This window comes from Achromobacter sp. GW823-FHT04E03, assembly GCF_058796095.1.
This window is the reverse complement of record NZ_JBXAIJ010000004.1, coordinates 110,179-167,849: the sequence shown is the minus strand read 5'-3', so window position 1 is coordinate 167,849 and position 57,671 is coordinate 110,179. Positions and strand designations below refer to the sequence as shown.

The 57,671-nt window shown below is 65.6% G+C and carries 46 protein-coding genes, 1 tRNA gene and 1 pseudogene (2 of these 48 only partly in view); 23 read left to right on the top strand and 25 right to left on the bottom strand.

Annotated elements, in window-relative coordinates:
• Positions 1-234, bottom strand: the 5' end (the start) of a protein-coding gene (locus AC1RHV_RS25895) for a hypothetical protein (protein ID WP_054457676.1). It extends 249 nt beyond the left edge of the window; the window shows 234 of its 483 coding nt (coding positions 1-234); its start codon is at positions 232-234; its stop codon lies beyond the left edge, outside the window.
• A gap of 195 nt (positions 235-429) precedes the next feature.
• Here AC1RHV_RS25895 and AC1RHV_RS25890 point away from each other — a divergent pair, with 195 nt between their 5' ends.
• Positions 430-819, top strand: a complete 390-nt coding sequence (locus tag AC1RHV_RS25890) for a SecDF P1 head subdomain-containing protein (RefSeq protein ID WP_054457677.1) — start codon at positions 430-432, stop codon at positions 817-819.
• A 7-nt stretch (positions 820-826) separates the two neighbouring features.
• Here AC1RHV_RS25890 and AC1RHV_RS25885 read toward each other — a convergent pair whose 3' ends face one another.
• The 7 genes from AC1RHV_RS25885 to AC1RHV_RS25855 form a co-directional block, all read right to left on the bottom strand.
• On the bottom strand, positions 827-2,689 hold the full coding sequence (locus AC1RHV_RS25885) for a sensor histidine kinase (RefSeq protein WP_492302242.1): 1,863 nt from the start codon (positions 2,687-2,689) through the stop codon (positions 827-829).
• Positions 2,686-3,378 carry a LuxR C-terminal-related transcriptional regulator gene (locus tag AC1RHV_RS25880; protein ID WP_054457679.1) on the bottom strand — a complete coding sequence of 231 codons (693 nt, stop codon included), beginning with the start codon at positions 3,376-3,378 and terminating at the stop codon, positions 2,686-2,688. Before AC1RHV_RS25880 ends, AC1RHV_RS25885 begins: the two co-directional genes overlap by 4 nt.
• Before the next feature lie 106 nt (positions 3,379-3,484).
• A complete protein-coding gene (locus tag AC1RHV_RS25875) occupies positions 3,485-4,270 on the bottom strand; it encodes an EAL domain-containing protein (protein WP_054457680.1) in 786 nt (261 codons plus the stop codon).
• Positions 4,271-4,351: 81 nt separating this feature from the next.
• On the bottom strand, positions 4,352-4,726 hold the full coding sequence (locus tag AC1RHV_RS25870) for an Hpt domain-containing protein (protein ID WP_054457681.1): 375 nt from the start codon (positions 4,724-4,726) through the stop codon (positions 4,352-4,354).
• A gap of 48 nt (positions 4,727-4,774) precedes the next feature.
• Positions 4,775-5,404, bottom strand: a complete 630-nt coding sequence (locus AC1RHV_RS25865) for a response regulator transcription factor (RefSeq protein WP_054457682.1) — start codon at positions 5,402-5,404, stop codon at positions 4,775-4,777.
• An 11-nt stretch (positions 5,405-5,415) separates the two neighbouring features.
• Positions 5,416-6,915, bottom strand: a complete 1,500-nt coding sequence (locus AC1RHV_RS25860) for an ATP-binding response regulator (RefSeq protein ID WP_492302241.1) — start codon at positions 6,913-6,915, stop codon at positions 5,416-5,418.
• Between the two features lie 203 nt (positions 6,916-7,118).
• Positions 7,119-9,200: a hybrid sensor histidine kinase/response regulator gene (locus AC1RHV_RS25855; RefSeq protein WP_492302240.1), complete on the bottom strand. Its 2,082-nt coding sequence runs from the start codon at positions 9,198-9,200 to the stop codon at positions 7,119-7,121.
• A 305-nt stretch (positions 9,201-9,505) separates the two neighbouring features.
• Between AC1RHV_RS25855 and AC1RHV_RS25850 the strand changes: the two genes are divergently transcribed.
• From AC1RHV_RS25850 to AC1RHV_RS25805, 10 genes are all read left to right on the top strand, one after another.
• The gene (locus tag AC1RHV_RS25850; protein ID WP_054457685.1) at positions 9,506-10,036 is read left to right on the top strand and encodes a fimbrial protein; all 531 of its coding nucleotides are present in this window, start codon (positions 9,506-9,508) and stop codon (positions 10,034-10,036) included.
• An 82-nt stretch (positions 10,037-10,118) separates the two neighbouring features.
• Positions 10,119-10,931, top strand: a complete 813-nt coding sequence (locus AC1RHV_RS25845) for a fimbrial biogenesis chaperone (protein WP_119450220.1) — start codon at positions 10,119-10,121, stop codon at positions 10,929-10,931.
• 17 nt (positions 10,932-10,948) lie between these two features.
• Entirely contained in the window at positions 10,949-13,453 is a 2,505-nt protein-coding gene (locus AC1RHV_RS25840; protein ID WP_175213056.1) for a fimbria/pilus outer membrane usher protein, read from the top strand.
• 41 nt (positions 13,454-13,494) lie between these two features.
• Positions 13,495-14,508, top strand: a complete 1,014-nt coding sequence (locus AC1RHV_RS25835; protein ID WP_181953350.1) for a fimbrial protein — start codon at positions 13,495-13,497, stop codon at positions 14,506-14,508.
• A 35-nt stretch (positions 14,509-14,543) separates the two neighbouring features.
• On the top strand, positions 14,544-15,344 hold the full coding sequence (locus tag AC1RHV_RS25830) for a winged helix-turn-helix domain-containing protein (protein WP_119450217.1): 801 nt from the start codon (positions 14,544-14,546) through the stop codon (positions 15,342-15,344).
• Between the two features lie 338 nt (positions 15,345-15,682).
• The gene (locus AC1RHV_RS25825; RefSeq protein WP_054457690.1) at positions 15,683-16,243 is read left to right on the top strand and encodes a fimbrial protein; all 561 of its coding nucleotides are present in this window, start codon (positions 15,683-15,685) and stop codon (positions 16,241-16,243) included.
• A gap of 13 nt (positions 16,244-16,256) precedes the next feature.
• Positions 16,257-16,988: a fimbrial biogenesis chaperone gene (locus AC1RHV_RS25820; RefSeq protein ID WP_313387544.1), complete on the top strand. Its 732-nt coding sequence runs from the start codon at positions 16,257-16,259 to the stop codon at positions 16,986-16,988.
• Between the two features lie 81 nt (positions 16,989-17,069).
• Positions 17,070-19,691 (top strand): fimbria/pilus outer membrane usher protein, encoded by a 2,622-nt coding sequence (locus AC1RHV_RS25815; protein WP_492302239.1) that lies wholly within the window; start codon positions 17,070-17,072, stop codon positions 19,689-19,691.
• A complete protein-coding gene (locus AC1RHV_RS25810) occupies positions 19,688-20,449 on the top strand; it encodes a fimbrial biogenesis chaperone (RefSeq protein ID WP_225589052.1) in 762 nt (253 codons plus the stop codon). Before AC1RHV_RS25815 ends, AC1RHV_RS25810 begins: the two co-directional genes overlap by 4 nt.
• A gap of 36 nt (positions 20,450-20,485) precedes the next feature.
• The gene (locus AC1RHV_RS25805) at positions 20,486-21,676 is read left to right on the top strand and encodes a fimbrial protein (RefSeq protein ID WP_054457693.1); all 1,191 of its coding nucleotides are present in this window, start codon (positions 20,486-20,488) and stop codon (positions 21,674-21,676) included.
• 908 nt (positions 21,677-22,584) lie between these two features.
• Here the strand turns inward: AC1RHV_RS25805 and AC1RHV_RS25800 are convergent.
• Positions 22,585-24,771, bottom strand: a pseudogene (locus AC1RHV_RS25800) (two-partner secretion domain-containing protein); the annotation flags it as partial.
• 80 nt (positions 24,772-24,851) lie between these two features.
• Positions 24,852-26,540 carry a ShlB/FhaC/HecB family hemolysin secretion/activation protein gene (locus tag AC1RHV_RS25795; RefSeq protein ID WP_492302238.1) on the bottom strand — a complete coding sequence of 563 codons (1,689 nt, stop codon included), beginning with the start codon at positions 26,538-26,540 and terminating at the stop codon, positions 24,852-24,854.
• A gap of 344 nt (positions 26,541-26,884) precedes the next feature.
• Between AC1RHV_RS25795 and AC1RHV_RS25790 the strand changes: the two genes are divergently transcribed.
• Both AC1RHV_RS25790 and AC1RHV_RS25785 read left to right on the top strand, forming a co-directional pair.
• A complete protein-coding gene (locus tag AC1RHV_RS25790) occupies positions 26,885-27,616 on the top strand; it encodes a response regulator (protein WP_306650739.1) in 732 nt (243 codons plus the stop codon).
• Between the two features lie 222 nt (positions 27,617-27,838).
• On the top strand, positions 27,839-31,222 hold the full coding sequence (locus AC1RHV_RS25785; protein WP_492302237.1) for an ATP-binding protein: 3,384 nt from the start codon (positions 27,839-27,841) through the stop codon (positions 31,220-31,222).
• 22 nt (positions 31,223-31,244) lie between these two features.
• On the opposite strand, the gene AC1RHV_RS25780 is transcribed toward AC1RHV_RS25785, so the two are convergent.
• On the bottom strand, positions 31,245-32,771 hold the full coding sequence (locus tag AC1RHV_RS25780; RefSeq protein ID WP_492302236.1) for a sulfatase-like hydrolase/transferase: 1,527 nt from the start codon (positions 32,769-32,771) through the stop codon (positions 31,245-31,247).
• Positions 32,768-33,748, bottom strand: a complete 981-nt coding sequence (locus AC1RHV_RS25775; protein WP_492302235.1) for a Bug family tripartite tricarboxylate transporter substrate binding protein — start codon at positions 33,746-33,748, stop codon at positions 32,768-32,770. The genes AC1RHV_RS25780 and AC1RHV_RS25775 overlap by 4 nt, the downstream gene beginning before the upstream one ends.
• 124 nt (positions 33,749-33,872) lie before the next feature.
• Here AC1RHV_RS25775 and AC1RHV_RS25770 point away from each other — a divergent pair, with 124 nt between their 5' ends.
• Positions 33,873-34,838 (top strand): LysR family transcriptional regulator, encoded by a 966-nt coding sequence (locus tag AC1RHV_RS25770; protein WP_175213049.1) that lies wholly within the window; start codon positions 33,873-33,875, stop codon positions 34,836-34,838.
• Between the two features lie 39 nt (positions 34,839-34,877).
• On the opposite strand, the gene AC1RHV_RS25765 is transcribed toward AC1RHV_RS25770, so the two are convergent.
• From AC1RHV_RS25765 to AC1RHV_RS25750, 4 genes are all read right to left on the bottom strand, one after another.
• Complete coding sequence (locus AC1RHV_RS25765) at positions 34,878-37,010, bottom strand: laminin G domain-containing metallophosphoesterase family protein (protein WP_492302234.1); 2,133 nt, start codon at positions 37,008-37,010, stop codon at positions 34,878-34,880.
• Between the two features lie 160 nt (positions 37,011-37,170).
• Positions 37,171-37,247 (bottom strand) — tRNA-Pro (locus AC1RHV_RS25760).
• A 155-nt stretch (positions 37,248-37,402) separates the two neighbouring features.
• Entirely contained in the window at positions 37,403-38,368 is a 966-nt protein-coding gene (gene ispB, locus AC1RHV_RS25755; protein WP_054457702.1) for an octaprenyl diphosphate synthase, read from the bottom strand.
• A gap of 195 nt (positions 38,369-38,563) precedes the next feature.
• Positions 38,564-39,727, bottom strand: coding sequence for a fumarylacetoacetate hydrolase family protein (locus tag AC1RHV_RS25750; protein WP_492302233.1), 1,164 nt, complete (start codon positions 39,725-39,727; stop codon positions 38,564-38,566).
• 104 nt (positions 39,728-39,831) lie between these two features.
• Between AC1RHV_RS25750 and AC1RHV_RS25745 the strand changes: the two genes are divergently transcribed.
• The 5 genes from AC1RHV_RS25745 (at position 39,832) to proB (ending at position 44,002) form a co-directional block, all read left to right on the top strand.
• Complete coding sequence (locus AC1RHV_RS25745) at positions 39,832-40,590, top strand: IclR family transcriptional regulator (protein ID WP_492302232.1); 759 nt, start codon at positions 39,832-39,834, stop codon at positions 40,588-40,590.
• Between the two features lie 284 nt (positions 40,591-40,874).
• Complete coding sequence (gene rplU, locus AC1RHV_RS25740; RefSeq protein ID WP_006216228.1) at positions 40,875-41,186, top strand: 50S ribosomal protein L21; 312 nt, start codon at positions 40,875-40,877, stop codon at positions 41,184-41,186.
• 34 nt (positions 41,187-41,220) lie between these two features.
• Positions 41,221-41,481, top strand: a complete 261-nt coding sequence (gene rpmA, locus AC1RHV_RS25735) for a 50S ribosomal protein L27 (protein WP_006216229.1) — start codon at positions 41,221-41,223, stop codon at positions 41,479-41,481.
• A 191-nt stretch (positions 41,482-41,672) separates the two neighbouring features.
• Positions 41,673-42,809 (top strand): GTPase ObgE, encoded by a 1,137-nt coding sequence (obgE, locus tag AC1RHV_RS25730; protein ID WP_054457705.1) that lies wholly within the window; start codon positions 41,673-41,675, stop codon positions 42,807-42,809.
• Between the two features lie 56 nt (positions 42,810-42,865).
• On the top strand, positions 42,866-44,002 hold the full coding sequence (gene proB, locus AC1RHV_RS25725) for a glutamate 5-kinase (protein WP_054457706.1): 1,137 nt from the start codon (positions 42,866-42,868) through the stop codon (positions 44,000-44,002).
• Here proB and AC1RHV_RS25720 read toward each other — a convergent pair.
• On the bottom strand, positions 43,971-44,681 hold the full coding sequence (locus AC1RHV_RS25720; protein ID WP_175160797.1) for a response regulator transcription factor: 711 nt from the start codon (positions 44,679-44,681) through the stop codon (positions 43,971-43,973). The genes proB and AC1RHV_RS25720 overlap by 32 nt on opposite strands.
• 79 nt (positions 44,682-44,760) lie before the next feature.
• Between AC1RHV_RS25720 and AC1RHV_RS25715 the strand changes: the two genes are divergently transcribed.
• From AC1RHV_RS25715 to nadS, 3 genes are all read left to right on the top strand, one after another.
• A complete protein-coding gene (locus AC1RHV_RS25715; protein WP_054457708.1) occupies positions 44,761-45,213 on the top strand; it encodes a helix-turn-helix domain-containing protein in 453 nt (150 codons plus the stop codon).
• 183 nt (positions 45,214-45,396) lie between these two features.
• Entirely contained in the window at positions 45,397-45,708 is a 312-nt protein-coding gene (locus tag AC1RHV_RS25710) for a type II toxin-antitoxin system RelE/ParE family toxin (protein WP_175182050.1), read from the top strand.
• Between the two features lies 1 nt (position 45,709).
• Positions 45,710-46,000 (top strand): NadS family protein, encoded by a 291-nt coding sequence (nadS, locus tag AC1RHV_RS25705; protein WP_119450206.1) that lies wholly within the window; start codon positions 45,710-45,712, stop codon positions 45,998-46,000.
• 112 nt (positions 46,001-46,112) lie between these two features.
• Here nadS and AC1RHV_RS25700 read toward each other — a convergent pair whose 3' ends face one another.
• Entirely contained in the window at positions 46,113-46,673 is a 561-nt protein-coding gene (locus tag AC1RHV_RS25700) for a SecDF P1 head subdomain-containing protein (protein ID WP_054457711.1), read from the bottom strand.
• A gap of 371 nt (positions 46,674-47,044) precedes the next feature.
• Between AC1RHV_RS25700 and thiC the strand changes: the two genes are divergently transcribed.
• Positions 47,045-48,958: a phosphomethylpyrimidine synthase ThiC gene (gene thiC / locus AC1RHV_RS25695; protein ID WP_175160793.1), complete on the top strand. Its 1,914-nt coding sequence runs from the start codon at positions 47,045-47,047 to the stop codon at positions 48,956-48,958.
• A gap of 989 nt (positions 48,959-49,947) precedes the next feature.
• Here thiC and AC1RHV_RS25690 read toward each other — a convergent pair.
• The 7 genes from AC1RHV_RS25690 to gpmA all read right to left on the bottom strand — a co-directional run.
• Entirely contained in the window at positions 49,948-51,360 is a 1,413-nt protein-coding gene (locus tag AC1RHV_RS25690; protein ID WP_175160791.1) for an FAD-binding oxidoreductase, read from the bottom strand.
• Entirely contained in the window at positions 51,357-52,076 is a 720-nt protein-coding gene (locus AC1RHV_RS25685; RefSeq protein ID WP_175182281.1) for a FadR/GntR family transcriptional regulator, read from the bottom strand. Before AC1RHV_RS25685 ends, AC1RHV_RS25690 begins: the two co-directional genes overlap by 4 nt.
• Before the next feature lie 102 nt (positions 52,077-52,178).
• A complete protein-coding gene (locus AC1RHV_RS25680) occupies positions 52,179-53,366 on the bottom strand; it encodes a GGDEF domain-containing protein (protein WP_175182282.1) in 1,188 nt (395 codons plus the stop codon).
• Between the two features lie 107 nt (positions 53,367-53,473).
• Positions 53,474-54,229, bottom strand: a complete 756-nt coding sequence (locus AC1RHV_RS25675) for a HesA/MoeB/ThiF family protein (RefSeq protein ID WP_054457716.1) — start codon at positions 54,227-54,229, stop codon at positions 53,474-53,476.
• Positions 54,226-55,671 (bottom strand): S41 family peptidase, encoded by a 1,446-nt coding sequence (locus AC1RHV_RS25670; RefSeq protein WP_175160786.1) that lies wholly within the window; start codon positions 55,669-55,671, stop codon positions 54,226-54,228. Before AC1RHV_RS25670 ends, AC1RHV_RS25675 begins: the two co-directional genes overlap by 4 nt.
• 59 nt (positions 55,672-55,730) lie before the next feature.
• On the bottom strand, positions 55,731-57,350 hold the full coding sequence (locus tag AC1RHV_RS25665; protein ID WP_119450203.1) for a murein hydrolase activator EnvC family protein: 1,620 nt from the start codon (positions 57,348-57,350) through the stop codon (positions 55,731-55,733).
• 7 nt (positions 57,351-57,357) lie between these two features.
• On the bottom strand, positions 57,358-57,671 hold the 3' portion of the coding sequence (gpmA, locus tag AC1RHV_RS25660) for a 2,3-diphosphoglycerate-dependent phosphoglycerate mutase (RefSeq protein ID WP_492302231.1). The gene runs 439 nt beyond the window's last position; 314 of the gene's 753 nt are visible here — the last part of the coding sequence; the start codon falls outside the window, past its right edge; it ends in the stop codon at positions 57,358-57,360.

Sequence of the window (57,671 nt, the reverse complement as noted above, 5' to 3'; positions counted from 1 at the left end):
CAGCAGCTCGGCGCGCCCCATGCCCAGATCGGTCGCATCGGCGAAGGACGGATAGACCAGGCGCAGGAATTCGGGATCGTCGGCGCTCAGGCTGAAATACAGGGTGCCCAGTTCGGGATGGCGGAACAGGACATCGCCCTCTTCGTCGATCCGGGCGACCAGACCCAGCTCTTCCTGGATCACATGTTGGTAGAGCTCGGCAAGCGGCGTGGCGCCGGCGGTAACGTTGGACATGTTTCGACTCTCTTCGTATGGATCGCACGGCGGTTGCCGCGCTGAACTTCGCGCCGCGAAGCATAGCGCCCATTGCGCGCTCGTGCTTGTCCGATTTGCGCAGACGATCGCCAGCGAGACATGCGCTAGGATGTAGGAACCCGCCCGGGCCCTGCGAAGGGACCAGGCCAGGATGTCCATCAGAAGGAGCTTGCCATGCCATCAATGAGACAACTCGCCCGCGCGGCCGCGCTTGCGCTGTTGCTGCCCGGCGCGGCCTACGCAGAAACCGTCGTGCTGCAGGTGGCGCGCGCCACCGCCGGCGCCGACCCGCAAACCTCCGCCAGGACGGTAGACGTCGAACTCAAGCCCGAAAGCCGCCAGGCCCTTGCCGACTTCACCCGCGACCGCGTGGGCAAACGCATCCAGCTGCGGTCGGGCGGCGTGCTGTTGTCTTCCGCCACGCTACAAAGCCCGCTGGAAGGCGACAGCTTCCGCATTACCGCGGGGGAACACGGTTTTGCCGGAAAGTCCGCCGAGGAGATCGCCCAGAGCATCATGAAAAGCGGCGGACTGACGGTGGACGACGAGAACACCGCCAAATAGCAGGCCTTCAAGCCTGAGGCGTGCGCAGCCCCAGCGTGGCGGTCAGCGCAGTGCGCCCCGGCTGCGACGCAACGTCCAGCTCGCCCCCTACCCGGGCGATGCGGGCGTGCATGCTGCGCATGCCCACGCTGATGCCCGCGCGCAGCACCGCGGCCACGTCGAAACCGACGCCGTCATCCTCGATGCGCAGCTCCAGACGGTCGGATTCGGACTGCCGCAGTTCCAGTTCCACGCGCCGGGCGCGGCTGTGCTTGAGCACGTTCACCAGCGATTCCTCAACCAGCCGCGTCAGCGCCATGCACTGCAGGGCGCTGGGCGGCGTGCGCCATAGCTCGGGCACCCGCCAGGTGGCGCTGATGTCCAGCTCGTCGAACAGCTGCATGAAACGGTGGCGCAACGGCGCTATCCATTCCCGCGGCGTGGCCGGCACCGTAACGCCCGCGCTGGAACCGCTGTCTATGGTCTGCCGCAGATCATCGCGCAACAGCTTGAGCATGGAAAGAAACTGCTGGCTGTGCAGCGGCGCGCTGGCCTGCTCCACCACGGCCATCATGCGGACCAGGGAGCCTCCCAGCCCGTCGTGCAGATCGTGCGCGATCTGCAACCGGTCCTGCAGCCGGGCATTCGTCAGCGCCAGCGCATGCTCGCGCTCCAGCGTGGTGGCGAGTTCGGTGCGCGCCTGCGCGATGCCGCTGGCCAGCTCCTGGTTGAAGCGCTCGATGCGGCGCACGCTGCGTGCATGGCGCAGCCCCAGCACTGCGGACATGCATAGCGTGACCACCACGCTGGTGAAAGGCGTGTAGGTGGCCTCGCCGTCGATAAGCCTCAGCATCAGCAGCAGATCGTGCGCGCAGGCAGCGAAGAAGGCCAGCAGGCATGCCGCCAGCATGGCGTGCTCTGGCCGGCGGGTGCGCAGCGCGTGAAACGGAAATTGCAGGCAATTGGCGAAGAAGATCGCCGACACGATCAGCACCACGCTCAGCTGCACTTGCGGTAGATACCCCTGCGGCACGAAGGCCATCGCCGCCAGCAGCACGGCCGCCAGCAGCCATAGCGCCTTCTCGATGCGCGGCAAGGACTGGTCGCCAAAGCGCCATGTAAAGACGCAGAAGCAGGCCACGTACAGCACCAGCACCATGATGTTGGCCCGAGCCGCCGTCAGGCTGTCGGGGAACGGCCAGGGACTGGTCACCAGCACGTTGGCAATGAACAGCACCCAGAACAGGGCCATCAGCGCGTACCAGCCAAAGGCGCGCTGTTCGCGCCGCATGAGCCAGATGAAGAAGCACAGGCCGCCCAGGACGCCCGAGACGATCAGGTTGAGCGTGAACAACGTGCGGTTGCGCCACCACAGGTCTTCGTACTGCTGCAACACCGTCCACTGTCCGCCCAGACGCACCGGCCCCAGGCCGGGCGTCTGCCCCGCCACGCCGACCACGCGGATCCACAAGGTGTTCTCGCCCGGATGCAGCAGGGCGTCGGGAATCACCCAGTAACGCGGCACATTCCAGCTGCGCGACAGCGGCTCTGTCAGGTGCGGATCGCTCCAGATCCGTTCGTCATTGATATAGACCTCACCCGCCATGACGATGGATTCCAGCGCCAAGGCCATCTGCCCGGACGCCGTGCCGGCGCAATTGCGCGTCCAGCCGATCCGGTACCAGGCGGTACCGCTGTAGCCCGGCCAACGCGCGCTCCAGTCGTCGGGCAGTTCGACCGCCTGCCATTGCGCCGGCTCCGGACGCCTGCCATCGTCGCCGCCCTTGGCAACCTGTACCGACAGCACCTGCGCCGTACAGGCGTCAGCGGGCTCCTGGGCCCACGCCGGCGCCAGCCATAGCGCCAACCACAGGACGGCCAGCCACTTCAATCGAGCAAGCCGCGCGTGCGCGCCGCGTGTATGGCACGCGTGCGCGAGGAGACCGCGAGCTTGCGGTAGATGTGCTTGACGTGGCATTCGACGGTGTAGCGCGACAGATGCAGTTCCTCGGCGATCTCGCGGTTGCCCAGTCCCTCGGACACCAACCGCAGGATCTGGCTTTCGCGCGGACTCAGGGTTTCGACGGAATCGCCCGCAGCCTCGTCGGCGCGTTCGGCCCGCCTGGGGCGCAGTTCTTCGATGATGCGTCGGGCCACGAAGGGATCGATAGGCGCCCCGCCCCGCAGCACGCTGCGGATGGACAGGGACACCTCCAGGTCGTCTCGTTCCTTGAGCACATAGCCCGTGGCGCCCGCGCGCAGCGCGGCAAGAATCGCGTCTTCCGTGCTCCATGCCGAAATCACGAGGATCGCCAGGCTGGAATCCTCCGCGTGCATCTCGGCGATCAAATCGGTGCCGTTGCCGTCGGGCAGGCCCAGATCGACCAGAGCCAGCGCAAACGGCTGGCTGGCGAGTTGCTCGCGCGCCTGCGCCAGCGTGGCGGCAAACACCAGCGCCTCCGGCGCATAGCCAAGCTGCAGCAGCAGGCCTTCCAGCCGGCGGCAGATCAGGGGTTCGTCCTCCACCAGCAGCACCGGGGCAGGCAGGGTCGACTCGGAAGCAAGCATGTGGGCGGTCATCGGATGAGAGCGGGCGGAATTGCCCAGCCTGAACTATGTCTCAGCCGCGCGAAACCGCATATCCCTGGAAGTTGGTATTTTCACAGGAATTTCGCGTCAGGTGAGGCTACCGCTTCCGGCTCTCGATGAACTCGGACAACACGACGGGCGGCGACAGCACATAGCCCTGCCCGTGGCTGCATCCCATGGACTGGAGCAGAGCGATGTCCGGCGCGCTTTCGATGCCTTCGGCGATCACGCGCAGGCCGAGCCGCTCCCCCAGCAACACCGACAGGCGCGTGATTTCCCGCGCTTTCCGGTCGCGGCGGATGCGGCGCACGAAGCGTCCGTCTATCTTCAGTTCGGCGATGGGCAGCGCGTTCAAGAGCTGCAGCGAGGCATAGCCCGTTCCAAAATCGTCCATGCTGACCTGGCAACCGGCCTTCGCAAATTTCTTCAAGGACTTCCGCAGCATCTCGAGGCGAGTGATGGGCTGGTCTTCTGTCAGCTCGATCCGGAAGCGCGTCAACGGAATGTTCGCCGCGGCGGCGTGACGCGCCAGGACGTCGACCGCATCATGGCTCGACAAGGTTGAGGCCGAGGCGTTGATCGCCAACGGCACGTCGATTCCCTCTTCCTGCAGCGCCTGCGCTGCGGCGACCGCCAGGCGGCAGATCTGCTCAAAAAAAAGCAGGTCCAGGCCCAGTCGATGGACGGCGGGAACGAAATCGGCGGGTCCGATATCGCCCATGGTCGGATGCTTCCAACGAGCCAGACATTCCGCGGCGACCATTTCGCCGTTCATCAGGTTGAATTGCGGCTGTAGGGCAACGCTCAAGCCATCGCCTCGCCATGCCATCGACATGACTTCGTGGTCGCCAAGTTGCTGGCATTGCGCTGCAGCGCGTTTCATACATCGTTCCTGGTGGACTGGGGAAGGAAATTCACATACAGCCACTCTACGGCGCTTCGAGAGCGAAAAATGTAGGAGGATTCAGAATGTGCGGTTCACTCGCTCCAGGACTGCACTCAAATTTTTGACGACCGGGACATAGTCGGCCAACAGTTCCTCACGCGCCTGGCCATCCTTCCTGCCGAGCATCGCCTCAACGCGCAGGCAAAGTTCAACCAAGGCGCTGCAGCCCAGCAATTGCGCGGTGTTCAGAATCCGGTGCGCATACCGCTTGACCTCCGCCCACTGCTCCTGTTCGATCGCCAGCAGCAAGGCATCAACGTCCTTCCTGTGGTTGACGTGCAGGCTATGCGCCAGTTCGGCGGCAATGTCCAGGTCGTTGCCTACCTTGGAAAGCAGTTCATCGCGCAGCACCGCCACCGCCTGGATCTGCGAGTTTTCCTGCTCGGGATGCATGGCCGAAGCCGCTGGGTTCTGCACGCGGAAATATGCCCTATGAGAAATTCACATCGATATTTTCGATTTTCTGGCGAAATCGACTAATTCAACCAGGGAACCGATCTGCAATTTGGTCATTATCCTGGTCTTGTGCGTGCTGACCGTCTTATTGCTGATGAATAGCGCGTCACCGATTTCCTTATTGCTCAATCCTTGGGCCAGCATCTGCGTGACGACCATTTCCTTGTTGGACAGCAGTTCAAGTTTCTTCTGGTAGGCGTCCGCCACATCCACCTGGCCTGCCGTCTTGGCCGAATTCGGAAACACGCGGTAGCCAGCCAGCACGGACTCGATGCAACGGATCAGTTCCTTGATCTCCAGCCGCTTGCTGGCGTAGCCGCAGGCGCCGAGTTCGGCCACGCGCGACGCGAAGACCGACGGATCATGCGCCGACACCACCAGTATCCGCAAGTCCGGATTGATGGCAAGGATTCTGGATATGGCTTCCAGGCCGCCCATTTTCGGCATGTCCAGGTCCAGCACGATGAGATCAGGGCGCTCGCTGCGGGCCAGCGCCAGCGTATCGACCCCGTTGTCCGCCTCCAGTATCCGGCTGGCGCTGGGCAAAAGCGCAATCTGCGTTCTCAGAACCAACCGAAACGCGGGATGGTCATCAACAATCAAGACAGTCGACATGCTGCCTCCCTTCAGTGGATCTTGGGCACGCTGGCCAGCGGCCGCCTGGCATGCGCGAGGATGAACGACTGCAGCGTCTGCAGGTCTACCGGCTTGATCAGCACGGCGTTCATGCTGGCTCGCGCGCCGGACGCCAGATCGAGTTCAAGTTCGCTTGCGGTATAGCCCAGCACGGGCGTGGCCGCATTCACGCCGCCGCCGGCTCTCAAGGCAGCAGTAAATGCATTGCCGTCCATGACGGGCATGACGCAATCGCAGATGATCAGATCAAACGCCATCCGTTCGGCCAAGGCCAGACCCGCCGCGCCGTTCTGCGCGAATTGCGCGGAATGCTTCAACATCCGCAACTGATGCTTGAGCAGCAGCCGGTTGGCCTCATGGTCGTCGATGACGAGTATGCGCAGGCCGCCGGCGTCGGCCACCGTTGGCGCAGGAGCCGCTGCCACGGCGGCATTTTCCGAAGGCGGCAGCGCCAAAGGCAAGCGCACCGATATTCTGGCGCCCTGCCCGGCAGTACTGAAAATTTCCATGGAGCCCCCCATCAAGCGCGTCAGTTCGTTGCATATGGACAGCCCCAGTCCGATGGTGACGCCTTGCTCCCCGACCACGTGTTCAAAGTGCGGGGCAGCCAGTCTGGCCTGGATATCCTCGGCAATCCCGGGGCCGGTGTCCGCGACGCACAGCGTGATCCACTGCACCTCTTCCGTGGCGGCCCCGGCGGTCAGCGCGACATCGATACGGCCATGGCCCGTGAAGCGGACCGCATTGGACAACAGCTTATCCAGCAGTTGCTTCAGGCGAACGGGATCCGAGAAATGACGCTCGGCAATGTCGCGGCCGATGTCCAGGGTCAACTGCAGGCCTTTTTCTTGGGCAGCGCCCCGAAATGATGCCAGCGTGTCGGCCGCCAGCGCGCGCAGATCGACGTTCTGCCGTCGCAGTTGAAAGTGACCGGTTTCCAGCTTGGATATGTCGATCAGGCCGCTGATCAGGGACAACAGCGATTGCGCCGACTGGCGCGACACGGCAAGTCTTTCATACGTCTCGCTGACGAGTCCCCCGCGCGCCAGCATCAGTTCAAGCATGCCGATAATCGCGTTCAGGGGGGTGCGGAGTTCATGGCTGATGAACGCAAGATACGTTGATTTCATCAGGTTGGCCCTTTCCATATTGAGCCGAGTTGTCGACACATCCCGCAGCATGTCGGGAAAGCCACGAAAGCGTGCGCTGCCCCCGATCAACCCGATGATGGCGCCGTCCTCTCCGCGCAACGGCGCGGCCCAAGCGGCTACCCCACACGTAGGATCATGCTCGAACGGATGTTCGCGGACCAGGGTTTCACCGCCGGCCAGCACTTGACGATAATCGTCGATTATCTCGTTCAGGTTGGGCGGCGGTTCGCTGCCCGAGTCCGGCGCGGACAGGGACTCCAGCGGAACATGCAGAGGGCGGCTCCAGCCCTCGCTGCGGCATGTAGCGGCGTACTCCCTGAGCGCGTCATTGCGCGTCACCAGATTCAAATCCAGATCGCGGATGAAAATCCCGGCGGGTAGCGTATCCGCCAGGCGCGCCAGCCGGGCCAGTTCGCCGCGCGGCGACCTGGCGCTGCGCATGCGCACCGCGAGCCAGACCAGCATCAAGACCAGCGCCGCAGCCAGCGCCAGATTCAGGAATACGGAAAGCGTGAGTATGGAGTCTGCCTCGCGATGGACCACTATGGCGCTCCATCCCGTGCACGTCCGCTCGCGACGCAGGCCGCCGGCAGGCAGGAAGCGACGGCGGCTTCCAGCGCGCGCAGATCCGCAGGCTTGACCAGCGCCGCGTTCATGCCAGCCTGCAAACCCGCCTCATGGTCTTCCCGGCGCGCGTCGGCCGTGTATCCGAGCACGGGAACGGTGGCGCACTCGCCCGCGCCGGCACGCAGCGCCCGGGTGAACTCTGCCCCGTCCATGTCCGGCATCATGCCATCGCAGACCACCAGGTCGAACCTGCCTGCTCTGGCAAGCGCCAAGCCCTGCGCGCCATCCTCCGCCGTCTGGACGGCATGGCCGAGGAATTCCAATTGGCTTTTCAACAGCAGGCGGTTGGCGGCCTGGCTTTCAACCACAAGCGTCCGCAACCCGGTGGCGGGTCGCTGAGCCATTCCGAGCACGGTCTCTTGCGACGGGTCGCGCCGCTCGCCGGATCCGAGCATCAGCGGCACGCGGACATGGACGTGCGTACCCTCGCCCACGACGCTGGAGATGCGGATGGTTCCGCCAACGCGATGCACGATCTGCCGACAGTAGTGCAAGCCCAGCCCGGCGCCATCGGGCGAGGCGCTCAGCCCGGCTTCGTAGCGGGAGGCCGACAGCTTCTGCTGTATGTGCGGATCAATGCCGCTGCCGGTATCGATGACCGACAGCGAGACCCATTGCCGGCCATCTTCCACCGGGGTGGCGTCCAGATGTATCCGGACGCCGCCTCGTTCCGTGAATCGGATGGCGTTGGACAGGAAATTGTTGAGCAACTGATTCAACCCCTGAGCGTCCGCCATGTGGCTGGCGGCGACCCCGGGAGCCACCTCCAGCGTCAGGCTTATGCCCTTTTCGTAGGCGCTGGGAGCGAACAGCGCAACCACGTCGGCTACCACCCTGCGCAGCGAATGGGATACGCGCGCGCATGCCAGATCGCCGGTCTCCATTCTGCGCGTATCGACGATGGACGGAATCAACTGGAGCAGGGACCGCGTAGACAAGCGAACGGTCGCCAACATTTCTTTCGACTGCCGCGGCATCGCCGCGTCAAGCGACGCCATTTCCAACAGGCCCGCCATGGCGTTCAAGGGATTGCGCACATCGCGGCTGACCGCCGCCAGGAACCGCGTTTTCATGTCATTGATGCGTTCTGCCCGGCCACGTGCGCTTGCCGAATCCTCCAACGACTGGCTATGGCCCAGGAAGTACATGCCCTTGGCGAAAACGCCTATGACCTGATCTTCAGCGCCAAACAGAGGAAAAATCTGGGCCTGGATTGCCGCCCGGATTCCGGCGGCTCCTGGCAGCTCCTGGCTGTAGTCATAAGAGCGCGGTTCGCCGGTAGCCACCGCAGCCTGGAACTCGCGCACGATGACGGCAACTTCGGGCGGCACCTGAATCTGATCCTTCTCTGCGCCGGAGAGGAATCCCAGATCGATGTGCTCGGGCCTGGCCCATCCGTTCCTGATGACGATGTCCGAAAAGCGCCGCATGCCATCGCTGAGCCCGACCAGACGCAGCGATTTTTCCCGAATAACCATGTCCACAGGCGCCGCGGCGATCAAGCGCGCGGCTTGCCTCAAATGCGCCAGCAGATCGTGGCTTTTATTCGCCGTGCCTTTCAGTGCCAGCAGGACCCATAGCACGGCCAGAAACAAGACGCCGTTCAAGGCCCAGGAGAGGATCGCAGCAGATGCAAGCTGTTGCTGCAGCGAGGCGGCGATGGTCGGCGCGCTCAGCGCACATAGCACGACAACAAGAATCGCGGCCGCCCCAATTGCCATCCTGATTCGAACGGCATTGCCGCGTCGCATAGCGCTAGCAAAAACTTCAGGCTTCATCTGGAGATTGTCGATGGTCGTGCCTATGGCTGAATTTGATATGCGCTGCGCAACGGCGATTTTATCGCAGAAGGCATCGCGCCACCCCTCCGCACGCGTCGCCGGCCCCATAAATTCCGCGTAACGTTGCTTCCAAATCACGGCCCAAAAAATACCAAATAGGACCAATAAAACCGCCTCATTTCGCCAAGGTTGGCAATTATTGGAAAGAATCGCCAATTGTCGTTTTCATATGAAATTTCATACAACAAGAAGGGAGAATTCCTACAAATTCAGAATTCCGATTCTATTAATTTTCAGTTGCCGACGAAATGCGGAATACGGGATTCGGAGGAGCAGGCGAATGAATTATCCGGCTGCGTCCTTTTATCAATTGTTCGAATTGAATTTTGATAACAACTGAATCGCACGGAAGTTGATTCCTGAAAACCGAAATAAAGCATTTCGCAAGTCGGTCGCCCTCTGCTTTCAGTAATCCCCAGGCGGCGCTTTTGATTATTAATCGACTCAGGATATTCACTTCCATGAACAAGAACATCATTATCAAGTTTGCCCTGCTCGCCACGGCAGCCGCAGTTTCCCAAACCGCCCTGGCTGAGGACGGCCGCATTAACTTCATTGGCGAAATCGTCGATGCCCCGTGCGATGTCTCGCCCCAGGCAACCAACCTGGTCGTCCCGCTTGGGAAAGTGTCCCGGACCACCCTGGACGGCGCCGTGGGCAAGTACTCGACGCCCGCGCAATTCGAACTCCAGCTGGCCAATTGCAGCGCCACGGCCAAGGGCGCCAGCGTGACGTTCACCGGCACCGCAGACACGATCAACACGGACACACTGGCGATCGGTATCGGCGAACTGGGCAGCGCCACCGGCGTGGCCGTCGAGCTGCGCGATTCCACCCAGAAAAAAATCAAGCTGGGAGCGGAGTCCCCCGAATACACGCTGCGCGCCGGCACCAACAATCTGAAGTTCGGCGCCGTTTATGTGTCGACCGCCAACACCGTCACCGTCGGCCCCGCCAACGCCACCGCGCAGTTCACGGTGAACTACAAGTAACGCCGCTTTGCCGGACCGCCAGCCCCTCAAAAGCGGGGCTGGCCGCAAGCCTACTCGCAGCAGGCGGTTCCACGAGAACCCGATGGCTTGCGAGCACAACATCGAGATCCCCATGCTGAAAGACATCGCGCAACGGTTCGTGCACAAGGCGCGGCCCTTCATGATTTTCGCCCTGGCGGCCACGCTGGCCCACGCCAATGCGGCAGCCGGCGTGCTGGTCGGCGGCACCCGCGTCATTTTCAACGAGAAGGACCGCGAGTCCTCCATTCCCGTCAAGAACACTGGCGTGTCCCCTTACGTCGTGCAGGCCTGGATCGATGCAGGCGAAGGCGCTGCCAAGGCGCCGTTCGTGGCAAGCCCGCCGCTGTCGCGGCTGGACCCAGGCCAGGAAAACGTGCTGCGCATACTGCGCCTGGCCGGCAATCTGCCTCTCGACCGCGAATCGGTGTTCTGGCTCAACGTCAAGGAAATCCCGGAAAAAAGCCAGGACGAAAACGTACTGCAGATCGCGGTGCGCACCCGCATCAAACTGTTCTACCGGCCGTCGGGCCTGGCGGGCAAACCCGGCGAACAGCGTCAGCAGTTGCAGTGGGCGGTCGCCGCCGGCGGCAGAGGCGCTGTGCTCAAGATCGCAAATCCGTCTGCCTATCACGTCACCTTCGCCACGCTGAACGTCAATGGCGGCCAGCAGGAGATCAACGGCGGCATGGTGTCGCCCGGCGGCACCCTGGAGTACCCCTTGTCCGGGCTGTCCGCGCCCAGGGACGTGGACGTCGTGTTCACGACCATCAACGACTACGGCGCCGAGACCCCCGAGGAAAGAGTCCGCGTACCCAGCGCCCAAGTTCCGGTCCACGTCAAGGCCGAGCCCGTCGCGCCTGCCGCAAGCCGTTAATGCCCGGAGCTCATGCAATGAATGGCGTATCGCAGGGTCGCATGCCCCCTTTCGCGGCATTGGCATCGCTGTTGCTGGGCCTGGCTTCCTTTTCCGCTCAGGCCGCCGAGCCGGCGGGCACGGTCTTCAATCAGGAGTTCCTGGGCACGGGCGGAGACCAGCCGCAGGCAGACTTGTCCATCTTCAGTTTCGGCAATAGCGTGCTGCCGGGCGAGTACCTGGCCGACGTGTTCGTCAACGATCAGTCCATGGGCGCGAGCCGAATCATCGTCGAAGTCCAGGAGGGCCTCAAGCAGCCCTCGGTCTGCCTGACCCGCGGCCAATTGGAGAACTGGGGCGTCAACATGGCCGCGCTGCCCGAATCCGCCGGCGCGGACGGCGCCTGCGTGGACCTGCCCGCGCTGGTGCAAGACGCCGCCGTGAATTTCGATGGCGGCAAGCAACGGCTGTATCTGAGCATTCCGCAGGCCGCGCTCAAGCGCGCGGCGCGAGATTCAGTCGACCCGTCGCGCTGGGACAAGGGCATCACCTCGGCCCTGCTGGACTATCAGCTCAATATGTCGCGCCAGGGCGGAGGCAACTCCTCCAACCGCGGCGCCGAATCGCCCTACGCGGCCTACGCCGGATTGCGCGGCGGCTTGAACTTCGGCGACTGGCGCCTGCGCCACGCCTCCAACTACAACCGCGGCACCAACGGTCGCGGTGAATGGCAGTCGCTGGAAACCAATCTGCAGCGCGACCTGCGCTCGATCAACGGCCAATTGCTGCTTGGCGACGGCAACACGCCGGGCAACTTTTTCGATAGCGTGCCATTCCGCGGCGTGCAGGTCTCTTCGGACGACTCCATGCTGCCGGACAGCATGCAGGGCTACGCGCCGACCATACGCGGCATCGCCCAGACCAATGCGCTCGTCACTGTCAGGCAGAACGGCTACATCGTCTACAACGCCTATGTCGCGCCCGGCGCGTTCGTGCTGGACGACCTGTACCCGTCGTCCTCCGGCGGCGACCTGGAAGTCACCATTACGGAGTCGGACGGCCGCCAGACCCGTTACGTGCAGGCCTATGCCTCCGTGCCAACGCTGTTGCGCGAAGGCACCTGGCGCTACAGCGCCACCGCCGGACGCTATCGCAGCGCCTCCGGATCCGACGAGCGTGAACCCACCTTTGTGCAAGGCACGATCGCGCGCGGCCTGGGCCAGGAATTCTCGTTGTATGGCGGCATCACCGCGGCCAGCATCTATCAATCCGCCCTCGTGGGCGTAGGCAAGAATCTGCGCAGTTTCGGCGCGATTTCGTTGGACCTGTCGCACGCGCGCACCTCCACCGAGCGATTGAAAACGCAGGGCCAGTCCGTGCGCTTCCTGTATGCCAAATCCCTCGACGAAATCGGCACCAACTTCCGCGTCGCCGGCTATCGCTATTCCACCAGCGGCTACCGGACCTTCCGGGAAGCGACCGGCGTCGACGATTTCGAGCCGGGCTACAAGATGCCCAGCCGCCGCAACGAACTGCGATTCGAGGTAAGCCAGTCGCTGGGCTCTTGGGGTTCGGTCTACGCCTCGGCGCGCCAACAGTCGTACTGGCAGACGAATCAAAAGGAGCGGCTGATCCAGGTCGGATACTCCGGTTCCTACAGACAGGTCAGTTACAACGTCTTCGTCGACATGAACACCGGCCGCAGCGGTTCGAATGACCGCCGGGTCATGCTGTCGATGTCGATTCCGCTGGGCGCTTCGGGCAGCAGCGCCCACTACTCCCTGACCACCGGCAACAATGGCGAGACCAGCCACGCGGCCACCGTTTCCGGCTCCGCGTTCGAAGACAACCGGCTCAGCTACAACCTGACTGCGGCGACCTCCAACCAGAACGGCGTCAACAGCTCCGGCAACGCCTACTACTTGTCCAGGATCGGCCGCTTCGACCTGGGCGCGTCGCAGGGACGCAACTACAACCAGATCAACGCGGGGCTGTCAGGCGGCATCGTCGTCCATGCCGGCGGCGTGACGTTCGGCCAGCCTCTGGGTGAAACCGTGGCGCTGGTGCACGCTCCGTCGGCGGAGAACGTGCGCTTTGAATCGCATCCGGGCGTCAGCACCGATGCCAGCGGCTACGCCATCGTGCCGAGTCTGAGCCCGTACCGCTCCAACCGTCTGGCCATGCTCACCGCAGACCTGGGCGACACCGTCGAAGTCAAGAACGCGGCGGTGAATCTGGTCCCCACTCGCGGCGCGGTGATACGTGCCGGATTTGAGACGGTGGTTGGCTATCGCCTGATGCTTACGCTGACCCGCAAGGACAACAGCGTGGTGCCGTTCGGCGCGCGCATCGACAACGAGGCTGGCCAGGAAATCGGCATCGTCGGGCCGGACGGCCAAGCCTTCGTGACCGGCGCGCAGCAGTCCGGAACGATGCGCATCGTCTGGGGCCGCGGCGCAGCCGACAGCTGTGGTGTGTCCTACACCCTGCCGCAAGAGGACCGCCCCGCTCCCATACGCGAAGTCGCCTACATGTGCCTGTGATGCCTGGCTTGGCGATTGCAAGCTTGAGGAATGAAAAACAAATGAAAGACTCTCGGATCAAGAAAAAAAGATGCGCTGCCGGCATGCTGGCACTGTCGTGCATGGCGTTGATGCTGGGTGCATATGCGCCGCAAAGCCTGGCAGCGTGCGCCCTGGGAGAAGGCATCGCCCGGAATGTGATCAACATCTCCTTGGGCAATATCGTCGTCCCGCCGGAAAAGGGACCGAGCAGGGTAGTGCCGATCGCGGATAGACGATTTCCCATCAGCCACAAAGGCAACGCGCTTCTCGTCTGCAAGGATGGAGGGGGAAAGGCGCTAGCGTCCCTGCACAAAGGTACGGTCGTAGACGATACCCACATCTATCGCACCAACATTCCCGGTATCGGCATACGCATCGGAATGCGACCGGGCGATCACGTCGGAACCTTCTATTTCCCGACGACCTGGTCCCTCTCCGGCACAGGCACGGAGACGACTATCGGCAACAAGGGCTGGATTCACGTCCAGCTCTTCAAGATCAGCTCCGACACCGGCAACGGAGCCCTGGAGGAAGGGACTTACGCCACGCTGTACGCGCAGGACGCGCCAGGGGACTCCCTGAAAGTGATACTCACCGGCAGGACCACGGCCATTGTCACTCCGTCGTGCACCGCCGCTCCCACTCCGCCCGTACAGCTGGGAAAGGTCTGGAAGAACCTGTTCAGCTCGGTCGGCAGCACAGCAGCCGAACAACGCTTCAACATCAAGCTGAACTGCCGCGAGGCCAAACCCGAACTGAACGCTGTCTACCTGCGCATGGACGCAAAACCCCACGCGTCAGGCGCGCCCGGCGTGATCGCCTTGAGCCCCGACGCCAATTCCGCCACCGGCGTCGGCATCCAGCTCCTGGACAAGGACCGTCAGCCGGTCAAGTACGGCGACAGCGCCTTGGTCGGCATGTCCAAGGACGGCGTCTATGACGTGCCGTTCCACGTCCGCTACTACCAGACCGCAAACCAGGTGACGGCCGGCGCGGCGAACGGCACCGCCACCTTCACGCTTGAATACAAATGATCTTCCCAGCTTCCACGAACCACAGGCCATCGATCATGAAAAAGCCCGCATTCAACCACACCGTCCATGTCTGCGTCGAAGCCGTAGAGCCAGCGGCGACGCTAGTCCAAGGGCTGGGCGACCGCGCCCAGATGGTGTGCCTGACCCAATCCGCGCTCCGCTTGCAGGAACAGCTGGCCGAACCCGGATTGCACTACGTCGTCATGCACGGCAGCGTCGAATGGCTGGCCGCCATGCTGGGCGCGCGGCGCGGCCCCTACGTCACCGGACTGGTGGTCATGATCACCGCCAACGATTCCTCCAATGCGCGGGCCGAACTGATATGCGCCGGCGCCGACGCCTGCCTGGCCTCGAACGCGGGCATCGACGAACTGCTGGCGGCGCTGAGCAGCCTGGAACGCCTGTCCTCGGCATTGCGTACTCGCCTGCAGCGCGAAGCCACCCCCGCCGCCGACGCCCTGGCGCGGCAGCGGCGCGCCTTGACCGGCACAGTCGCGACAGTCCGCGTCACGCCGGTCCGGGAATGGGCCCTGATCGAAGCGGAGAAAACGCTGCGCGCGCCTGACAGCGCCGGCAAGATCGCGTTGAGCAACAAGGAATTTGCGCTGCTGTCGTGCCTGCGCGGGCATGACTTCCAGTACTGCAGCATTGCGGATCTGCACCGCGAAGTGTGGCCGGATGCGGCAAGCCGCCCCATCCACCTGCAACGCGCCATCGTCTCCAGCGTGGTCGGGCGGCTACGCCGACGGGCGCGCATGGCGGGAATCGAGCTACCGCTGCGCACAAGCTATGGACAGGGCTACACCTTCGTCCATCCGCTGAACAACGCCAACTAGCGACGGCGCCAATCGCGACGCTGCAATGGCGGCGGTTGGCTCCCGATCAACGCGACCCTGCGCAAATTCGTATTTCTCAGATGCGGAAATCGATGTCTTCCGACTAAATTTCCCGCCCCCGCGCCATAAAGTATCCGTACTCGCCGGCCCGCGCAGATTCGAGCGCACAACCGACGGGTACGAGCCGCCTGGATATCGCCGCATTCGCGGCGTCGGGCCTTACATGAATCCCCAAAAAGATCGCTGCCTTCCGGATGCGCAAGGACCGTCCCGGTCCGACCCGCGCCCGGGACGGTCTCGATCGCCGCGGGCAAGCCTAGCTTCAAAGGAAATACAACATGAAACGCAGTCTCGTCGCCTCTCTCCTGGCCTCCGGAGCCCTGGTCTCCGTGCTCGCGCCGGTGCCCGCCCACGCGGTTGACGGCGTCATCAACTTCATGGGCGTTATCCGCGCTCCCGGTTGCGACATCAACGGCAACACCCCGGGCCTGGGCAACACGCAGACCGTGCAGCTGGGCACGCCCACGCCGGAGGAAGTCGGCCTGGGCAATGCCGTCGAAGCCGAGTTCCAGCTGAATCTCGCGGGCGGAGCAGGCTGCACCGACGGCCGGAAGGTCCGCATCATGTTCGACCCGACCAACGCCACGCCAGCGGGCAACCTGGCGCTGCTGGATGCCGACCGCGCGCCCAACGTCGAGATCCAGATCCGCAACAACGCGACCGGCAACACCGGCATCATTCCCATTGGCGGTTCGGAAACCACGCCGCAGGTCGCCACGATCACGGGCAATCCGGGGACGGCGGAACTGAAGTACGCCGCCAAGTATGTCGAGGTCGGCGGCGCGGCGGGCGCAGGCTCCGGCGCGTCGAGCATCAAGTATCTGCTGTCCTACAACTAAGCGCGGGCCGGTCATGGCGTCGATAGCGCGCATCGTTTCATCCCTGGCTGCCGTCTGCGCCATGACCCTGTGTTCCTGGGCTACACCGGTCCGGGCCGGACTGGTGCTGCAAAGCACGCGCCTGGTCATCTCGCCGGATTCCCGCGACGCGACGCTGGCCATCCGCAACGCGGGCGCCGGTCCCGTGCTGGCGCAGAGCTGGCTGGACGACGGCAATGCAGACAGGTCGCCGGCGGACATGCGCGTGCCTTTCGTCCTGGCGCCAGCGGTCGTGCGGGTGGACCCGGACAGCGGCGCGGTGCTGAGGATCTCATACACCCGCGAGCCGCTGCCCGCCGATCGCGAGAGCCTGTTCTATCTCAACGTGTTGGAAACGCCGCCGCGCGATCCGAACGAAGCCAATGTGCTGATCTTCCAGTTCCGGTCGCGCATCAAGGTTTTCTTCAGGCCAGCCGCGCTGCGTCCTCACGTTCAAGCCGCGCCGGCGCTGTTGAGCTGGAGGCTGCGCGGACGCGCGCTGGAAGTTACGAACCCGACGCCTTATTACGTCTCCTTCGCCAGCGTCGATCTGGTCGCAGGCGACAAGCGCACCGCACTCGATGGCGGCATGGTCGCGCCATTCGACAAGGCGCGCTTCGAATTGCCGTCCCGCGCGGCCAAACCCGCAGGCCGGGTCTCGGTCGAGTACGAGGTCATCACCGACTACGGCGGAACCACGAAGACAAAGCAGGCCGTTACCGAGTAAAGGCGCGGCGCAGCTTGCGCCCGCGAACCACAGAGCTGACACGTCCCGATGGAAAATCTACACGCAAGGGCTTGCCCCCGCTTGCCAGACCCCGCTCGTCCAGCGAATCGGCGCCAGGCGGCGGAAAGGCTCGCATCCGGTCTTGCCGCCGCGCTGGCGGTCTGGGTCGCTCCCGTACAAGGCAAGCAGGCGTTCTTCGACCCGCAGATGATGTTCCAAGGCGCAGGCGGCACGACCATCGACACGAGCCGCTTCGAGCGCGGCAACTTCATGGAGCCCGGCCGGCACAAGCTGGACGTCTACGTCAACGGCCAGTGGCGCGGCGTGGAGGAGGTCCCGTTCCGCCTCCTGGCCGGCAGCGCCAGCGCCACGCCGTGCTATGACAGCGCATTGCTGGCGCGCCTTGGCCTGGACGTCGACAAGGCCGCGCGCGGCGAGGGCATGCTTGCGCTATCCTCGACCGCAGCCTGCGGCGAGCTGTCGCGCTACGTGCCCGGCGCGCAGGTCAAATTGGAGGTGGCCGAGCAGAAGCTCTATCTCACCGTGCCCAAGTATTATCTGCGCCTCTCCACGCCCGGCGCCTACGTGGATCCATCGAACTGGGACTTCGGCGTGACGGCGGCGCGGCTGAACTACAACAGCAACCTCTTCACCTCTGAAAGCCGCGGCATGCGCACCACGCGTGGCTATGCGGGCCTGAATGCAGGCGTCAACGTGGGCGCGTTCCGGCTGCGCCACTACGGCAGCGCGACCTGGTCGCCGGGCCATGGCGCGAACTATCAGCGCGGCTATACCTATCTGAAGACCGACGTACCGGCGTGGAAGTCGCAGCTGTTGATGGGAGAAAGCTCCACCGACGGCGACCTGTTCGACTCCGTATCGTTCCGGGGCGTGCAGCTGGCCAGCGACGAACGCATGCTGCCCAGCGCGTTGCGTTCCTACACCCCAGTTGTCCGCGGCACGGCCAACAGCAATGCCCAGGTGTCGGTGTACCAGCGTGGCTACCTCGTCTACGAAACCACCGTGGCGCCCGGCCCCTTCGCGCTCGAAGACCTGCAGGCGGCGGGATATGGCGGCGACCTGGACGTGCGTATCGTGGAGGCGGACGGCAGCGCGCGCAGCTTCGTCGTGCCCTTCGCCACCACCGTCCAACTGCTGCGGCCCGGCACCAGCCGCTACAGCCTGACGGCGGGGCGGGCGATAGATCTGGGCATGGGCAGCAGTTCGCAGTACTTGCTGCAGGGCACGTTCAAGCGCGGGCTGGGCGACATGTACACGGGTTACGGCGGTCTCGCTTTCACCCGGCACTATGGTTCCGCGCTGGCCGGCGCCGCGGTGAACACCGCGCTGGGCGCATTCGCGGCCGACGTCACGCTATCCCGCGCCGAGCTTCCGGACGAAGGCACGCGGACGGGCGCCAGCTACCGCCTGTCGTACAGCAAGAACCTGCCCAATAGCGGCACCAACTTTTCGCTCCTGGCCTACCGCTATTCCACCAGCGGCTTCGTGGGCTTGCGCGAGAGCATCGCCCTGCAAGGCGCGCCACAGCGCTACCGCTGGTTCGGCGACGTGGGCCGCACGCGCGGACGGCTCGACGCCAACATCAGCCAGCAGCTTGGCGTCAACGGCGGAAACGTCTATCTGTCGGGGTCGGCCATCCAATACTGGCAAGGCCATGGCAACACCATCAACTTCGCGCTGGGCTACAGCAACCGTTGGCGCGACATTTCCTATTCCTTCGGCGTGCAGCGCATGCAAAACCTGGCCACCCGAAATTCGTACCGGGGCGGCGGCCGCGACAACTCCACGCTGGTCACCGTGAACCTTTCGATTCCCCTGGGCCGGGCCGAGCGCGGCGCTCCCATGCTCAACAGTTACTACAGCGCCGATTCCCGCGCCGGCGCCAACTTCACCACCTCGGTCGCGGGCTCGATGGGCGAGTCCGACCAAGGCACCTATTCGGTATCCGCCTCTCATGCCAGCCGCGAGAACGCCAACTCGGCAAGCGCAAACATCGGCTACCGCCTGCCGCAGTCCTGGGTGGGAGCGGGTATTTCGCAGGGAGCGGGCTTCCGCCAGGCATCGCTGAACGCGTCGGGCGGCGTGCTTGTCCATGCTGGCGGAGTGACCTTCTCGCAGACGCTGGGGGAAACGGTCGCGCTGGTACGCGCCGACCACGCGCAAGGCGCGCAGATCGGCTACGGCGGCGACCGCCTGGACGCCCGCGGCTATGGCGTCGTCGCCAGCCTGAGCCCCTACCAGCTCAACACCGTCGACATCGATCCGCGCGGCATCCCCGACGACGTGGAGCTGCAGGCCAGTTCGCGCAACGTGGCGCCGCGCGCCGGCGCAGTCGTGCTGCTGTCCTACCCGACCCGCGTGGCCCGGCCGGTGCTGATCGATGCCCGCCAGGCCGACGGCGCCGCGCTGCCCTTTGGCGCGGAAGTGCTGAACGCCGCCGACGGCAAGCCGGTGGGCGCGGTGGGTCAGGGCAGCCGCATCGTCATGCGGGTGGAACAGGATCAAGGCCGCGTCATCGTGCAGTGGGGACCGGGGCCGCAGCAGCGCTGCGCCATCGACTACGCCCTACCCGAGCGCGCGCGGCAGCGCGCCCGGGGCTACGATGAGATTTCGCTCACCTGCGCGCCGATGCCGGCGGACGGCGGCAGGCCCACGGCCCCCGGCCCGCTGGCGCGCCGATGATGGGCCTGCTGCGCGCATGCGCACCGCGCCTGACCGCCGGCCTGCTGATGGCCTGCATGGCAGCCTGGGCGCATGCGGACCTGACCGTGGTTGGCACACGCTTCATCTATCCAGCGCAAGCCAGGTCGCTGACGATACGCACCAGCAACTCGGGGGAGACGCCCATCCTGGTGCAGACCTGGCTGGACCAGGAGCAAGCGCAGGCGCGCACCGATCCCAGCAAGCTGCCCGTCCCTTTCGTGCTGACGCCCCCGGTCTACCGGCTGGATGCCGGGGAGCGCAAGGCGCTGGAGCTGCGCTACACGGGCGAACCCCTGCCGGGCGACCGCGAATCGGTGTTCTGGATCAATTTCCTTGAAATCCCTTCGCTGCAGCCGTCGCGCCGCAACCAGTTGCAGCTGTCGTTCCGGCTGCGGATGAAGGTCTTGTTCCGTCCGCCGGCGCTGCAAGGCGATCCTCGGGAGGCCCCGGCGCAAGTCGCGTGGAAGTACCGGCGCTCTGGAGACGCCGCTGCGCCATGGCAGCTGGAAGCGCACAACCCCACCCCTTTCCATGTGTCGCTGGCACGGCTGGAGCTTCCCGCCGCGGCGGGCGTGCAGCGCCTGGACGGTTTGACCGTGCCGCCGTACGCCACCTCCCGGTTCGCGCTACCCGCCGGCCATCAACCCCAGGCGCACGCAAGCACGCTGCGCTACGAGGCCGCCGATGACGCCGGCGACCTGATCCACGGCGCGGCAGCGCTCGCAGCCGCAAACTGAGTCCAAGCCGATCCCGGCATCCAGGAGTACACCCTGATGAGCAAGCTCCCCATCCCCGCGCGCACCCATGCGATCGACAAGCCTGCACGGGCCGCCCTCCTCCTGCTGGCCGCCGCGATGGCATTGCCGTGCGCCCCGGTTCGCGGCGAACTGGTCATGAACCGCCCTGCCATCCACTGCAGCCAGTCGAACCAGGCCGGCGGCCCCTGGCGTGAAGTCTCGCCGCTGACCAGTTCCTCGCAGATTGGCGATGTGCTGTTCGAGCGGGGCGCCGGGCTTTTCAACAATTTCCAGCTTGGCTCGGGCGTGGGCGCAGGCGTCCTCCACGAATTGGTTGCGGCGGCGCAGTGGGGTCCCAACGCAGGCGTGGCCGCCGACGGCACGGCGCAGACAAACGTACCCGGCATCGGGCTGCAGGTATCCGTCATGGGCGCGGACGGCATCGAAAGACGGATCAAACCCGGCGCGCTGCCCGTGGTCATGGACAAGCGTCCCGTGTACTACGACACCGCCGGGTCCGCGTCGCAGAAAAACTCCACCGTCACCGAGTACATCCAGCGCCTGGTACTGACCGACGCCGCGGCCAACCTGCCCAGCGGTGAACTGAAAGTGACCGGCGTGGACCCCAACATCACGCTGATGCTCTATGCCGTCAACTACCAGCAGGGCGCGGTGGGCTACGGCGAGGCCATCCAGAACTTTCCCGTCTGGACACCGGGCATTACCGGCGTCTGCGGCAGTCTGCCGTTTTCCTACCAGGGCACCGGCGTCATCGGCATTGGCGGTGGCACGGGGGTAATCGTCCCCAACAAATGCGAGGTCGGCGCCTACCGGACGATCCCAGTCTCGCTGGGAGACCTGCCCCTCTCGCTCTTCGATACACCGGGAGCCACCTCGCCAGCCAAGGAATTTTCCATCGTGCTCACCCAATGCAGCGCCTCGGCCAAGCCGACCATTACTTTTGCCGACAAGTACGGCCCCAACACCGATCCCCATGTGCTGAACCTGAAGCCCGGCTCCGAAGCCGCCGAGGGCATAGGCATTGCCATGATCAACGATACCGGCAAAGTCCCGGTCCGCTTCGGCGCCGCGTATGACATGCAGCGCGTCGGCGACCAGGCCGTGCTGATGCTGCGAGCCCACTATCTCCGCACGGCGCCGGTCGACGGAGCGGTCAAGGCCGGCATCGCCGATGGCAGCGCGGAGTTCACCTTCGAGTTTCCCTGAGGCCAGGGCGCCTCATGCCAACAGGGCCACGGACGCGCGCGTCCATGGCCCTGTTCATGCACTGTCGATCAACGCTCGACAATCCCGTAGTTCAAGCCCACCGGCGGCACCAGGGATGCCAGCCCCAACGTGCTGTTGGCGCGCAGCACGCCGTAGTTCGCGCCGGCCAGGCCGCCATAGGTATGCTGAAGGGAGTTCACGAAATTCACCTTGCCGCTCGCGCTGGAATAGGAGATTTCGCCCTGGTTCAACCCAGCAATGCCCCCCAGCAGGGCGCGGCTCGTGCCACCCACTTCGCCCGAGGAAGAGGACTGCCGGACCTCTCCCATGTCGCCGTTCTCTCCCACCACGCCACCGGCACGGCTGTTGACGCCGCCGTAGACATTGCCATTGGCCATCGCCGAAACGATCAGGCCCTGATTGGCGCCGACCAGCCCCCCGACCGCACTGCCCTGCCCCGCTGTCACGTTGCCGCTGGCGTTGACCGTGCCCAGCGTGCCGGTGTTGTAGCCGACCAGTCCCCCGCTGTACCCATAGTGTCCGCCAGCAACCTTGCCGCGGGCGACCGAGGCTTCTATCGTGCCGCTGTTATAGCCGGCCAGACCGCCCGCCCGGCCTCCATTCCGGTTGTAGCCGGCCTTGACCTCGCCACCCGCCTCCGCCGTATCGATGCGTCCATCGTTGGCGCCGACCAGGCCGCCCACATTGACGCCATAGGCGGCCGTCACATCGCCTGCGGCCTTGACGTCCAGCAGCAAGCCGCCGTCGCTGTTGCGCCCTGCGAAGCCGCCGGTGGAGCCGCCGCCCTCGGCACTGACGCCACCTTCGGCGGCCGAGCCTGAAATGGCTCCGCTATTCAACCCCACCAGGCCGCCGGTGTATGCATCGCTGCCGTTCTGCACCCGTCCGGTCGCAAGCGAGCGTTCGATGTCGCCGCCCAGATTGCTGCCCACCAGCCCGCCCACATTGTGGCCAGCTCCCGTGGCTTGCGTGCCGGCGTGGCTGGCGGCGTCCGCGATCAGGCCGCGGTTCACGCCAACCAGACCGCCCATGCCGCCCAGCTCATCGCGCTGCATCGCTCCCGATACGACATTGCGCGAGACGCTGCGCGTAATGACGCCGCGGCTCGTCGCGGAATTCAGGTTTTCACCTGCCAGCCCGCCTATGGCGATCGTGCGCGAACCTGCATATACGCTGCCGGCGACGGTGGCGCGGTCGATACTGCCGCCGGCGTTGGTGCCCACCAGGCCGCCCACCACGTTACGGTGATACGAACTGCCCTTCACGTGCATCCCGGACGTGGATACGTTGACGATCTGGCCCGAGTTGCGGCCCACCAGCGCGCCCACCGACATGGATGCCGCGCCGGTGGCAGGCGCATTGACAGCCATCGACGCCAGGTTGACATTGCTGATGCTGCCGGACGAGGCGGCGAACAAGCCCACGTTGGGACCCGCGCCGCTGACCGAATAGCCGCTGAGCGTATTGCCCAGACCGTCGAAGACGCCTGAAAAGATGCCATGCGGACCGCCTATGGCCTGGATCGAGCCGCGTCCGCTCAGCTTGTTGCCTAGCACGTACAGGCCGCTCAGGTTGCGGTCGATGTCCTGCAGCTGGGCGAGGCTCTGGATCACCGCGTAACGCTGGCCATGGGCGCTGAAGGATGCGCCTGCGCCGGACAGCGTGATCACCGCCCCTTCGCCCAGAATATGGCCTCCGGGCGCCTGCAAGGACAAGGCACCGTTGATGCCGGTAATGGCAGTCTTGCCGTTAAGCGCGATTTCTCCGCCGGCGGACATGGCGATGGCGACGTTCTGGCCGGTTGCGGCCAGGTCTGCGTTGACCGTGATATCACCCGCCGCAACCAAGCCTAGCGTGTTGCCGCTGTGCCAAGCGATCGGGCCATTGAGCGCGACGTCGCCCGCAGCGCCTTCCAGCACGATGTTGGTGGCCGCGAGATTGCTGGCGACGGTGTCCGCGTGCACCGTGACGTTTGCCGCGGTGGCGTTTTCGCCCACCGTCACCCCTGCCGACGCGATGCGCCAGGTGCCGCTATCGCCGTTCAATGCCCGCGTGTCGACCTCAGTGCCAAGCCGCACGGCCACCTGCTGCCCCCGCATCTCCACCTCGCCGCCGTTGCCTGGCGAGGCAAGCGCGCTGGCATTCAGCTTGCCCGCAGCCACCACCACACCGGCGCCTCCGCCGTCCAACGTAATCTTGCCGCCTTGACCCTGCAGCGTCTTCGCTTCGATGATGCCCTGGCTGTTGACCACCGTGCGCAAGGCCGCTCCCGCGGCGCTGGCCGTCATCAGGACCTGCCCGCCGTCGGCGCTCAGCATGCCGCCATTCTCGGCCAGGGCGGACAGCGCGGCGCCATCCATCCGCAAATCGAGCAAGCCGTTGCCGTCGAAGTTCACAGTGAACTCTGCGCCGGCTGCCAGCGCGATCCGCCCCAGCCGCGCCTGGATCACACCCTGATTGCTGACCTTGGCGCCCAGCAGCGCGACGCTGCCGCGGTCGCGCGCGGCAATCACGCCCTGGTTCAATACGGAGGCCTCCGATGGCCCGGCGAAGCGATAGTTGCCCGCGTTGAAATCGGCGTCGGAAAGCTGCTTGGTCGACGCTACCAGTCCGCCCACGTTGACCTCCGCGCCCCTGCCGAAGACGATGCCGTTGGGGTTGACGACGAAAACCTGGCCATTTGCGTCCATGCGTCCCAGGATCGAACTTGGCGACAGGCCGTTCACCCGGTTCAGCGCGATGGATCCGACGCCAGGCTGGTTGAAGGCGACACATTCGTCGGCGCCGATACTGAAGCTGTTCCAATCGATGATCAGCTTTTGCGTGTGCTGATTGATCGACACCTGTTTCTGGTCCAGCGTGGTGTGGATATCGCCTATGCCATTGCCGGCCGCGATCGTCCCTCCCGTCGGCGCAGCATGCGCGCCAGACAGGCCCGCCAGCCCGATCAGGGCCAGCGCCGCAACGCGGCCGCGCCTGCCGCCGCCGCATTTTCCATGGCGGCGCGCCGACTCGCGCGCCACGCTCCAACTTTGTCTGGCCTCGTTCCATACCAATGCATATGTCTTGTTCATGATTGCCTCGCGAGAATGGCGCATCCGCCGCCACGGCAGACTGCGCCGGTTGAGAAAACTGCGCGCGTGATGCGCCTGCGTCAGAAGTAGCGCGACGCCTGGAACCACAAGCGGGGCTCGCGGTCCGCTTCCGTCGCGGGTAGCCGCCGGCCCATCGGCCAGGCGATGCTCAGGTTCACCTGATGGTTGGCGCCGTACTGCGTGATGCCGAATCCCGCCGCACTCAGGTCGTTGCGGTTGCCTCCCCGCGTCCAGCGCTGTTTGCTCAGGCGCACGCTGCCGCGGTCCGCAAAGGCGCTCGCCTGCCACCCGGGAGCCATTTGGTAGCGCAATTCGACGCCGGCCAGCCAGCCCTCGTCGCCGCTGGCCGCGCCCAGCGGATAGGCGCGTACGCCATAGGGTCCGCCCAGGCTGAATTTCTCGGAACTGTCCAGGTTCTTCGACGCCCATTGCGCGTCCAGCCGCGCATAAAGCTGCAGATGGTCCCCAAGCTGCTGCAGTCGGCTGGCCGAAAGATTGGTCTTGGCGAACCAGCCTGCAGTGCGCACGGTCAGACGGTCCTCGCGCTCGGCTTGCGAATCGCCCAGGCGCAGTCGGCCGCGGCCATGCGACAGCTGCAAGATGGTCCTTCCGCCGCCGAGCCATCCGTCCTCGCTGCTGCCGGCCAGGGCCACGGTCCATAGCCCGATACGCTTGCTGCTGCTTACGTCGAAGAGATCCATGCTGTCGACCAGACGCTTGCGCTCGTGCTGCAATTGCAGGCGCAAGCTGGCGCGGCGCGTGCGCACCAAGGGCTGCTGGATGAACACGGTCGACACGTCGGCGCGGCCGTGCGCACCCAGGGGTTCGAAACGCCTGCCGAGTTCGTACCGCATGCTGGACATGCCAATGCCGACGCGCGTGGACCAGGAGCCAAGGGGAAGCTGATAGCCGGCGTTGTAGTAGCGCTGCCCGCCATCGCTCCCCAACAGTCGCAGATTGAGCTGGTCGCCCAGGCGCAGGGGGTTGTTGACGCCGATGCTTCCGCTCAGCCGGTATTCGCCGGTGTAGTAGCCGCCGAAATTGTCCGCGTCCACGCTGCCGAAGACGAGCGGTCCCGCTTCGGCATCCACCAGCAGGCTGGTGGTGCCGGTTTCGACGCCGGGCCGCAGCGTTCCCTTCACCGCCACGCCGGGCAGCTCGCTGAGCAACAGCAGCGCGCGCTCCAGCTCACGGGCCTGCACTGCATCCCCCGGATGCAGGGCGGAGAGCGGCTGTTCCAGCACAGCATCGCGGATCCGCGAGCGGTTCCGCAGACCGATCTCGCCATAGCTGCCCTCCAGCACGGCGATGCGCAGGACGCCCGCATCGATGTCTTGCGGCGGCAGGTAGGCGCGCGCCAGCACATAACCCCGATCATGGTAGTAAGCGGTGACGCGATCAGCGGCCAGGCGCAAGTCCGGAAACGTCAGCGCCGTGCCCGCCAGATCGGCCAGCAGCGCCCGCAGCGTCGCGTCGTCAACGGCGCGGTTGCCTTCGAAGCGGAACTCGAGCACCTTGACGGCGGGGCCTGTGGCCGCTTCGCCGGACGCGGCTGCGGGCGGCTGCGGTTCGGGCAATTGCACCTCCGGAGCCGTGCCACCCGAGGGCATGGCGGGCAAGACCGATTGCAGGTCGCGCATGGCGCGCCCCGCATCCGGGATCTGCGCCCGCGAGACGTCCGCACACAACGCCATGACCAGCCCGGCGGCCAGCGCAGCCATCCGATGGCGCGCGTTCTCCCCTGTCATCTCCCGCCCCCTGCTCTCTGCCTTTTTTTCACAGGAAGCGTTTGCCCCCGGGCCGGCTGCCGCTCCTGCCAAGCCGGGCGATTCTCGTCCTGCCGGCAGAATACGGAGCGGACGGGAGTGGAACTGTGGGAAGACTACGAAATCGGAGTCGTACTACTACGATTCGGCAGTCGCCTGCCGCGGAGTTGGGGGTGGCGGCGGCTGCGACGAGCGCCGCACTTTAGTACTCCTCCTATTCTTTGGCGAGGACGCCGTCGGTAATATGGCGGCACGCGGCATCGCCACAGCAGCCGCGCACATACAGCGTTTCAAACGCCTGCTTGCGAAACTTGGCGGCAATCGCCATGGACGCACGGCAGTTCCGCAGCAGGCTCTGGATGAACGGGGAAAGAAACATGTCACACGGCCGCATCCGCGTCATCATTGCCGACGACCATCCCATCGTGTCCCTGGGCGTGAGCCACGAGCTCGCGCGAGATCCGGCCATCGAAGTGATCGGCTGCGCCAGGAACTCCACGGACCTGGTGGCCCTGCTTGAAACTCAACCGTGCGACGCGGTGGTCTCGGACTACGCGATGCCGGGCGGCAAGCACGGCGACGGGCTGGGGCTCATCGGATTTTTGCGGCGGCGCTTCCCGGCGCTGCGAGTGGCCGTGCTCACCATGGTCGAGCATCCCACGCTGCTGCGGGCGCTGCTGGCCGAAAAGAACCTGTGCATCCTCAGCAAGGCAGATTCAACGCGCCATATCGCCGAAGCGATACACGCGATGAGCCGCGGCCGGACCTACTATTCGCCGACGGTGAAGGACATGATCATCCGCGAATCCCTCTCGCCGCAACAGCCGCGGTTGACGCGGCGAGAGGCAGAGATCATCCGTCTGTTTTGCGCGGGCGCAACCATCACCGAGATATCGCGTATTTCCAGCCGCAGCGTGCAGACGGTCAGCTCACAGAAGCGCAGCGCGATGAGGAAGCTGGGCATCGAACGCGACGCGGACCTGGTCCGGTACGGCTGCGCCGCCCTGCCGATGGCCGATATGACGCCACCCGACGTGAAGGGCGAGAAAGCGGCCTGAGTCTCCGGCGGTACCAGTGCTTGCCCCTTGTTCAATGTCGACACGCTGGACGCGACCAGACCCGAGTGGCAGCCGCTTGATCCATGTCAAAGCCGCTGGCAAGCCTTTGCGCCAAACGGGCCGGAATAATGTTCAAGTAGCTGCGCCCGCCCCCAGAAACCCGCAGCGCCCGCCTATCCGAGACGGCATGCCGGCGCCGCCTGACACCCATCCTCCCGCGCCTTGATTCGACTACGCCACCGCCTGAGCCCCTCGCGGCTCGACACCGTGACGCGCTTTCGCCGCTATCAGCGCTGGCAGAGCCTGGGCGGCGGCGTGCTGATCACGGTCGCGGTGCTGCTGACCTTCGCCCTGGAAGCCAAGACCACCGCCGAAAAATATCTGGAGTACGTGCGCCAATCGTTCGTGGCCGAACACGCCGTGCTCATGAAGGAAATCTATACGCGCGAGAACGCCTTCCGCATCAGCCTGGCAAGCGCGGAGCTGATGTGGCGGGAAGCGGCGCCCTTTGACGCGGCCCAGATCGCAAAGTACCGCAGCCGGGGCGAAGAACTGCTGGTGGAGGCCGACGAGGATTCCCGCTCTCAATGGATATTGGGTTCGGGCGGCGGCCGGGTGACGAACGCTGCGACAGGAAAGTTCTTCAATCTGGCCGAGCAGATCGGACGCGTTCCCTCAGGCGGGCCCGCGGCCCATGACAACTCGCTGGCCTCGTTCTTCTTTGGGGTCAATGGCAGCATCGCCGGCCTGGTCCCTGCCCCCGAAGCAGCGGTCCGCCAGAGGATCCTGGCGGACCGCGACCGCTACCTCGCCCTGCTGACCGGCGAAGTCAGCCGGCGCATGCTGATCGCGACCGATGCCGGCACCGACACATGGCGCTCCTTGCGCTGGATCCCTCCCGTCGCTAATCCGATCACGGGCAAGCAGGTCTTCCGCATCGGTGGAACCATACTGGACAAGGGCGTGCCGGTCGCCGTGCTGGTGACGGAGTATTCCCCCCTGCAACCCGGCGCCTCGCAGGCGGCAAACCGGCAGGCGGGCGACTTCGCCATCATGTCCGCCAGCGGCCAACTCATCGCTGCGTCGCCGGGCGGCAGTGCCGGCGACGCGCAGGAAACCGCTCCGGCCGCCGACCTCGCCGATATCCCTGCCGGAACGCGCCAGGAAAGAACGCGCTCTGGCCAGTTCTCGATTTCAGAAGGATTGGGCCCGACGGGCTGGGTGCTGGTCTTCACGCTGGACTGGAGCAGCATCGTCAATGCCATCAGCGCACAGCTGACCACGCCCGCGACCATGACCGCAACCACGCTGGCGTTGATATGGGCGCTGCTGCTCTACTTCGAGCTGCGCGTGGTCCGGCCCTTGATGAACCGTTCCAGGCTGGCGCTGGAGAGCGAGCATCTCAACCGCACGCTCATCGAGACGGCTCCCGTGGGCCTGGGTCTGATCGACGCTGCCAGCGGCAGTCCGCTGTTGCACAGCCCGGCCATGGAGAAGATGACCGCGCGCGTGGGCGTGGGAAAATTCAGCCTTTCGGCAGAGCTGGCCAATCGTTATCGGCGGCGCGCCGGCACGGCCGCAGGCAGGCGCGATACGGATGTGGTGGAGGAAGACCTCTCGTTCGTTGCCTGCGATGGCACTCCCGTCACCTTGTCGGTCAGCATGGCAGGCGCGCGCTATCGCGGATCTAACGTGGTCGTGGCTGCGTTCATCGACGTCACCGAAAAATATCAGCTGGCCCACCGCCTGCGTGAAGCCAAGGCCGCCGCGGACCGCGGCAATGCCGCCAAGTCGGCCTTCCTGGCGGCGATGAGCCATGAAATACGCACGCCGCTGCACGCCATCCTGGGACACCTTGAGCTGCTCTCGCGCTCGCGCCTGGCGCCAATCCAGCGCAATCATCTCGAAACCGTGCGGGTGTCGTCGGGACTGCTGCTGGCCACGATCAGCGACGTGCTGGACTTCTCCAAGATCGAGGCCGGCGAACTGAGCCTGGAGCAGACGGAGTTCGACCTGCTCGAAGTCGCCTCGCACGCCCTATCCATGTTCGCGCCCCAGGCCCAGGCCAAAGGACTGGCCTTGCTCGGCGATCTGGGCGCTGCGCTCAGGCAGCCCATGCGAGGGGATGCCACCCGACTGGGACAAGTCATCCACAACCTGCTCTCCAATGCCATCAAGTTCACCGACCACGGCAAGGTGGTGCTGCGTACCCGCACCGACGCGGCCCGCATCGCCGTCGAGGTGGAGGACACCGGCATGGGCATGACGGAAGAACAGACTCGGAGTGTCTTTCGCGCTTTCAGCCAGGCCGACGCGACCATAGGCCGGCGCTATGGCGGCACGGGCCTGGGGCTGACCCTGTGTTGCCGGTTGGTCGAGGCAATGGGCGGCTCCCTGTCCGTGCGCAGCGAACCTGGAAGCGGCAGCCTGTTCGCGTTCTCCTTGCCGCTGGGCATTGAAAACGCCGAGGCCGACAGGCCATGGTTCGCCGGCGAGCAGGTGTTGCTGCTGGCCGCGCGCGACAACTGCCGTCACGGCCTGGAAGCCGTCCTGCGAACCTGGGGACTGCGCGTCAACGCCCGCCGCCATCCATCCGAACTGGACGAGGACACGCTGGACGAAGCGACGGTCCTCATCATCTGGGGCGACAAGACGGACTGGCAGCCGGAGGACGAAGACAGATTGCTGGACCAATCTTCATGGGTGATCGATTGCGGCATGCTCGGACCCGCCACGCCGCAGGACACGGGACGCAAGCTCAGCGTTTCGATGTACGGACTGCATGGCCTGGCCTCGGCCTTGCGGCATGTGCTGCAGGACGCGCCCCTGTCCACCGCGGCCCCCGCGCCTGCGCCGCGGCATTCGACCCGCTCGTTGCGGGTGCTGGTGGCCGAAGACAACGCCGCCAACCGCGGCCTGTTCGAAGAACAGTTCAAGCTGCTGGGCTGTGAAGTCGATCTGGCGGAGGGAGGTGCGCAGGCTGGCGCACTGCTGGCAGCGCACCGCTATGACGTGCTGGTCACCGATCTCGCGATGCCCGGCGTGGACGGCTACGCGCTGGCCCGACAGGCCCGATCCATGCGGCCGGACATGCCCGTCATCGCCGCCACGGCCTGCGTGACGAAACACGAGCGGCAGCGCTGCAATGAAGCCGGCATCGCGCGGGTGCTGACCAAACCTTTGCCGCTGGCCGAACTCGAACACGCCTTGCTGGACGTATGCGGGCAAGCCGGCCGCGGCCCGCAACAAGCACCGGCTGCGGCCGATAACGGTCCGCAAGCCTTGACCGGTGGACGCGCCTTCCCCCCGGCGCTGCTGCGCACGCTGGAGCAATCTTGCGCGCAGTCCCTGGACACCATCAAACGCGCTGCCATCGACGAAGACAGCGGCAGCCTGCGCGGCGAACTGCACGCCTTGCGCGGCATGCTGGCCATTTTCCGCCTGCCCGCGCTGGCCGAACAGTGCGCTCAGCTCGATACCCGCCTGAACCAGCCAGGCGTACGCGGGTCGGCGGACGCGGTGGCGCTCATCTGCGACGACGTGCTCGCCGCGGTGAAAAGCGCCCTGGCCAAGCCTGCTGGCCAGCCGACCACCGAACAGGCTTGACCGTCCGGTTTGCGCCGCAGGTTCAAGCGATACCCGATGCCGGCACGCGCGCCGGCAACTGGTCCGCAGGCCGGGTTGCGAGCATGGCGGCCAGTTCCCGCCGTTTCGCGGCATGACCCGGATCGTCGAAGAGATTGTCCATCTCGTCCGGATCTTCGGCCAGGCAATACATCTCGCCCGCGCCGCTGCCCAGTTCGACGGTCAGCTTCCAGTCGCGCGTGCGCACAGTGCGCAGCTTCAGCTCCACGCCGCAGCGCGATGCCGCCACGTCCCATTCGCTCAAGGCGAACTCGAGGGTGGCATCCCCGCCTTCCAGCAACGGACGCAAGCTGCGGCCGTGTTGCGGCCCCAGGGCCGATGCGCCGGCGTAGTCGCAGAAGGTCGCAGCAAGGTCCAGCGTGGAAACCGGGTCTTCCACCTTTCTCCCCGCCGCGATGCCGGGGCCGCTGGCCACCATGGCCACGCGCAGCAGGCCTTCATACGGCATGGGACCCTTGAGCATCAGCCCGTGGTCGCCCAGCCATTCGCCATGATCCGAGGTGAAGATGACGATGGTGTCCTGATCCAGCCCGTACTCGCTCAGCGCCTTCATGATGCGCCCCACCTGATGGTCCACCAGCGAGATCATGCCGTAGTAGTTGGCGATGATCCGGCGCAGCGCCTCGTCTGATTGGGTCGGCATGCGCGAAAAATTCTGCCGTACCGCCTGCACTTCGGCATTGCCCATGGGCTTGCTTTCCATGCTGGCCCTGTGCCACCAGGGCCGGCGATCGTAGTCGGTGACGCGATGGCGCGGCAGATCGACCTCGTCGGGATGATGCAGGCGCGACCAGGGTTCGGGGCAATCAAAAGGGTGATGGGGATCGGGAAACGATGCCCACAGGCAGAACGGCTGATTGCGATGCTCGCGCAAATAATCGATGGTGCGATCGCCGATCCAGGCGGAGTTGTGCCAGGCCGCCGGCAAAGCGGAATGGAAGGTCTGCGGCGCGCCGCTGGCCGGGCCCAGGTCGGTCTCATACAGCTGGTTGCGCAGTTCGCCCAACCCGTCGCCGTAGTGCCAGCGCGAATGATTCAGGCCGCCGGGCAAAGGCGTGGGCAGCCAATAGTTGTGGCCTTCCACCACCAGCTCCACATGCTTGAAGCCCATGTACGGCCCCGCCCAGCCCGGTCCCATGCCCGCCTCGCTGTACTGGCATTCGGGCCGTCCCGTGGCCTGGAAGGTGTGGTGCGTGGAGAAATGCGCCTTGCCGATGAAGCCCGTGTCGTAGCCGGCAGCGGCCAGGCTGCCGGCAAAGCCCGCCTCGCCGGTACGCAGGTCCAGGTCTATGCCGTTGTCGTAGACGCCATGCGTCAGCGGCAGCAGGCCGGTCAGCATGGAGGCGCGCGAAGGCTGGCAGACGACGTTGGGCGTGATGCAGGCCGCGAAATGCGTGCCAGTGCGCGCCAGCAGATCAATGTGCGGCGTCTTGACCCGGCGTCCCGCAAAGCCCAGGCAGTCGCCGCGATGCTGGTCGGTCGTGATGAGAAGAATGTTGGGGCGTTTCATTGCTGCTTGCTGGTGGCGGTCTTGATGTCGGAAAGCACGGGCGCGAGCACACGGATGTCATGGGCGATGCGTTCGTTCAAGCCCAGCCCGTCCTGGTCGCCCACGATCATGCCCTGGGCCTGCATCTTGTCCCGGACCTCGGGACTCTTCAGGACAGCGGCGACGGCGCGCTGCAAATCGGCCAGCACCGGAGCGGGCGTCTGCGCCGGCGCGAACAGTCCGAACCAGCTGTAGAACGTGAAGTCCTTCACTGCGTCCTTCACCATCGGCAGGTCGGGCGCGCCCGCGATGGGCACGGCTCCCGCGTTCGCCAGCCCCTGCACCTTGCCGGCCTTGATCTGCGGCACGGCCGTGCTGGCGACGATGAACATCAGGTCGACCTGGCTGCCCATCACGCCGACAAAGCCCTGGGGCGCGGCCTTGTACGGCACGTGCTTGAGCGAGATGCCGGCGGCATGCTCGAACAACGCCATCGCCAGATGATGGGTGGAACCCGGACCGCCGCTGGCGTAGGTAATGGAGTCGGGCCGGGCGCGCGCCTGCTCCAGCAGTTCACGCAAGGACTTGAACGGCGCCGTGGGCGCCGCCACCAACACGTACTGCAGGGTCGCCAGCGTCGCGACGGGCGCGAAGTCCTCGGCACGATACGGCACGTCCTGCATCAGGTAAGGCACCGCCGTGAACGAGGCGTCCGGCCCCAGCAGCAGCGTGTAGCCGTCGGGCTTGGCGCGTGCCACCGCCTGGGAACCGATGACGCCGGCGCCACCGGCGCGGTTTTCCACGATGACCGGAACGTTCCATTGTTTGGACATTTCCGCAGCGACCAGACGCCCGACCACATCGGCCGCGCCGCCGGGCACCGAGGGCACGACCAGCGTGACGGGGCGGTCCGGATAAGCCGCGGCGGCCGCCTGGGGAACGGCCAGAGGTACGGCCAGACTCAGGGCGGCCAGGGCGCCGCGCACAAGTTTCAGCATGATTGTCTCCATCCCGCGGCTCGCCTCATTCGCGGGCGGCTCGCTGGCAATCATCATCGGCCAGCCCATCATTCCAGTCCAATGATATATTTTTCACTTTCCATATCAGAGTTGATATGTAGAGATGAACCCTCCCGACACCATCGCTCCCCTGCAGCAAGACTGGTATCTGCGTGGCCGGCTGCGCCTGCGCCACCTGCAACTCATGCTATTGCTGGACGAAGTCCACAACGTCGGCGTGGCGGCGCAACGCATGGCCACCACCCAGCCAGCGGTGTCGCGCATGCTCGCGGAACTGGAGGACATGCTGGGCGCCCGGCTGTTCGACCGGACCCCGAAGGGCACCTTCCCCACGCCCCATGGCGACTCCCTGATCCGTCACGCCCGCTGGGTGCTGGGTGACCTGGAACGCATGAGCGGCGAATGGTCCGCCGCGCCCGGCCTCGACGCGGAAACCATCCATGTCGGCGTCAACTCGGCGGCGGCGGCCTACCTGGTGCCGCGCGCGCTGCTGCGTTTCGAGCAACAGGCGGCCAATGTCAATGTGCTGGTGCGCGAGGGTTCACTGGAAGCGCTGATGCCAGACCTGCACACCCGCAAGCTGGACCTGCTGGTGGCGCGCATGGGCGCCGCCGTGCGCACGCCCGATACCCTGACGCAAGTGCTGTACGAAGAGCCGATGTGCGTATGCGCGCGCAGCGGACATCCGCTGGCGGACGTGGCCCAGGTCTCCTGGGCGCAACTGGCGGCCTATCCGTGGATCATGCCGCCGCGCGGCAGCCCGGCGCGCATCGGCCTGGACATGCTGCTGCAGCGTCACGGCCAGTACCCGCCGTCGCGCATCGAATCGGCCTCGGCCCTGAACAATATGATGCTGATGGCCAGCAGCGACCTGCTGTCGCTGCTGCCCCGTTGCGTCGCACGCCACCCGGCCGGCAGCGGCGGCGTTGCCGTTCTGGATATCGAGCTGCCTCCCGTATTCGGCCCGCTGGGCATCGTGCGGCACCACAGCCTGGATTTGTCGCCGCGGATGCGGGATTTGATCGAGTGCCTGCGGGCCGAGGCGGCTGACGCGGCGGCGCCACGCTGAACACCTGCGGGACGCGTCGCGCGCGTCCCGCATGACGCGCTAGCTCGCGCGGCGCGCGGTCAGCCATTGCGCGGGCTTGAGCGCCTTATCCACGATGCGTATCTCGCCGATGCTGCCGAAGAAGCCGTCGGCGCGTTCGCCGTCCCACGAACCCGCTCCGATCACCCAGGGCATGTCGGCGGCCAGCGTCGCCAGGCCCGGCGCATTGCTGACGTTGCGCAATACCGGCGCGCCCTCGATGTACAGAATGGTCTCGTGCGTGTCGGCGTCGTTGACCACCGCGACGTGGAACCATTTGTCCGCGATGATCTCGCCCGACCAGTTGGTCTTGCCGCCGCGCTCACCCGCCACGACCGGCACGATTTCCCACTGGATCTCGCGCAAGCTGGACACGGCGAAGATCAAGGGCGGGGATTCCGGGTCGCCGCCATTGAACCCGGCCAGATCGCCGCGCTTGCCGTCGCGCGTCATCACGTTCATCCAGGCGTGCTTCTGCGCGCTCCAGTCCCGGTCGATCTTCAGGAACGCCTCGACCGTGTAGCCGTTGGGCACCGTGGCGCCGTTGATCGCCGCAGTGGCTTCGGTGGTGAAGTAACTCATGCGCGCGGTGTTCTTATCGGTGTTCAGGAACCGCACTGAACCGGGCGCGGCGGACAGGTAATGGTGATCGTCCGACCACAGCAGGTCGCCTTCCTGCGCGCCCGCCACGCCGTCTATGTTGAGCGCCGCGCGGCGGATCGGATTCAGGCCGGTCAGATCCGCGACGGTCTCGCCCACCTTGACGGACAGGCCGGCCTGCCCGCCGAAGAAGCGCCAGTGCGCCAGCGTCCCCGCCACCAGCGGGTAGTCGTTGACGTCCGCGGCCGGCTTCTGTTCGACGGTCGTGGGATCCGTGTAGTTGGCCAGGATCAGCGCCGAGGCCTGTTCGACCAGCGAGGTATGCGAGGGCGCCGCCGCCTTGAACGTCTTGTTGAAGCCGGAGAAGCGGCTGGCGAAGTCCATCTTGATGGTGAACTGCTCGTTGGGCGCGGTCAGCACCGCCTGGTCAAATGCGTTGAGCGTGTCCTTGGGCTTCTGCGGCACCCAGGGCGAGAAAGACAGCACGCGGATCTCGTTGTTGCCCAGATCGAATTCGTACAGACGCATCAGGCCGTTGCCGCCCTGGTAGGCCATCTGGTAATCCACCACCATCTCCTCCACCGCGTTGCCATAGGCGTTGGTCTTGGTCAGGCGGGTGGCGCCATGGTAGTGGCCGTTGAGCGTCATGAAGATCTGATCGTTGTCGCGGATCAACTTGTCCCACAGCATCTTGCCGTAGGGCACTTCCAGTGGGCTGACGCCATCCTTGTCGATGTTCAGCAGCTGGTGGTTGATCAGAATGGCGGGCAGCGTGGGATTGGCGCGCAGCACCTGGTTGGCCCAGGCCAGCGCGTCATTCGATGCGCGCCAGGACAGCGACAGCACCAGGAACTTCTGCCCTTCGGCCTCGAACACGTGGTACTCGTGAAAGCCGCTGGCGTCGCGGCCGCCGAAGGTGGCCTGCTGCTTGGCGCGCGTGACGCTGAAATGCTGCAGGTAGGGTTCCTTGGCCAGGTCGCGCTGCGCGTCGGTATTGGCCGACTGGCTGCTCTCGTCGACATAGTCGCGGTCGACGATCACGTCGTGGTTGCCCGCCAGGATCGAGTACGGCACCTTGGCGTCTTCCAGCACCTTCATCGCGGCGCTGGCCACCTTCCACTGGTCGGGCTTGCCCTGCTGGTCGACCACGTCGCCCAGATGGACCAGGAAGGGAATGTTGAGCGCCTTGGCGTGCTCGGCCACCCAGCGCGTCTGCGCCTGGTAGGGCTCGCTGCCGTACTTGCGCATGAACTGCTGGTTCTCGGCGTCGGTCGCGTAGCGAGAATAGAACTGCGTATCCGGCAGCACCGCCAGCGCAAAGCTCGACACCAGGGCCGGCTGAGGCTTGCCCGTGCCGCCATCGCCGTCATCATCATCGTCATCGTCGCCATTGCAGCCGCTGAGCAGGAAACTGCCGCCCATGGGCAACAGCGTCACGCCCAAGCCGGCGCGCAGCAAGCTGCGCCGCCGGTTGTCGGGCGCCTGCGGCAAGGCATCCGCCGCCTGCTCCACGATCTGCGTATCACCCTGGCCGTGCTTGCTGTCCTTCGTCATCTCTGCTGCCTGTTCGAAAAAGGCGGGAGTCTAGAGACGCGGAATGACGGCGGGATGACTGAATCCGACACGCAAATGCAAAAAAGCCGGCAACGCTTGCGCGATACCGGCTTTCAGCCAAAGGCGTCGGGAAACACCTTCATGAATTCGACCACATGAGTGGTCGGGGCGAGAGGATTCGAACCTCCGACTCCTGCGTCCCGAACGCAGTACTCTACCAGGCTGAGCTACGCCCCGAGTCTTACTACTACTACTACTACTGACTTCGCTGCGCTCAGTGCAACCAAATCATCTTTCGCTTTCACTATCAACCGCCACGTTTCAGGCCACCGGGCGTTCCCATCCGGGTTTTCCCAACACCTGGGTTGCCCCAGATTTTTCGCCTAATTCGCTTAGCGATCTCTGTTCACCGCGAAAGCGCAGAATTCTAACAGAGATTTCTGAAAAGGGGAAATGGGGTAAGCAGAAAGTGCTTTTCGGGCCAGATCCGCTTCGGCCACGGCGGCCTGGCGGGCGTGTTCCAGGGCATCGGTAGCCTGGATGGCGGCGGCCACGGCGGCGAAGTCGGCGTCGCCGGTCTTGATGGCGTCGCGGATCAATTGCTGCTGTTCCGGCGTGCCCACTTCCATCACGCGGATCAGCGGCAGCGTGGGCTTGCCCTCGCGCAGGTCGTCGCCCACGTTCTTGCCCAGGGCGGCGGCGTCGCCGCTGTAGTCCAGCACGTCATCCACCAACTGGAAGGCGGTGCCCACGTGGCGGCCATAGGCGGCCGCGGCGGCTTCCTGCTCGGGGGTGGCGCCCGCCAGCACGGCGCCCACCTGGGCGGCGGCCTCGAACAGCTTGGCGGTCTTGTAGCGCACCACTTGCAGATAGCGCTCCTGCGAGACGTCCGGATCATGCACGTTCAGCAGCTGCAGCACCTCGCCCTCGGCGATCACCGTGGTGGCTTCGGACAGGATGCTCATGACGCGCATCGAGTTCGCTTCCACCATCATCTCGAAGGAGCGCGAATACAGGTAGTCGCCCACCAGCACGCTGGCGGCGTTACCGAAGACCGCGTTGGCGGTTTCACGCCCGCGGCGCAGGTCGGATTCGTCGACCACGTCGTCGTGCAGCAGGGTCGCGGTGTGGATGAACTCAACCACGGCGGCCAGCAGCTGGTGGTGCGTGCCCTCGTAGCCCAGCGCGCGCGCCACCATCAGTACCATGGCCGGGCGCATGCGCTTGCCGCCCGCGCCTATGATGTAGTCGCCGATCGTGCGGATCAGGACCACCTCGGAATTCAGCCGCTCGCGGATGACCGCGTCGACGGCTTTCATATCGTCTGCAATGGGGGCAACAAGCTCGGGGAGATTCAAGACGTATCCGGGAGAGTGAAACGAGCCGCGGCGTGAACGCGCGCCGGCTCTTACCGCTGGGCCCGCCGCAGACGGCGGGAGGATTCGACCAAGGATTATACGGGGAGTGACGGACGCGAGCCGTCATCCTGGCGGAATCGCCGGCAGGGGTGGCGCCCCGGAGCGCGCCCCTGCCCGGCGCCGTCCTGCGGCGGATCAGGCGCCTTGCCTCGGCAGGCCGCGCGCGGCCAGGCTGGCGTAAAGTGCGCGCACCCCGAAGGTCCAGGGCTCGATCTCGGTAGCCAGACGCACTTCGTTGACCAGCGCGCCCAGGCGCTCGGACGCGATCACGACGCGGTCGCCCAGCTTGTGGGTGAAGCCGGTGCCCGGGCCCATGCGGTCCTGGGTGGGCGAGAACATGGTGCCCAGGAACAGCATGAAGCCGTCCGGGTACTGATGATGCTTGCCGCAGGCCTGGCGCGCCAGGTCCAGCGGATCGCGGCTGATCTCGCGCATGTGGCTCACGCCGTCCAGCACGAAGCCGTCCAGGCCCTCGATGCGCAAGGACACATCGGCCTGGCGCACGCTGTCCAGGCTGAAGTCCCCGTCGAACAGGCGAATGAAGGGACCGATGGCGCAAGAGCCGTTGTTGTCCTTGGCCTTGGTCAGCAACAATGCGCTGCGGCCTTCGATGTCGCGCAGGTTGACGTCGTTGCCCAACGTGGCGCCGACGACCTCGCCGCGACTGTCCACCGCCAGCACGATCTCGGGTTCGGGATTGTTCCAGCGGGATTCGGGCAGCACGCCGATATGCGCACCCGTCCCCACCGACGCCATGGGCGGCGCCTTGGAGAAAATCTCGGCGTCCGGACCTATGCCCACCTCCAGGTATTGCGACCACTGGCCGCGCTCGGTCAGCTCGGCCTTCAGTTTGGCAGCTTCGGGCGAGCCCGGCCGCAGGCGGGACAGGTCCGAGCCGATCAGCGCCTGCATGCGGACGCGGATTTCCTCGGCGCGGCTGGCATCGCCGCCGGCCTCTTCCTCGATCATGCGTTCCAGCAGGCTGATGGCGAAGGTGACGCCCGCCGCCTTGACGGGCTGCAAGTCGCAAGGCGCCAGCAGGCGCAAGCCCTCCCGGCCTGCCAGGCTGGCTGCCATCAGGGCATGCACATCGCCCAGCGACTCGCCGGCGGCGCTGGCGGCGAGCGCCACGCGGTCGGGACGGTCCAGCAGGTCCGCCATAGTGGACGCGGCCGCCGTGATGTCGATCACCTCGCCGCGGCGCACCGCCACGACGCTGGGACCATGCCTCGGCCTCCACACCCGCCCCACCAGCAACGCCTGTTCCAGATCGACGGGCAGCGCCTTTGCTTGGTCCATGAGTCTCCTCGCCTTGTTCGAATGATGTGCGGGGCAGTCTAGGAGACTTCCATTATCATGTCCAACATCATGAATTTATGTCCAATATGTTGGACAAATAGAGCATGGCAACCGTACACGACGTCCCCGCCATCCGCCGCACGCACGACATCCTGCAAGTGCTGGCCGGCCGCAACACGCCGGTCAAGGCATCCGAACTGGCCGAATCCTGCCAGCTCGCCCGCAGCACCCTCTATCTGCTGCTGGATTGCCTGGAACAGCGCCGCTGGATCGAGCGCCGTGATGGCGGCTACGTCATCGGCATCGAACTGATGGCGCTGGGCCATGCCTATCTGCGCCAGGACGGACTGCAGGCGGCGTTCCAGGCGGCCGCGGGCGCTTTCGTGGCGCGGCACAACGAAGTGGTGCAACTGGCGACGCTGGATGGCTTCGACGTGGTCTACCTGGCCCGCGAAGACGCGCGCCGCCCGGTGCGGCTGGTGTCGGACCTGGGCCTGCGCCTGCCGGCGCACGCCTGCGCGCTGGGCAAGGCGTTGCTGGCCAGCCTGCCGCCCGAAGACCTGGCCGCCCGCGTGCCGGATGCGCTGCCGCGCGTCACCGAGCGCAGCCTCGCCACCCGCGCCGCGCTCGATCAGGAACTGGCCCAGGTGCGCAGCACAGGCCTCGCACAGGATCTGGAGGAAGTGGCGTCAGGCCTGGTCTGCTATGCCGCCTACGTGGGCATGACGCCGCAGGGCAAGCGGGTGGCCGTCAGCACGTCGATCCCCACCGACCGGCTGGACGAGACGCACCGCCATGACGTCATTGCGGGCATCCGCCTCGTGGCGCGGGACATCGCCCTGCGGGTGATCCCCGGCGCTTGAAGCGCGCATGCGACACCTAAGCCCTTAGCCTGCAACGGCTTTTTGACTTTATGAAAGTCCCGGGCTAATATTCCGGATTCGGTCAGCAATGCCCGAATTACGTCGGTTGCATTTGCGTCACCCCTCTGGGTGCCAAGGAAGGTTCTGCTTTCCCAGGCATCAAGGCCTTTCCCTCTCTTGCCAGGCTCTGGCGCCAGGAGAAGAAAGCGCCCGCCAGAGCGGCAATCCCGCCCAGCAGGGCAGGCAGCGCAGATGAACCCATTTACCTATTTAAGGAATCCCCCATGTACGCGGTCGTAAAAACCGGTGGCAAGCAGTATCGCGTTGCCGCTGGCGAAAAACTCAAGATAGAACAGATACCGGCAGACATTGGGCAAGAAATCACCCTGGACCAAGTGCTGTCCGTGGGCGAAGGCGACCAACTGAAAGTTGGCACGCCCCTCGTCTCCGGCGCCGTGGTCAAGGCAACGGTTCTTGCGCAAGGCCGCCACGACAAGGTCAAGATCTTCAAGATGCGCCGTCGCAAGCACTACCAGAAGCGTCAGGGCCACCGTCAGAACTACACCGAAATCCGCATCGAAGCCATCACGGCTTAAGAAGCGACTCGGTACCACTTAGCAGGAGCTAAACATGGCACAGAAAAAGGGCGGCGGCTCTACGCGGAACGGACGCGACTCAGAATCGAAGCGTCTGGGCGTCAAGGCATTCGGCGGCGAATTGATTCCCGCTGGTTCGATCATCGTGCGTCAGCGCGGCACGCGCTTCCACGCTGGCGTGAACGTCGGCATGGGCAAGGATCACACCCTGTTCGCGCTGATCGACGGCAAGGTTCAATTCGGCTTCAAGGGCGCGTTGAACAAGCAGACCGTTTCGATCGTCGCTGCCGAGTAATCGGACCAGCACGGTCAGCAACGCGGTTCGCCGCGTTCCAGAACGGCAAAAGCCCTGTCGCATGCGGCAGGGCTTTTTTGTTTTAAGCTTTTCCAGATTTCGGGCAGCAGCCGGACGGTTCCGGCCCCTGCCTCCCGGCGGCGCCGAATGACGGCCCCGCCCCACTCCTTACCACTACACGCGCGGACATCATGAAATTCGTAGACGAAGCCACCATCGAAGTCGTCGCCGGCAAAGGCGGCAATGGCGTGGCGAGCTTTCGCCGCGAAAAATTCATTCCCAGAGGCGGCCCGGACGGCGGCGACGGCGGACGCGGCGGCACCATCTACGCCGTGGCTGACCGCAATATCAACACGCTGATCGACTACCGCTATGCGCGCCTGCACCGCGCCAAGAACGGCGAAAACGGCCGCGGCTCGGACCAGTACGGCGCGGCCGCTCCGGACATCACGCTGCGCGTGCCGGTGGGCACCATCATCCATGACGCCGACACCGGCGAAATCCTGTTCGACCTCAACCAGCACGACCAGAAGGTGGTGCTGGCCGCAGGCGGCCAGGGCGGCATGGGCAATATCCATTTCAAGTCGAGCGTGAACCGCGCGCCCCGCCAGTGGACGCCCGGCAAGGAAGGCGAACACCGCTACCTGCGCATGGAACTGAAGGTGCTTGCGGACGTGGGCCTGCTGGGCCTGCCCAACGCCGGCAAGTCCACGCTGATCACGCGCATTTCCAATGCCAAGCCGAAGATCGCGGACTACCCCTTCACCACGCTGCACCCCAACCTGGGCGTGGTGCGCACCTCGCCGTCGCGCAGCTTCGTCGTGGCCGACATTCCCGGCCTGATCGAAGGCGCCTCCGAAGGCGCCGGCCTGGGCCACCTGTTCCTGCGCCACCTGGCGCGCACCCGCGTGCTGCTGCATCTGGTGGACGTCTCCACGCCCGACCCGGACGCGGATCCGGTCGAGCAGGCCGTGGTCGACGCGCGCGCCATCGTCGAGGAACTGCGCCGCTACGATCCGGAACTGGCCGCCAAGCCGCGCTGGCTGGTCCTGAACAAGCTGGACATGGTGCCCGATCCCGAGGACACCAAGCGCCGCTTCCTTGAACTCTACGACTGGAAGGGCCCGGTGTTCGGCATTTCCGGCCTGTCGGGCGAAGGCACGCAAGACCTGATCTATGCGCTGCAGGACTACCTGGACGCCGAACGCGAAAAGGAACACCTGTCGCAAGACCAGGCCGAAGAGAACTATGTCGCGCCGGACCCGCGCTTCGACGACAAGCGCTCGACCGCCGACCAGCGCCCCGCGCCGCGCGGCGACGACGAATAAGCCATAATCGCAGTCCTTACGATTACGCCTTTTTCTCGCCGCAGCCGGCCGCCATCATGTCTGCTGAAACACCCGCCGTTTCCGTCGTCACCAACGCCCAGCGTCTCGTCGCCAAAGTCGGCTCGTCGCTGGTCACCAACGAAGGCCGAGGCCTGGACCGCGCCGCCGTGGCGCACTGGGCCGCGCAGATCGCCGCCCTGCACAAGCAGGGCAAGCAGATCGTGCTGGTCTCCAGCGGCGCCATCGCCGAAGGCATGGCGCGCCTGGGCTGGCGCAAACGCCCGTCGGTCATGCACGAACTGCAGGCAGCCGCGGCCGTGGGCCAGATGGGCCTGTGCCAGGCCTACGAAGCGGCCTTCGCCGAATACGGCCTGCGCACCGCGCAAATCCTGCTGACGCACGAAGACCTGGCCGACCGCCACCGCTACCTGAACGCGCGCAGCACGCTGTTCGCCCTGCTGCGCCTGGGCGTGGTGCCGATCGTGAACGAAAACGACACGGTCGTCACCGACGAAATCCGGCTGGGCGACAACGACACCCTGGGCGCGCTGGTCACCAATCTGATCGAAGCCGACACGCTGATCATCCTGACCGATCAACGCGGCCTGTACGACTCCGATCCGCGCAAGAATCCCGACGCCAAGTTCATGTCGCATGCCCAGGCAGGCGACCCCGCGCTGGAAGCCATGGCCGGCGGCGCGGGCAGCGGCATCGGCACCGGCGGCATGCTGACCAAGGTGCTGGCGGCCAAGCGCGCGGCGCATAGCGGCGCGCATACCGTCATCGCATCGGGCCGCGAGCGCAATGTGCTTACGCGCCTGGCCCAAGGCGAGTGCATCGGCAGCGAATTGCGCGCCGTGCTGCCCGTGTGGTCCGCGCGCAAGCAATGGCTGGCCGATCACCTGCGCCTGCGCGGACGCGTGGTGCTGGATGACGGCGCCGTGCAGGCGCTGCTGCGCGAAGGAAAGAGCCTGCTGCCCATCGGCGTGACCGAGGTGGAAGGCGAGTTCGGCCGTGGCGACGTGGTCGCCTGCGTGGACGGCCAGGGCCGCGAATGCGCCCGTGGCCTGATCAACTATTCATCGGCCGACACCCGCCGCATCCTGCGACAGCCTTCGTCGCAGATCGCGCGCATCCTGGGCAGCATGACCGAACCCGAACTCATGCATCGGGATAACCTGGTAGTGCTCTGAGACCCTGCCCTCTTGCGGCGCCTTCGGGCAGCAGGATGTAGCCCCATCCCCGCACCGCAAGCACGGGCAAGTCGATATTGAGGCGGCGCGCTTTGCTGCGCAGCCGCGACAAGAGCACATCCACCCGCCGCGCCCCTTCCATGGACTTGCGCGTACCGGCAGGGAAAAAACATTCCCGGCGCAGGCAGTAGCCCGGCGCGCTCAACAAGCGGACAAAAAAAGCGCGCTCGGTGACCGTCAACGGCAGGAACTCGCCAGCCGGTCCCGCCAGTGCGCCCACGTGCGGGTCTAGTCGCCAAGGCAAGGCGGTGGACGGCGCGCGCCGATACAGATTGCGCAGCAGAGCATCCCATTCCAGCGCGTCCATGCCCGCAGGGGTACAGACGTCCGCCCCCGCATCCAGCGCGGCAATGCGATCCGACGCGCTGGCATCCGCGGCCTGCCACAGCACCGCCGCAGCGGGCGCCGCCCGGCGCAGCGTGGCGATGAGGCCAGGCACACCCTTAATACCTCCCAAAAGTACCAGGGCATCAGCGCCCTGCGCCTGCAAGTGTTCCAATACGGCAGCGGACGAATCGAACACGCGGACCTGCCAACGCATCAGACGCAAAGCCTCGGCGAAATCCTCGCGCGCCGTTGCGTCGAGCCGTACGACGAAGACGCTGCCTCGTTGCTCCATGCGCTCACCTTTGATAAATATCACTTAAGTAATATTTATAACCACCAAAGCGCGTGACCAGCAAGCTTCAATCGCCGGTGTGAAAACATTCTCAGACCGACTGAAGCATGCGCGCCTGCTGCGTGGCCACACGCAGAAAGACCTCGCTCGTCTTGCGCGCATTTCGCAAAGCGCCATCGGCAGCTACGAAAGCGGCCTGCGGCACTCAAGCCGCTCGGCCCGCAAGCTGGCGCAGGTCTTGAAGGTCGAGGTCGAATGGCTGGAAACCGGCAAGGGCCCGCTGGAACTTCCCGTGGAAGGCTACGACCTCAGCAACACGCTGCCCGCGCCTGGCGTGGCCGAACCCGTGCCGCGTCCCGGCGGCCGGCCGCGTCCGATGGCGCCCTGGCCCTTCCCCAACATTTCGCCTTCGCAGTTCGAATCGCTCACGGCCGACGACCGCCTGATCCTTGAATCGATCACGCAGGCCTACATCGAAAAAACCATCCTCGTCCGTCGCGGCGCCAAGACGCGCGGCCGCAAGCTGGGCTGATCGCAAACTATCTTTGCCGGCCTCGCGCAAGCGCGCGCCCGCCAAGCGCATCCCAGTGACAGATATTGCGCAGTAGCTCCCCTGCCTCCCGGTAAAGCACGTACAGTCGTCGGCGATTTTCCGCGCCGCGCGCTTGCGGTATTACGTGCAACTTCGACTACGCCATTGGCGTACAATCCAATCATGGTTTTCATAGAAACCAGCGTCTTTGCCAGGCAAATCACGTCCCTGCTGCCAGATGATGGTTATCGTGAATTGCAGCAAATGCTGCTGGAGGATCCCGCCTGCGGCCATGTGATTCCTGGCGGAGGCGGCATACGAAAGGTGCGCCACGCGCGGCCGGGAATCGGCAAGAGCGGGGGGATACGGGTGATCTATTACTGGCTCACCGATGACGACCAGATTCTGATGCTGTTGGCCTACCCAAAGAACTTGCGGGACAACTTGAGCTCAGCGGAACTTTCTGAACTGCGGGCGTTGGTAAAGGACGTGTGAAATGGACAGGCAGTTATTCGCCGATTTGAAGGCGAGTCTCAAAGAAGCGGCAGCGATACGCAAGGGAGAGACGCGTCCTTCGAGAATATCCACGCTTGATCCTCTGGACGTGAAGCGGGTGCGCGAACAGACCAAGCTGTCTCAAGCTGAGTTTGCGGCGGCGTTGCAGGTCAGCGTTCGCACCTTGCAAAACTGGGAGCAAAAGCGCCGGTCTCCTACCGGACCAGCTGCTGCTCTGCTGAAAGTCGTGGCCAACGAGCCTGAGATCGCGCTACGCGCCCTGCACCGTTAGGCGCATGGGACCGCGCAAAAGACGCCAAGCCCTCATCAACCTTCCCCCGCGCATTGTGCGCGGCCATGAAAAAGCCCGGCATGCCGGGCTTTTTTGTCGCTTGCTGTGCTGTTCAGGGCTTGGCAGCAGGAGCCGGAGCGGCGCCGCCAGCCGGCGGCACGGCAGCGTCGCCGCGGATCTTGGCTGCGATTTCCGAGGCGGCCTGGGCCGAGGCCACGCCAAAGGCCAGCACGCCGCGGTTCAGCGGTTCGCCGATCAGCGGAGCGGCGACCAGTTCCTGGTCGATCACGAGCGCCAGCATGTTGCCGACGTTCTTGGTGCTGACGTCATTGAGCTTGCGGGCGCCGGCTTCCGAGAAGCGCAGGCCGACGAAGTTCTGACCCTGGCGGTCCACCAGCGCGGCGGCGTCGGTGAGGTCGGCGCGCGTCAGGACAGGCACGGTCTGCATGTAGAGCTTGCCGTCAGGCAGCGCGATTTCGCGCATGCCGGCGCCAGGCTGCTTCTGCGCCAGGTAGAAGTCCACCGAGGCCGCGGCTGCCGGCTTGGCGGCCTCTTGGCCTGCTTGCGGCGTGGCGGTGTCGCCAGACGTCTTAGTCGGGGCGGTCTTGCAACCCGCTAGCGCCAACGTCACGACTACCAGGGCGGGCGCCAATTTGCGTAGGGTCAGTTGCATGCTCGTTTCCTTCTTAATGTGGACTAAGACCAGGCGATGCACTTCATCCCCGGCACTGGGAAAAGTGTACCGAACCTGAATGACGGTGTCGCCATAGTCTGAATCCAATTGTAAAGCGGTAATACCAGCTCCCGCCTGCTCCGGCCGACGCGGCGCAGCAGCCCGCGATTCGTCGGAACGCGCGCCAGCCTCTATACTTCGCTTTCGCGCAGGGGTACTCGTCCCGCCTACATGGCCGGACGTGTTGAGAGAGTCCCTTCGTACCAGTACGGATAATGCCGATGCTGGGAGCCGTATTCCCGCCATGCGTCTTTGCGCGCGCGGCGGGAATTCCTTCCCGATCGGCTCCAACCACTCGCTTGGAGCTTTCCATGAACGCCAATCCCAAATTCCTGGCCGCTACCGCCGAAGTCGACGCGGCGGCCGTCGCACCGCTGCCCAAATCCCGCCGCGTGTATGAAGTGGGCTCGCGCCCCGACATCCGCGTGCCGTTCCGCGAGATCGAGCAGGACGATACGCCGACGATGTTCGGTGGCGAGAAGAACCCGCCGCTGACGGTCTATGACTGCAGCGGCCCCTACACCGACCCCGAAGCCAAGATCGACATCCGCCGCGGCCTGCCCGAACTGCGCCGCGGCTGGATCGAAGAGCGCGGCGACACGGAAGTGCTGTCGGGCCCGACCAGCGACTACGGCAAGGAACGCCTGACCGATCCCAAGCTGACGGCCATGCGCTTTGACCTGCAGCGTCCGCCGCGCCGCGCCAAGTCGGGCGCCAACGTGTCGCAGATGCATTACGCGCGCCGCGGCATCATCACGCCGGAAATGGAATACGTGGCGATCCGCGAAAGCCTGCGCCGCGAACACTACCTGCAGACGTTGCGCGACAGCGGCCCCGATGGCGAAAAGATGGTCAAGCGCCTGCTGCGCCAGCATCCCGGCCAGTCCTTCGGCGCCTCGATTCCCGCGGCCATCACGCCCGAGTTCGTGCGCGACGAGATCGCGCGCGGCCGCGCCATCATCCCCGCCAACATCAACCACCCTGAAGTGGAGCCGATGGCCATCGGCCGCAACTTCCTGGTGAAGATCAACGCCAACATCGGCAACTCCGCCGTCAGCTCCGGCATCGGCGAGGAAGTGGAAAAGATGACCTGGGCGATCCGCTGGGGCGGCGACACGGTCATGGATCTGTCCACCGGCAAGCACATCCACGAAACGCGCGAATGGATCATCCGCAACTCGCCCGTGCCGATCGGCACCGTGCCGATCTACCAGGCGCTGGAGAAGGTCGACGGCAAGGCCGAGGACCTGACCTGGGAGATTTTCCGCGACACGCTGATCGAGCAGGCGGAACAGGGCGTGGACTACTTCACCATCCACGCGGGCGTGCGTCTGCCGTTCATCCCGATGACGGCCGACCGCATGACCGGCATCGTCTCGCGCGGCGGTTCGATCATGGCCAAGTGGTGCCTGGCGCACCACAAGGAAAGTTTCCTGTACGAGCGTTTCGAGGAAATCTGCGAAATCATGAAGGCCTACGACGTCAGCTTCTCGCTGGGCGACGGCCTGCGCCCGGGTTCGGGATACGACGCCAACGACGAGGCGCAATTCGCCGAGCTGAAGACGCTGGGCGAACTGACGCAGGTGGCGTGGAAGCATGACGTGCAGGTCATGATCGAAGGGCCGGGCCACGTACCGATGCAGATGATCAAGGAAAACATGGAGCTGCAGCTGGAACACTGCCACGAGGCGCCGTTCTACACGCTGGGCCCCCTGACCACCGACATCGCTCCGGGCTACGACCACATCACCTCGGGCATCGGCGCGGCGCTGATCGGCTGGTACGGCACGGCGATGCTCTGTTATGTGACGCCCAAGGAGCACCTGGGCCTGCCGAACAAGAAGGACGTGAAGGACGGCATCATCACGTACAAGATCGCAGCCCACGCAGCGGACCTGGCCAAGGGCCACCCGGGCGCGGCAATCCGCGACAACGCGCTGTCCAAGGCGCGCTTCGAGTTCCGCTGGGACGACCAGTTCAACCTGGGACTGGATCCGGACACGGCCAAGGAATTCCACGACGAAACGCTGCCGAAGGATTCGATGAAGGTGGCGCACTTCTGCTCGATGTGCGGACCGCATTTCTGCTCGATGAAGATCACCCAGGACGTGCGGGATTATGCGGCGGCTCAGGGGGTTAGCGAGAAGGATGCGTTGCAGAAGGGGATGGAGGAGAAGTCCATCGAGTTCGTTAAGAAGGGAGCCGAGGTTTATCATCGGCAGTGATGTTTTTGCTGCTGCGTGTGCGTTGAGTTCTTGAGGCGCACGGCGCGGCAGTGGCCTGCCGGGCGCGGGGCAACGATTGCGGTCCGGAGCCTTCGCTCCGGACTGCCCCGTCGTCATCGTCGTCCAGGCCTACGGCCTTCCCTTCCGATTCCCTCGGGCTTATCGACGCCCCGCACCCGGCAGGCCACTGCCGCGCCGTGCTCTGTCTGTTGAATTTTCACGATCGCCGAGACGAGCTGTTTGCTTGGCGTTTTCGCCACCGGCGGGGGTGGGCGAGGATCTTGCGGGGCCCGCCCCCGGCCGGCCGCGCGGGCGGCCTTTGGGGGCTTACGCGGTGTCTCGCGTCGGATGATGACGCTGCGCGCTGGTGGTGAGTGCGTGAAATTGGGCAGGATGAGTGAAGTACGTACGGATCTGCCCGCGGGCTACGTGCGCTGGACGCTTGGGGTTCTCGCTTCACCCATCCTACTGAAGCGTCATGAGGCGGCAAACGTCGTCATTTCAACTCCGCCGCCGGATGGGCGGCGCGCGCGAGAGGATCTGCGTGCGCAAGCCTCTGTCCAACGCGCGCCGCCCATCACCGCCCCCCAAAAAACGGCGACAACCACTAGCAAACCGCTCGTCGCATTCGCGCCAGCGCTCCCATCACGACGCAAGCAAGCGCGCATGCTCATTGCGGCCGCCCGGGCGGCCGCAATGAGCGGGCCCCGCAAGACTCGCCACTGAACACGGCTCTAGCAACGCAACAAGCCAAGACGCAGATAGCACGGCGGTGCGGGCGGCATGGCGGCGAGCAACCTCGATGCGCCCGAGGGAATCTGAAGGAACCGCCGAAGGCGGTGACGAAGATGACGAAGGGGCAGTCCGGAGCGAACGCTCCGGACCGCAATCGTGGGCGCTCGCCGCCATGCCGCCCGCACCGCCGTGCGGCCTACGAAGCTTCGCTCATGCACACCGCCGAAGCCCCGCTCAAAAACACCCCAAAAAAACTACAGCAACTTCCCCGGATTCATAATCCCCGCAGGATCCAATACAGCCTTGATTTCCCGCATCAACCGCAGCTCCAGCGCGTCCTTGCTATGCAGGAAATGATCCCGCTTCAGCTGCCCGATCCCGTGTTCTGCCGAAATGCTCCCGCCATAGCGATTGACCTCGTCCAGCACCGCATCAGTGATCGCCGCCCCATGCACCGCCACCCAGTCGCGATCGGCTCCGGCCGGGCGCGACAGGTTGTAGTGCAGGTTGCCGTCGCCGAAGTGGCCGAAGATGAAGGGGCGGATGTCCGGGTACAGCGCGCGCACGCGGGCCTCGGCGGATTCCATGAAGTCGGGAATACGTTCGATCGGCAGCGACACGTCGTGCTTCAGGTGCGGGCCGTCGGCGCGTTGGGCTTCGGAGATTTCCTCGCGCAGCTTCCACAGCGCCTGCAATTGCGCCAGCGACGCCGACACGGCTGCGTCCAGGCACAGGCCGCGTTCCAGCGCCGTGCCGATCACGTTTTCAACAAGGCCATTGAGCGCGGCCTCATCGGCCGTGTCCGCCAGCTCCACCAGCACATAGGCCGGATAGCGCTGGTCAAAAGGTTCCTGCACACCCGCGGCGTGCGCCAGCACCAGATCCAGGCAGTCGCCCGAGAAGTACTCGAACGCCTGCAGCCGCGCACCGCATTGTTCGAACAGGATCTCGAACAGTTGCAGGGCCTGCGCCGGCGACTCCACGGCGGCCAGCACCACCGAGCGCACATCAGTGCGCGGGAACAATCGCAAGGCGACGGCGGTAATGACACCCAACGTGCCTTCGGAGCCGATCAGCAATTGCTTGAGGTCGTAGCCGGTGTTGTCCTTGCGCAGCGTGCGCAGGCCGTGGAAGATCTCGCCCGTGGGCAGCACCGCTTCCAGGCCCAGCACCAGTTCGCGCGCCATGCCGTAACGCACCACGTTCACGCCGCCGGCGTTGGTGGCAACGTTGCCGCCGATCTGGCTGGAGTCTTCCGCGGCCAGGCTCAGCGGCAGCAGGCGGCCGGCGTCCTGCGCGGCACGGCGCAAATTGCCCAGGATCGCGCCCGCCTCGGCCACCATGGTGTTGGCGATGGTGTCGATGGAGCGCACGGCGTTCATGCGGTCCAGGCTCAGCACCACATTGCCCGCGGCGGCATCCGGCGTGGCCCCGCCGCACAGGCCGGTGTTGCCGCCGCGCGGCACTACCGGCACGCCTGCCTCCTGGCACAGCGCCAGGCAAGTGGCGACCTCGGCGGTTGTGCGCGGGCGCACCACCGCCTGCGCGTTGCCCTTGTACAGGCCGCGCCAGTCGGACAGCCAGGGCGCAATGTCGGCCTCGGCGGTGATGACGGTATCGGGGCCCAGGGCCTGGACCAGGCGTTGCGTAAAGTCGGATGCGCTCATGATGTCTGCCTTGCGGCGGGAGAGAGGAGATCGAGTTGCAGGCGGCTGGCCGCCTGTTGCAGATGGCGGGCGGCCGCGTGCCGCGCCCGTTCGGGATCGCGCGCGCGGATGGCCTCGAACACGGCCACGTGCTCCTGGTGCACGGCGGCCGTCAAACCGGCCTGCAGGCGGCTGTTGCTGCGCGCAGTGCTGACCGCCAGCCTGAGCTGCAGGTTCAGGTACTGCAACAGGTCCTGGTAGCAGCTGTTGTGCGTGGCGGCGGCAATGGCGCGGTGAAAGGCGATGTCGTGCTCCACGCCCTGCTCCGGGTCTTCCAGATGCGATCCCAGGTCAGCCAGGGCGCGCGCCATGGCGGCCAGGTCAGCATCGTCGCGCCGCAGCGCAGCCAGCGCGGCCGCGCCGCCTTCCAGCTCCATGCGCAATTCGTAGACCCCGGCCAACTGCTTGCGGTCCACGGCGATGCCGGCGGACAGCTGGAAGCCCTGCGCGCCCGTGCGCGACAACACGGTGCTGCCGGAACCCTGCCGGCTCTGGATCAGACCCTGGGCTCGCAGGCGTTCGGTGGCCTCGCGGATGACCGCGGCGCTGACGCCGTATTGCTCGGCCAGCACGCGGCCCGCCGGCAGCTTGGCGCCGACGGGATAGGCGCCCCCGGCGATGTCGGCGGCGATCTGGCGGGCGACCTGTTCGGTCAGGGTGAGGCTCTTGGTCAGCATCCCGGCATTATAGGCACACTTCTCAGGTTATCTGATAACTTTTGAGAAAGAAGCCGCTTCCAGATCGGGTTCAGGCTTGATGGATTACGCGAACCGGGCGGATCAGGCGACGGCGGGTTCGTCGTCCCGGACGGTCTTTTCGGCCTCATCCGCCCCGGCCACCGCGCAACAGCGGCCGCCCTGCGCCTTGGCCCGGTAGAGGGCGGCATCGGCGGAATGCAAGGCAGCTTCCGGGCTGCGGTTGGCGCCGGACACAATGGAAATGCCGATGGACAGGCCGACACTGACCCGCGTGCCATCCGCCAGCGTGATCGGCTGGGAAGCGTCATGCAGCAGGTGCTCGCCCAGCCGTAGCGCGGCCGTGGCGTCAATGCCGGTCACCAGCACGATGAACTCGTCGCCACCAATCCGCGCGGCCACGTCGTCCACCCGCAACATGGAGCGCATGCGCTGGGCGATGGTCATCAGCACCTGGTCGCCGGCAGCATGGCCGTAGGTGTCGTTGATGAGCTTGAAGTCGTCCATGTCCATGTACAACAGCGCCGCAGAACTGTCCTGGCCGCGCGCGCTGGCGCAGACGCGCTCCAGCGCGGCCTGCAGGCCGGCGCGGTTGGCCAGGCCGGTCAGCGCGTCTTCGCTGGCGCGGCGTTCGCTGTCGCGCTCGGCCAGCATGGTCGACACCAGGATGCGGTTGAGCCGGTGCGAGGCGACACTCATGCTGACCAGGTAGAACGGAATCTGGATGAAGACGATGGCTGTGACGTATTCGCCGGTGAAGGCCGCGCCCAGGCACATCGGCCCCAGGCTCAGGAAGATCATGGCGCCGACCAGCCTCGGCGCGCCGTAGTTCCGGAAGCAGATGCCGCCGGCCATGGCCCCGCAGGACACGCCGGCCAGGGTGGCGGCCAGCCAGTCACCGTTGATGAAGGTGACGAAGACGCCGTAGCCCACGCTGAACGCCCACAGCAGCGCCAGCAGGATGTAGATATCGGTATGGGTATTGCCGCCCTTGGGCGCGGCGCGCAAGGCGGACCGCAGGATCAGCACGCGGACCAGGGCCAGTATCACCTCCATCGCCAGCCAGGACAGGTACAGCGGCTCGGGGCGGCGCCAGGCGACCACGCCGGAGATCATGAGGGTGTTGATGACGCCGCCGGCAAAAATGGGCAGCGTGCCGAACAAGCTGGCGATCAGGGCCGAACGGATGTCCGCAGGGGTGTCGTGCCCGGAATGCGTCAGCCAACGCGTCAGGCGCCATTTGGGCAAACTGAACTTCAGTGCTGTATCCACGCGGTCACGTCCCTGGCCATCTACCCGCTTTCGGGTAGGCTGGCTGGCGTTATAGCAGGTATTTCAAGCCTTTAATATTGTCCGCGGGGCCAATCCCGGGCAGGAAATCAGTGCCCGCGATGGCCGCAGACGGCGCATTCCGGGTCGCGCTGGACGTTGACGCTGCGCCATTGCATGGTGCGCACGTCCAGCCACAGCAGACGGCCGGACAGGCTTTCGCCCACCCCGGACAGCAGTTTCAGGGCCTCTGCGGCCTGCATGCTGCCGATGATGCCGACGACCGGGGCGAACACGCCCATCGTGGCGCAATTGGCTTGCTCGACGTCGTCCGCTTCCGGGAACAGGCAGTGGTAACAGGGCGCGTTGTCGTCGCGCAGGTCATAGACGCTGACCTGGCCGTCGAAGCGTATGGCCGCGCCCGATACCAGTGGCTTGCGGTGCTGCACGCAGGCGCGGTTGATGGCGTGGCGGGTGGTGAAGTTGTCGGTGCAGTCCAGCACCAGGTCCGCCTGGGCGACGGCGTCGGACAGGGCCTGGCCTTCCAGGCGCTCGACGCGGGCATGGACCCGGGTCTGCGGATTGAAGGCCGCCAGCATGTCCCGCCCCGACTCGGCCTTGTGGCGGCCGACGCTGGCGGTGGTGTGCAGGATCTGGCGTTGCAGGTTGCTCAGCTCGACGACATCGTCATCGGCCAGGGTGATGTCGCCCACGCCGGCAGTGGCCAGATAGAGCGCGGCAGGGGAACCCAGTCCGCCCGCCCCCACAATGAGCACACGCGCCGCCAGCAGTTTTTCCTGCCCTTCGATTCCCAGCTCGTCGAGCAGGATGTGGCGGGCGTAGCGCAGCAGTTGCTCGTCGTTCATTTGTCCTTGCTGGGCTCGACTCCGGTCGGCGTGATCTTCATGCGCTGGGGCGTACCGCCGCCGGCCTTGGCATCAGCCTTGGCCTGGGCGCGGGCCGAACCCTTCTGCACCGGCTTGCCGGCCAGCACGTTCAGGGCCTGTTGCAGCTGGAAGTCGTCCTTGCCGCCGAATTCGAACACCTTGGCCGGCACATCGGCGCTGTCTTCGCCGGCGCTGGACTTCACTTCGTTGGCCGTCTGCTGGTTGGACAGGTGGCGCTGCAGGTCGGCTTCGCGCGGCAGGCGGAACAGGTCGCCTTCGGCGGTGTCGGCCACGACGTAGTCGGGTTCGATGCCGGTGGCCTGGATCGAGCGGCCGCTCGGGGTGAAGTAGCGCGAGGTGGTCAGCTTGACCGCAGTGGTTTCGGACAGCGGCAGGATCACCTGCACCGAGCCCTTGCCGAAGGTGCGGTTGCCCAGGACCTTGGCGCGCTTGTGGTCCTGCAGCGCGCCGGCCACGATCTCGGACGCCGAGGCGGAGCCCACGTTCACCAGCACCACCATCGGCACGGTCTTGGTCCAGGCCGGCAGGCCGGCCAGGTAGTTGCTTTCGCCGCGGGCGTATTCCGAAGGCGTGGCCAGGTACTTGTGGCGGGCGTCCGGAGTACGGCCGTCGGTGGTCACCACCACCGAGTCGGGCGGCAGGAACGCGCCGGACACGCCGATGGCGCTGGTCAGCAGGCCGCCCGGGTCGTTGCGCAGGTCCAGCACCAGGCCCTTGGGGGCTTCCTTGGCGCCGAGGTCCTTCAATTGCTTGGCCAGGTCGGCGCCGGTCTTTTCCTGGAACTGGGCGACGCGGACGTAGCCGATGCCGTTGTCCAGCATCTTGCTGCGTACGCTGCGTACCTTGATGATGTCGCGCACGATCTTCAGCACGATGGGCTGCGGACGGTCGGCGCGCATGATGGTCAGCGTGATCGGCGACTTGGGCGCGCCACGCATCAGCTTGACGGCATCGTTGAGCGTCATGCCCTTGGTGGGGGTGTCGTCGATCTTGATGATGAGGTCGCCAGCCATCACGCCGGCACGGGCCGCGGGCGTGTCTTCGATGGGCGAGATGACCTTCACGAAGCCGTCTTCCGCGCCGACCTCGATGCCCAGGCCGCCGAACTCGCCTTGCGTGGCCGTCTGCATTTCGCGGAAGGCATCGGCGTCCAGGTAGGCCGAGTGCGGGTCGAGGTTCGACACCATGCCGGAGATGGCATTGTCGATCAGGGTCTTGTCGTCGACGGCCTCGACGTAGTTGTTCTTGATGGCGGCGAACACATTGCTCAGCTGCCTGAGTTCGTCCAGTGGCAGAGGGCTGCCGCGCTGGGCGACCGCGGTCACGCCTACGCTGAGCAACACACCAGCCACCGCACCGATGGCAATCAGACCGAAACCGCGAAACTTACGAGTGCCCATGCACACTTCCCGAATTTTGTTTTCGCCGATGGGGTTTGGTAATTACCAACGACATCAATCTACTGCGCCAGCCATTGTGCCGGATCCACAGGAGCGCCACGATGGCGAATTTCAAAGTATAGGCCGGATTCCACTTGGCCGCCGGTCGCCCCGACCGTGGCGATGGTATCGCCACCCGTCACCGAATCTCCCACCCGTTTGAGCAGACTTTGGTTGTAAGCATAGACGGTCAGGTATTGCTGCCCATGATCCACAATGATGAGGTTGCCAAAACCCCGCAGCCAATCGGCGTAGACCACCGTGCCGGGGGCCACCACCTTGACCGGCGTGCCTTCGGCGGCGCGCAGCACCACGCCGCGCCATACGCCGCCATCCGGACGGTCGACCCCGAAGCGCCCCTGCACCTGGCCGCGCACCGGCATGGACAGCCCGTGGCGCAAGCCGTTGCCGCCGCCCACCGCCGGCGCGGCGCGCGCGGTCTGGGTTTGCTGCGCAGGCTCGCTACGGCTTGGAGCGGGTTTTTCCTCTATAGGTTCCGCCTTCCTGGGCGGTTCCGCGGGCTTGGCCTGAGGCGGCGGTTCGGGCGTGGTCAGCCGGGATTGCTTCTGCTCGGCCGGGCGCAGTCCGGCGGCATCCGGGTCGGCCACGGCCACGGGACCGCGGTTCTGGCGCGAGGCGGCTTCGACCTGTTCGCGCGCCTGGGCGGCATCGCGGGCGTCACGGGCGTCGCGCTCGCGCTTGGCGTTGTCGGCGGCCTGCTTGGCATTGTCTGCGGCCAGCTTGCGGTCAGCCTCGGCCTTCTTGCGGGCCTCGTCGGCGGCGCGGCGCTCGGCGTCGGCGCGTTTTTTGGCTTCCTCGGCGGCGCGGCGCGCTTCTTCCGCGCGACGCACTTCCTCGGCCCGCTTGCGCGCTTCCTCGGCACGGCGGGCGTCCTCGATCTGCTTGGCGATGGCCGCATCCAGATCGGTGATGAGCCGCGACAGGCGCTGGTCGTCGCGGCCCAGTTTGTTGGCTTCGGCGCGCTGGGCGGCGATCTGCCCTTCCAGCTGGGCCAGCAGCGTGGCGCGCTCCTTCTGCTGACCGACCAGCGCGGTCTTCTGCTCGGAGGTCTCGGCCACGACTTTTTCGATTTCCGCGCGGCGGGCGTCGGCGCGTCCCTGCAGGGCGGCCAGGCGCTCGATGTCCTCGCGCAGGGCCTGCACGGCCTGGGCGCGGGCCTGCGACACATAATCCAGATAGCCCAGGTTGCGCCCCAGCACCTGGGGATCGTCGCCCGACAACAGGGCGGTCCAGGGCGACAGGCCGCTGGTGTACTGGGTGCGCAGCTGTTCGGCCAGTTCGGTGCGGCGCTTGGCCAGCACCGCCTGCTGGGCGCCGATCTGCTTTTCCAGGCCGGTCAGGTCGGCCTGCGCCTGGCGGTTGGCCTCGGCCAGCTCCCGCAGGCGCAGGTTGATCTTGGAAATCGCCGACTCGGACTGCTTGAGCGCGTCGGCGGCTTCCTTGCGGGCGGCCTCGCGGTCATCGATATCCTTTTGCAGGTTCTCGATGCGGTCGCGCAAGGCGGCCTGCTGCTTTTCCGCGTCGGACTGGCGGCCGGCAAGGTCGTTGGGCGCGGCGCGAGCCGACAGCGCTCCACCGGTCAACATGACCGCCAACAACAACCCTGCCGCGCGACGCATAGGAATATCAGTCCTTCTTAGCCTTGCCCTGGGCTGCCACCGCAGCCATGGCCGCCTCGATCTCGGCGGCATCGCCCAGATAATAGTGGCGGATCGGGCGCAGGTCATCATCCAATTCGTACACCAGCGGCTGGCCGGTGGGAATATTCAGGTTGACGATGTCCTCGTCCGACACGTTGTCCAGGTGCTTGATCAGGGCGCGCAGGCTGTTGCCGTGGGCCGCGATCAGGACATTGCGGCCGGCGCGGATGGCCGGGGCGATGGATTCGTTCCAGAACGGCAGCACGCGGGCCACGGTGTCCTTCAGGCATTCGGTGGCGG

Bases quoted from the DNA above. Each gene is read 5' to 3' on its own strand.
- AC1RHV_RS25750 (WP_492302233.1), bottom strand. From the start codon at position 39,727: ATGGACCAAGCAAAGGCGCTGCCCGTCGATCTGGAACAGGCGTTGCTG.
- AC1RHV_RS25790 (WP_306650739.1), top strand. From the start codon at position 26,885: ATGGACGCACGGCAGTTCCGCAGCAGGCTCTGGATGAACGGGGAAAGA.
- obgE (WP_054457705.1), top strand. From the start codon at position 41,673: ATGAAATTCGTAGACGAAGCCACCATCGAAGTCGTCGCCGGCAAAGGC.
- AC1RHV_RS25825 (WP_054457690.1), top strand. From the start codon at position 15,683: ATGAAACGCAGTCTCGTCGCCTCTCTCCTGGCCTCCGGAGCCCTGGTC.
- AC1RHV_RS25710 (WP_175182050.1), top strand. From the start codon at position 45,397: ATGGTTTTCATAGAAACCAGCGTCTTTGCCAGGCAAATCACGTCCCTG.
- AC1RHV_RS25870 (WP_054457681.1), bottom strand. From the start codon at position 4,726: ATGCATCCCGAGCAGGAAAACTCGCAGATCCAGGCGGTGGCGGTGCTG.
- AC1RHV_RS25840 (WP_175213056.1), top strand. From the start codon at position 10,949: ATGAATGGCGTATCGCAGGGTCGCATGCCCCCTTTCGCGGCATTGGCA.
- AC1RHV_RS25670 (WP_175160786.1), bottom strand. From the start codon at position 55,671: ATGGGCACTCGTAAGTTTCGCGGTTTCGGTCTGATTGCCATCGGTGCG.
- rplU (WP_006216228.1), top strand. From the start codon at position 40,875: ATGTACGCGGTCGTAAAAACCGGTGGCAAGCAGTATCGCGTTGCCGCT.
- thiC (WP_175160793.1), top strand. From the start codon at position 47,045: ATGAACGCCAATCCCAAATTCCTGGCCGCTACCGCCGAAGTCGACGCG.
- AC1RHV_RS25890 (WP_054457677.1), top strand. From the start codon at position 430: ATGCCATCAATGAGACAACTCGCCCGCGCGGCCGCGCTTGCGCTGTTG.
- AC1RHV_RS25685 (WP_175182281.1), bottom strand. From the start codon at position 52,076: ATGCTGACCAAGAGCCTCACCCTGACCGAACAGGTCGCCCGCCAGATC.
- AC1RHV_RS25780 (WP_492302236.1), bottom strand. From the start codon at position 32,771: ATGAAACGCCCCAACATTCTTCTCATCACGACCGACCAGCATCGCGGC.
- AC1RHV_RS25775 (WP_492302235.1), bottom strand. From the start codon at position 33,748: ATGCTGAAACTTGTGCGCGGCGCCCTGGCCGCCCTGAGTCTGGCCGTA.
- AC1RHV_RS25850 (WP_054457685.1), top strand. From the start codon at position 9,506: ATGAACAAGAACATCATTATCAAGTTTGCCCTGCTCGCCACGGCAGCC.
- AC1RHV_RS25820 (WP_313387544.1), top strand. From the start codon at position 16,257: ATGGCGTCGATAGCGCGCATCGTTTCATCCCTGGCTGCCGTCTGCGCC.
- AC1RHV_RS25795 (WP_492302238.1), bottom strand. From the start codon at position 26,540: ATGACAGGGGAGAACGCGCGCCATCGGATGGCTGCGCTGGCCGCCGGG.
- AC1RHV_RS25690 (WP_175160791.1), bottom strand. From the start codon at position 51,360: ATGAGCGCATCCGACTTTACGCAACGCCTGGTCCAGGCCCTGGGCCCC.
- AC1RHV_RS25700 (WP_054457711.1), bottom strand. From the start codon at position 46,673: ATGCAACTGACCCTACGCAAATTGGCGCCCGCCCTGGTAGTCGTGACG.
- AC1RHV_RS25675 (WP_054457716.1), bottom strand. From the start codon at position 54,229: ATGAACGACGAGCAACTGCTGCGCTACGCCCGCCACATCCTGCTCGAC.
- AC1RHV_RS25810 (WP_225589052.1), top strand. From the start codon at position 19,688: ATGATGGGCCTGCTGCGCGCATGCGCACCGCGCCTGACCGCCGGCCTG.
- AC1RHV_RS25865 (WP_054457682.1), bottom strand. From the start codon at position 5,404: ATGTCGACTGTCTTGATTGTTGATGACCATCCCGCGTTTCGGTTGGTT.
- rpmA (WP_006216229.1), top strand. From the start codon at position 41,221: ATGGCACAGAAAAAGGGCGGCGGCTCTACGCGGAACGGACGCGACTCA.
- AC1RHV_RS25770 (WP_175213049.1), top strand. From the start codon at position 33,873: ATGAACCCTCCCGACACCATCGCTCCCCTGCAGCAAGACTGGTATCTG.
- nadS (WP_119450206.1), top strand. From the start codon at position 45,710: ATGGACAGGCAGTTATTCGCCGATTTGAAGGCGAGTCTCAAAGAAGCG.
- AC1RHV_RS25765 (WP_492302234.1), bottom strand. From the start codon at position 37,010: ATGACGAAGGACAGCAAGCACGGCCAGGGTGATACGCAGATCGTGGAG.
- AC1RHV_RS25805 (WP_054457693.1), top strand. From the start codon at position 20,486: ATGAGCAAGCTCCCCATCCCCGCGCGCACCCATGCGATCGACAAGCCT.
- AC1RHV_RS25845 (WP_119450220.1), top strand. From the start codon at position 10,119: ATGGCTTGCGAGCACAACATCGAGATCCCCATGCTGAAAGACATCGCG.
- AC1RHV_RS25665 (WP_119450203.1), bottom strand. From the start codon at position 57,350: ATGCGTCGCGCGGCAGGGTTGTTGTTGGCGGTCATGTTGACCGGTGGA.
- proB (WP_054457706.1), top strand. From the start codon at position 42,866: ATGTCTGCTGAAACACCCGCCGTTTCCGTCGTCACCAACGCCCAGCGT.
- AC1RHV_RS25835 (WP_181953350.1), top strand. From the start codon at position 13,495: ATGAAAGACTCTCGGATCAAGAAAAAAAGATGCGCTGCCGGCATGCTG.
- AC1RHV_RS25830 (WP_119450217.1), top strand. From the start codon at position 14,544: ATGAAAAAGCCCGCATTCAACCACACCGTCCATGTCTGCGTCGAAGCC.
- AC1RHV_RS25880 (WP_054457679.1), bottom strand. From the start codon at position 3,378: ATGACCGCCCACATGCTTGCTTCCGAGTCGACCCTGCCTGCCCCGGTG.
- AC1RHV_RS25875 (WP_054457680.1), bottom strand. From the start codon at position 4,270: ATGAAACGCGCTGCAGCGCAATGCCAGCAACTTGGCGACCACGAAGTC.
- AC1RHV_RS25720 (WP_175160797.1), bottom strand. From the start codon at position 44,681: ATGGAGCAACGAGGCAGCGTCTTCGTCGTACGGCTCGACGCAACGGCG.
- AC1RHV_RS25745 (WP_492302232.1), top strand. From the start codon at position 39,832: ATGGCAACCGTACACGACGTCCCCGCCATCCGCCGCACGCACGACATC.